Origin of the sequence: Mycobacterium colombiense (genome assembly GCF_001672755.1) — a bacterium.
GTDB lineage: Bacteria > Actinomycetota > Actinomycetes > Mycobacteriales > Mycobacteriaceae > Mycobacterium > Mycobacterium colombiense_C.
Map to the genome: position 1 here is coordinate 1 of NZ_LZKI01000183.1, position 56,158 is coordinate 56,158.

General features: G+C 69.1%; 57 protein-coding genes (1 of these 57 cut by a window edge). 20 read left to right on the forward strand and 37 right to left on the reverse strand.

Annotated elements, in window-relative coordinates:
- Positions 1-153: 153 nt before the first annotated feature.
- Both A5708_RS23045 and A5708_RS23050 read left to right on the forward strand, forming a co-directional pair.
- Positions 154-522 carry a hypothetical protein gene (locus A5708_RS23045; protein WP_196772725.1) on the forward strand — a complete coding sequence of 123 codons (369 nt, stop codon included), beginning with the start codon at positions 154-156 and terminating at the stop codon, positions 520-522.
- Between the two features lie 104 nt (positions 523-626).
- Positions 627-965, forward strand: a complete 339-nt coding sequence (locus tag A5708_RS23050) for a hemophore-related protein (protein WP_065030830.1) — start codon at positions 627-629, stop codon at positions 963-965.
- A gap of 121 nt (positions 966-1,086) precedes the next feature.
- Here A5708_RS23050 and A5708_RS23055 read toward each other — a convergent pair whose 3' ends face one another.
- The 3 genes from A5708_RS23055 to A5708_RS23065 are packed head-to-tail and all read right to left on the reverse strand — an operon-like array spanning position 1,087 to position 3,363.
- Complete coding sequence (locus A5708_RS23055; RefSeq protein ID WP_065030831.1) at positions 1,087-1,557, reverse strand: PH domain-containing protein; 471 nt, start codon at positions 1,555-1,557, stop codon at positions 1,087-1,089.
- Positions 1,554-2,036, reverse strand: a complete 483-nt coding sequence (gene ribH, locus A5708_RS23060; RefSeq protein ID WP_065030832.1) for a 6,7-dimethyl-8-ribityllumazine synthase — start codon at positions 2,034-2,036, stop codon at positions 1,554-1,556. The genes A5708_RS23055 and ribH overlap by 4 nt, the downstream gene beginning before the upstream one ends.
- 49 nt (positions 2,037-2,085) lie before the next feature.
- On the reverse strand, positions 2,086-3,363 hold the full coding sequence (locus A5708_RS23065) for a bifunctional 3,4-dihydroxy-2-butanone-4-phosphate synthase/GTP cyclohydrolase II (RefSeq protein ID WP_065030833.1): 1,278 nt from the start codon (positions 3,361-3,363) through the stop codon (positions 2,086-2,088).
- 576 nt (positions 3,364-3,939) lie between these two features.
- On the opposite strand from A5708_RS23065, the gene A5708_RS23070 reads away from it, so the two are divergent.
- Positions 3,940-4,308: a hypothetical protein gene (locus A5708_RS23070; RefSeq protein WP_065030834.1), complete on the forward strand. Its 369-nt coding sequence runs from the start codon at positions 3,940-3,942 to the stop codon at positions 4,306-4,308.
- A gap of 64 nt (positions 4,309-4,372) precedes the next feature.
- Here the strand turns inward: A5708_RS23070 and A5708_RS23075 are convergent, their stop codons facing one another.
- Entirely contained in the window at positions 4,373-4,849 is a 477-nt protein-coding gene (locus A5708_RS23075) for a MarR family winged helix-turn-helix transcriptional regulator (RefSeq protein WP_065030835.1), read from the reverse strand.
- Positions 4,850-4,948: 99 nt separating this feature from the next.
- Here A5708_RS23075 and A5708_RS23080 point away from each other — a divergent pair, with 99 nt between their 5' ends.
- Positions 4,949-5,572: an NADPH-dependent F420 reductase gene (locus A5708_RS23080; protein ID WP_065030836.1), complete on the forward strand. Its 624-nt coding sequence runs from the start codon at positions 4,949-4,951 to the stop codon at positions 5,570-5,572.
- 51 nt (positions 5,573-5,623) lie between these two features.
- Positions 5,624-6,541 carry a TIGR03619 family F420-dependent LLM class oxidoreductase gene (locus A5708_RS23085; protein WP_065030837.1) on the forward strand — a complete coding sequence of 306 codons (918 nt, stop codon included), beginning with the start codon at positions 5,624-5,626 and terminating at the stop codon, positions 6,539-6,541.
- Between the two features lie 12 nt (positions 6,542-6,553).
- On the opposite strand, the gene A5708_RS23090 is transcribed toward A5708_RS23085, so the two are convergent.
- A complete protein-coding gene (locus A5708_RS23090) occupies positions 6,554-7,153 on the reverse strand; it encodes a riboflavin synthase (protein ID WP_065030875.1) in 600 nt (199 codons plus the stop codon).
- A 118-nt stretch (positions 7,154-7,271) separates the two neighbouring features.
- Here A5708_RS23090 and A5708_RS23095 point away from each other — a divergent pair, with 118 nt between their 5' ends.
- Positions 7,272-7,979, forward strand: coding sequence for an LppX_LprAFG lipoprotein (locus A5708_RS23095; RefSeq protein WP_065030838.1), 708 nt, complete (start codon positions 7,272-7,274; stop codon positions 7,977-7,979).
- 8 nt (positions 7,980-7,987) lie between these two features.
- Entirely contained in the window at positions 7,988-9,556 is a 1,569-nt protein-coding gene (locus tag A5708_RS23100) for an MFS transporter (protein WP_065030876.1), read from the forward strand.
- On the opposite strand, the gene ribD is transcribed toward A5708_RS23100, so the two are convergent.
- From ribD to fmt, 4 genes are read right to left on the reverse strand one after another with little or no spacing between them, the layout of a single operon-like run.
- Positions 9,553-10,578, reverse strand: coding sequence for a bifunctional diaminohydroxyphosphoribosylaminopyrimidine deaminase/5-amino-6-(5-phosphoribosylamino)uracil reductase RibD (gene ribD, locus A5708_RS23105; RefSeq protein ID WP_065030839.1), 1,026 nt, complete (start codon positions 10,576-10,578; stop codon positions 9,553-9,555). The genes A5708_RS23100 and ribD overlap by 4 nt on opposite strands.
- Positions 10,575-11,273: a ribulose-phosphate 3-epimerase gene (rpe, locus tag A5708_RS23110; RefSeq protein ID WP_065030840.1), complete on the reverse strand. Its 699-nt coding sequence runs from the start codon at positions 11,271-11,273 to the stop codon at positions 10,575-10,577. The genes ribD and rpe overlap by 4 nt, the downstream gene beginning before the upstream one ends.
- 52 nt (positions 11,274-11,325) lie before the next feature.
- Positions 11,326-12,789 carry an RsmB/NOP family class I SAM-dependent RNA methyltransferase gene (locus A5708_RS23115; RefSeq protein WP_065030841.1) on the reverse strand — a complete coding sequence of 488 codons (1,464 nt, stop codon included), beginning with the start codon at positions 12,787-12,789 and terminating at the stop codon, positions 11,326-11,328.
- Positions 12,786-13,733 carry a methionyl-tRNA formyltransferase gene (gene fmt / locus A5708_RS23120; protein WP_065030842.1) on the reverse strand — a complete coding sequence of 316 codons (948 nt, stop codon included), beginning with the start codon at positions 13,731-13,733 and terminating at the stop codon, positions 12,786-12,788. Before fmt ends, A5708_RS23115 begins: the two co-directional genes overlap by 4 nt.
- 185 nt (positions 13,734-13,918) lie before the next feature.
- On the opposite strand from fmt, the gene A5708_RS23125 reads away from it, so the two are divergent.
- A complete protein-coding gene (locus tag A5708_RS23125; protein WP_065030843.1) occupies positions 13,919-14,746 on the forward strand; it encodes a class I SAM-dependent methyltransferase in 828 nt (275 codons plus the stop codon).
- 2 nt (positions 14,747-14,748) lie between these two features.
- Here the strand turns inward: A5708_RS23125 and A5708_RS23130 are convergent, their stop codons facing one another.
- The 3 genes from A5708_RS23130 to A5708_RS23140 form a co-directional block, all read right to left on the reverse strand.
- Positions 14,749-15,234, reverse strand: coding sequence for a MarR family winged helix-turn-helix transcriptional regulator (locus tag A5708_RS23130; RefSeq protein ID WP_065030844.1), 486 nt, complete (start codon positions 15,232-15,234; stop codon positions 14,749-14,751).
- 129 nt (positions 15,235-15,363) lie between these two features.
- Complete coding sequence (locus tag A5708_RS23135) at positions 15,364-17,376, reverse strand: primosomal protein N' (protein WP_196772726.1); 2,013 nt, start codon at positions 17,374-17,376, stop codon at positions 15,364-15,366.
- A gap of 79 nt (positions 17,377-17,455) precedes the next feature.
- Positions 17,456-18,217, reverse strand: coding sequence for a lysoplasmalogenase (locus A5708_RS23140; protein ID WP_065030845.1), 762 nt, complete (start codon positions 18,215-18,217; stop codon positions 17,456-17,458).
- Between A5708_RS23140 and A5708_RS23145 the strand changes: the two genes are divergently transcribed.
- The 4 genes from A5708_RS23145 to A5708_RS23160 are packed head-to-tail and all read left to right on the forward strand — an operon-like array spanning position 18,216 to position 22,255.
- Positions 18,216-19,190, forward strand: coding sequence for an alpha/beta hydrolase (locus tag A5708_RS23145; RefSeq protein ID WP_065030846.1), 975 nt, complete (start codon positions 18,216-18,218; stop codon positions 19,188-19,190). The genes A5708_RS23140 and A5708_RS23145 overlap by 2 nt on opposite strands.
- Before the next feature lie 22 nt (positions 19,191-19,212).
- Entirely contained in the window at positions 19,213-20,175 is a 963-nt protein-coding gene (locus tag A5708_RS23150; RefSeq protein ID WP_065030847.1) for an alpha/beta hydrolase, read from the forward strand.
- A gap of 10 nt (positions 20,176-20,185) precedes the next feature.
- Positions 20,186-21,682 carry a flavin-containing monooxygenase gene (locus A5708_RS23155; protein WP_065030848.1) on the forward strand — a complete coding sequence of 499 codons (1,497 nt, stop codon included), beginning with the start codon at positions 20,186-20,188 and terminating at the stop codon, positions 21,680-21,682.
- Between the two features lie 9 nt (positions 21,683-21,691).
- The gene (locus A5708_RS23160) at positions 21,692-22,255 is read left to right on the forward strand and encodes a pyridoxamine 5'-phosphate oxidase family protein (RefSeq protein WP_065030849.1); all 564 of its coding nucleotides are present in this window, start codon (positions 21,692-21,694) and stop codon (positions 22,253-22,255) included.
- Here A5708_RS23160 and metK read toward each other — a convergent pair.
- The 5 genes from metK to mihF all read right to left on the reverse strand — a co-directional run bounded on the left by metK (position 22,252) and on the right by mihF (position 26,259).
- The gene (gene metK / locus A5708_RS23165; protein ID WP_065030850.1) at positions 22,252-23,463 is read right to left on the reverse strand and encodes a methionine adenosyltransferase; all 1,212 of its coding nucleotides are present in this window, start codon (positions 23,461-23,463) and stop codon (positions 22,252-22,254) included. The genes A5708_RS23160 and metK overlap by 4 nt on opposite strands.
- 96 nt (positions 23,464-23,559) lie before the next feature.
- Positions 23,560-24,825, reverse strand: a complete 1,266-nt coding sequence (gene coaBC, locus A5708_RS23170; RefSeq protein ID WP_065030851.1) for a bifunctional phosphopantothenoylcysteine decarboxylase/phosphopantothenate--cysteine ligase CoaBC — start codon at positions 24,823-24,825, stop codon at positions 23,560-23,562.
- 21 nt (positions 24,826-24,846) lie between these two features.
- Positions 24,847-25,173 (reverse strand): DNA-directed RNA polymerase subunit omega, encoded by a 327-nt coding sequence (rpoZ, locus tag A5708_RS23175; RefSeq protein WP_007774376.1) that lies wholly within the window; start codon positions 25,171-25,173, stop codon positions 24,847-24,849.
- A gap of 65 nt (positions 25,174-25,238) precedes the next feature.
- Positions 25,239-25,910 (reverse strand): guanylate kinase, encoded by a 672-nt coding sequence (gene gmk, locus A5708_RS23180; RefSeq protein ID WP_155766159.1) that lies wholly within the window; start codon positions 25,908-25,910, stop codon positions 25,239-25,241.
- A gap of 34 nt (positions 25,911-25,944) precedes the next feature.
- The gene (gene mihF, locus A5708_RS23185) at positions 25,945-26,259 is read right to left on the reverse strand and encodes an integration host factor, actinobacterial type (RefSeq protein ID WP_007171927.1); all 315 of its coding nucleotides are present in this window, start codon (positions 26,257-26,259) and stop codon (positions 25,945-25,947) included.
- 964 nt (positions 26,260-27,223) lie between these two features.
- Between mihF and A5708_RS23190 the strand changes: the two genes are divergently transcribed.
- Complete coding sequence (locus tag A5708_RS23190) at positions 27,224-27,646, forward strand: TOBE domain-containing protein (protein ID WP_007774380.1); 423 nt, start codon at positions 27,224-27,226, stop codon at positions 27,644-27,646.
- Positions 27,647-27,654: 8 nt separating this feature from the next.
- Here the strand turns inward: A5708_RS23190 and pyrF are convergent, their stop codons facing one another.
- From pyrF to pyrR, 7 genes are read right to left on the reverse strand one after another with little or no spacing between them, the layout of a single operon-like run.
- A complete protein-coding gene (gene pyrF / locus A5708_RS23195; RefSeq protein ID WP_065030853.1) occupies positions 27,655-28,479 on the reverse strand; it encodes an orotidine-5'-phosphate decarboxylase in 825 nt (274 codons plus the stop codon).
- A complete protein-coding gene (gene carB / locus A5708_RS23200; protein ID WP_065030854.1) occupies positions 28,476-31,853 on the reverse strand; it encodes a carbamoyl-phosphate synthase large subunit in 3,378 nt (1,125 codons plus the stop codon). The genes pyrF and carB overlap by 4 nt, the downstream gene beginning before the upstream one ends.
- On the reverse strand, positions 31,853-32,974 hold the full coding sequence (gene carA / locus A5708_RS23205) for a glutamine-hydrolyzing carbamoyl-phosphate synthase small subunit (RefSeq protein WP_065030855.1): 1,122 nt from the start codon (positions 32,972-32,974) through the stop codon (positions 31,853-31,855). The genes carB and carA overlap by 1 nt, the downstream gene beginning before the upstream one ends.
- On the reverse strand, positions 32,971-33,474 hold the full coding sequence (locus A5708_RS23210) for a transporter (RefSeq protein ID WP_065030878.1): 504 nt from the start codon (positions 33,472-33,474) through the stop codon (positions 32,971-32,973). Before A5708_RS23210 ends, carA begins: the two co-directional genes overlap by 4 nt.
- Complete coding sequence (locus A5708_RS23215; RefSeq protein ID WP_065030856.1) at positions 33,471-34,775, reverse strand: dihydroorotase; 1,305 nt, start codon at positions 34,773-34,775, stop codon at positions 33,471-33,473. Before A5708_RS23215 ends, A5708_RS23210 begins: the two co-directional genes overlap by 4 nt.
- Positions 34,772-35,743 (reverse strand): aspartate carbamoyltransferase catalytic subunit, encoded by a 972-nt coding sequence (locus A5708_RS23220; protein WP_065030857.1) that lies wholly within the window; start codon positions 35,741-35,743, stop codon positions 34,772-34,774. The genes A5708_RS23215 and A5708_RS23220 overlap by 4 nt, the downstream gene beginning before the upstream one ends.
- Positions 35,740-36,324 carry a bifunctional pyr operon transcriptional regulator/uracil phosphoribosyltransferase PyrR gene (gene pyrR, locus A5708_RS23225; protein ID WP_065030858.1) on the reverse strand — a complete coding sequence of 195 codons (585 nt, stop codon included), beginning with the start codon at positions 36,322-36,324 and terminating at the stop codon, positions 35,740-35,742. The genes A5708_RS23220 and pyrR overlap by 4 nt, the downstream gene beginning before the upstream one ends.
- A gap of 716 nt (positions 36,325-37,040) precedes the next feature.
- On the opposite strand from pyrR, the gene A5708_RS23230 reads away from it, so the two are divergent.
- Both A5708_RS23230 and A5708_RS23235 read left to right on the forward strand, forming a co-directional pair.
- The gene (locus A5708_RS23230) at positions 37,041-38,264 is read left to right on the forward strand and encodes a serine hydrolase domain-containing protein (protein ID WP_065030859.1); all 1,224 of its coding nucleotides are present in this window, start codon (positions 37,041-37,043) and stop codon (positions 38,262-38,264) included.
- A 12-nt stretch (positions 38,265-38,276) separates the two neighbouring features.
- Positions 38,277-38,816, forward strand: a complete 540-nt coding sequence (locus A5708_RS23235) for a GNAT family N-acetyltransferase (RefSeq protein ID WP_064885680.1) — start codon at positions 38,277-38,279, stop codon at positions 38,814-38,816.
- Here A5708_RS23235 and A5708_RS23240 read toward each other — a convergent pair whose 3' ends face one another.
- From A5708_RS23240 to A5708_RS23265, 6 genes are read right to left on the reverse strand one after another with little or no spacing between them, the layout of a single operon-like run.
- Complete coding sequence (locus tag A5708_RS23240) at positions 38,817-41,531, reverse strand: fumarate reductase/succinate dehydrogenase flavoprotein subunit (RefSeq protein ID WP_081293060.1); 2,715 nt, start codon at positions 41,529-41,531, stop codon at positions 38,817-38,819.
- Positions 41,528-42,271: an ABC transporter ATP-binding protein gene (locus tag A5708_RS23245; RefSeq protein ID WP_065030861.1), complete on the reverse strand. Its 744-nt coding sequence runs from the start codon at positions 42,269-42,271 to the stop codon at positions 41,528-41,530. Before A5708_RS23245 ends, A5708_RS23240 begins: the two co-directional genes overlap by 4 nt.
- Entirely contained in the window at positions 42,268-43,137 is an 870-nt protein-coding gene (locus tag A5708_RS23250; RefSeq protein ID WP_065030862.1) for an ABC transporter permease, read from the reverse strand. Before A5708_RS23250 ends, A5708_RS23245 begins: the two co-directional genes overlap by 4 nt.
- On the reverse strand, positions 43,134-44,522 hold the full coding sequence (locus tag A5708_RS23255) for an ABC transporter substrate-binding protein (protein ID WP_065030863.1): 1,389 nt from the start codon (positions 44,520-44,522) through the stop codon (positions 43,134-43,136). The genes A5708_RS23250 and A5708_RS23255 overlap by 4 nt, the downstream gene beginning before the upstream one ends.
- Before the next feature lie 25 nt (positions 44,523-44,547).
- Positions 44,548-44,778: a 4Fe-4S dicluster domain-containing protein gene (locus A5708_RS23260; RefSeq protein WP_064885673.1), complete on the reverse strand. Its 231-nt coding sequence runs from the start codon at positions 44,776-44,778 to the stop codon at positions 44,548-44,550.
- Positions 44,775-45,536: a GntR family transcriptional regulator gene (locus A5708_RS23265; RefSeq protein ID WP_065030864.1), complete on the reverse strand. Its 762-nt coding sequence runs from the start codon at positions 45,534-45,536 to the stop codon at positions 44,775-44,777. The genes A5708_RS23260 and A5708_RS23265 overlap by 4 nt, the downstream gene beginning before the upstream one ends.
- 230 nt (positions 45,537-45,766) lie before the next feature.
- On the opposite strand from A5708_RS23265, the gene A5708_RS23270 reads away from it, so the two are divergent.
- The 3 genes from A5708_RS23270 to A5708_RS23280 all read left to right on the forward strand — a co-directional run bounded on the left by A5708_RS23270 (position 45,767) and on the right by A5708_RS23280 (position 47,781).
- Positions 45,767-46,594: a hypothetical protein gene (locus A5708_RS23270; RefSeq protein ID WP_065030879.1), complete on the forward strand. Its 828-nt coding sequence runs from the start codon at positions 45,767-45,769 to the stop codon at positions 46,592-46,594.
- Positions 46,595-46,752: 158 nt separating this feature from the next.
- Positions 46,753-47,079 carry a hypothetical protein gene (locus A5708_RS23275; RefSeq protein ID WP_065030865.1) on the forward strand — a complete coding sequence of 109 codons (327 nt, stop codon included), beginning with the start codon at positions 46,753-46,755 and terminating at the stop codon, positions 47,077-47,079.
- Positions 47,080-47,112: 33 nt separating this feature from the next.
- Complete coding sequence (locus tag A5708_RS23280; protein ID WP_065030866.1) at positions 47,113-47,781, forward strand: response regulator transcription factor; 669 nt, start codon at positions 47,113-47,115, stop codon at positions 47,779-47,781.
- Here the strand turns inward: A5708_RS23280 and A5708_RS23285 are convergent.
- Positions 47,763-49,220 (reverse strand): sensor histidine kinase, encoded by a 1,458-nt coding sequence (locus A5708_RS23285; protein WP_081293062.1) that lies wholly within the window; start codon positions 49,218-49,220, stop codon positions 47,763-47,765. The two genes, A5708_RS23280 and A5708_RS23285, sit on opposite strands and share 19 nt — an antisense overlap.
- A gap of 78 nt (positions 49,221-49,298) precedes the next feature.
- On the opposite strand from A5708_RS23285, the gene A5708_RS23290 reads away from it, so the two are divergent.
- Positions 49,299-49,559 (forward strand): hypothetical protein, encoded by a 261-nt coding sequence (locus A5708_RS23290; protein ID WP_231117999.1) that lies wholly within the window; start codon positions 49,299-49,301, stop codon positions 49,557-49,559.
- A gap of 4 nt (positions 49,560-49,563) precedes the next feature.
- Here the strand turns inward: A5708_RS23290 and A5708_RS23295 are convergent, their stop codons facing one another.
- The 6 genes from A5708_RS23295 to A5708_RS23315 form a co-directional block, all read right to left on the reverse strand.
- Positions 49,564-52,419 carry an aminotransferase class I/II-fold pyridoxal phosphate-dependent enzyme gene (locus tag A5708_RS23295; RefSeq protein ID WP_065030867.1) on the reverse strand — a complete coding sequence of 952 codons (2,856 nt, stop codon included), beginning with the start codon at positions 52,417-52,419 and terminating at the stop codon, positions 49,564-49,566.
- A gap of 95 nt (positions 52,420-52,514) precedes the next feature.
- Positions 52,515-52,916 (reverse strand): antitermination protein NusB, encoded by a 402-nt coding sequence (locus tag A5708_RS23300; protein ID WP_065030868.1) that lies wholly within the window; start codon positions 52,914-52,916, stop codon positions 52,515-52,517.
- Positions 52,913-53,416: a transcription antitermination factor NusB gene (gene nusB / locus A5708_RS23305; protein WP_065030869.1), complete on the reverse strand. Its 504-nt coding sequence runs from the start codon at positions 53,414-53,416 to the stop codon at positions 52,913-52,915. Before nusB ends, A5708_RS23300 begins: the two co-directional genes overlap by 4 nt.
- Entirely contained in the window at positions 53,413-53,976 is a 564-nt protein-coding gene (gene efp / locus A5708_RS23310) for an elongation factor P (RefSeq protein WP_065030870.1), read from the reverse strand. The genes nusB and efp overlap by 4 nt, the downstream gene beginning before the upstream one ends.
- A gap of 125 nt (positions 53,977-54,101) precedes the next feature.
- Positions 54,102-54,326, reverse strand: a complete 225-nt coding sequence (locus A5708_RS27050; RefSeq protein WP_155766160.1) for a hypothetical protein — start codon at positions 54,324-54,326, stop codon at positions 54,102-54,104.
- Between the two features lie 43 nt (positions 54,327-54,369).
- Positions 54,370-55,479 carry a M24 family metallopeptidase gene (locus tag A5708_RS23315; RefSeq protein WP_065030871.1) on the reverse strand — a complete coding sequence of 370 codons (1,110 nt, stop codon included), beginning with the start codon at positions 55,477-55,479 and terminating at the stop codon, positions 54,370-54,372.
- A 33-nt stretch (positions 55,480-55,512) separates the two neighbouring features.
- Here A5708_RS23315 and A5708_RS23320 point away from each other — a divergent pair, with 33 nt between their 5' ends.
- Positions 55,513-56,158 carry the 5' portion of a B-4DMT family transporter gene (locus A5708_RS23320; RefSeq protein ID WP_196772727.1) on the forward strand. The gene runs 62 nt beyond the window's last position, so the window shows 646 of its 708 coding nt (coding positions 1-646); its start codon is at positions 55,513-55,515; the stop codon falls past the right edge of the window.

Genomic DNA, 56,158 nt, shown 5'->3' on the forward strand with positions numbered 1-56,158 from the left:
ACCGCGCCCGGCATGGTGGGGGCGGGTTGAGCCACGCCGGCCAACCCGGCCAGACCCGCCAGACCCGCCGCACCGGCGCCGCCCGCCCCCGGCATCCCAGCCTTCAGCTACCCCTATGTGGTCGGCCCTCCCGGCCTCGGGGCCGGGGAGAACATGAGCCTCGGCTCGCGCGCCGGCCAGAAGTCGCCCGCGGCCGACACCGCTGCGGCGCCGGCCGCCGCGGCCCGGCGGGAACAGGTCCGCCGCCGCCGGCGTCCCCGGCCGGGTGTGATCGATCCCGGGCGCCGCTACGAATACCTAGACCAGGGTTCGGACGGGGAATCCGCCCACGCGACGGCCTCGGATCGGGGTGCGGGGCAGATGGGGTTCACCGGCACCGCTCCCGAGTCGGGCGCCGCTCCCGTGGGCTTGACCACAGTTGCCGCCGCTTCTCTGGACGACAGCCCGAGCCTGCCGCTGTTGCCGAGCAGTTGGAGCCCCGAAACCGAAGAGGGAACATCCGGGCAGGTAGAAGGCCCGTAACGGGCCACGCGTGCGGTCGCGGCGGTTTGGGCGGCTTCCGATCGGGCTACCAAGCTTCCAGCTCAACGTTAGAGTGGGGGCAGAGCAATGGAGGGAGTCCGTAAATGATGAAGCGTTCGTTGGCCAAACTGGCCGTCACGCTCGGCGGTCTGGCATTGGCGTCGACCGCTGGGGCCGGGGTCGCATCTGCTGATCCCGATTACGGTCCGATGATCCACACCACCTGTAGCTACGACCAGGCGATGCGGGCGGTGCACGCCGAGAACCCGATGGCCGCCCAGTACCTCGACCAATCGCCGCCGAACCAGCAGTTCTTGCAGCAGTACCTGGCGTCGTCGCCCGATCAGCGGGTGAACCTGCTGCACGCGATCGAGCACAATCAGGGGGCCCAGCAGGCCCTGCCGATCTTCCAGCAAATGATGACGGACTGCACTCGGTACTGAGTGCCTCCACCGCTCTAGACCCGGGCCCGGGTGCCCCGAGGCGATACGGCCGCTGAGCTGCGCTACGCGTTTGTGGTCGATTCCGCCCTGGGCAACCCGGGCTGCTGGTGGCGGAGCGCGCTCAGTGCGTCGGCAGGTCCGGCCGATAGCGCGCCAGCAGCGACCGGACCGTGTTCATGGCGTCCACCGCGCGGCCCTTGTCAACGGCCTGGATGGCCATCACCGGTATGTACTCGTCGTCCGGTAGGTCGATGCGCGCCCAGCGGTGACCCACCGGGAAGGACACCCCGGCAACATCCGGCCACTCGATCAGCTTGTCGCCCAACAGATTTCTCACCGAAACACCGACCGGCCCCACTCGCAGCCGCGGCCGCGCGAACAACAGCACGACGCCGGCGATGACCAGACCCAGCACCGCGATCGCCACCTGATCGGAGGTCTGAAAGACCACTCCGGTGGAGCCCACCTTGAGCAGCAGGCCCACCGCGATATGCGCCGCGGCGATGAGAAACGCCGCCCCATAGGCGAATAACGGTGTGCGATGGGGACGCAGCACCGCATCCCAGGACTCGCGGCCCGACGGCGACGTCACGACTGAGCGCGCAACTCACGCAGGGTCAGCGCGGTGGTCAAGGCCGCCAGAGTGGCTTGGGCCCCTTTGTCCTCGGCCGATTCCGGAAGCCCGGCCCGGTCCAACGCCTGCTCCTCGGTGTCGGTGGTCAACACGCCGTTGGCCACCGGTGTGGAAGTGTCCAATGACACCCGGGTCAGGCCCTGCGTCACCGCATCACACACATATTCGAAATGCGGTGTCTGCCCGCGGATCACGACGCCCAGCGCGACGACGGCATCGTGGTTGCGGGTGAGTTCCTGCGCCACCACCGGAATTTCGATCGCGCCGATCACCCGGATCACCGTCGGGTCGTCGATACCCGATTCCGAGGCCACCTTGCGGGCACCGGCCAACAGTGCGTCGCAGATTTCGCTGTGCCAGGTGCTCGCAACCAGGGCCAGTCGCAGGCCGGATGCATCGAGCGGCGGAACCTCCGGCACACCGTCGGCGGGGCTCATCGGCGCCACTCCTGCGCATCACTTCGTTCTGCATCGTCGCCGGCGCGGCTCACAAAGCACCGCCGAATTCACCTGGCAGATGGACGGATTCGTGAAAGTCGTCCAGCCCGGCCAGGTCATGGCCCATCTTGTCCCGCTTGGTCATCAGGTAACGGATGTTCTCCGCGTTGGCACGCACCGGCAGCGGCACCCGCTCGATGATGTGCAGGCCGTACCCGTCCAGCCCGACCCGCTTGGCGGGGTTGTTGGTCAGCAGCCGCATCGAACGCACCCCGAGGTCCACCAGGATCTGTGCGCCGATACCGTAATCCCTTGCATCCGCTGGCAATCCGAGCTTGAGATTGGCATCGACGGTGTCCTCACCGGCGTCCTGCAGCTGGTAGGCCTGCAGCTTGTGCATCAGCCCGATGCCGCGGCCCTCGTGGCCACGCATGTACAACACTATGCCGCGTCCCTCGCGGGCGACCATGGCCATGGCCGCGTCCAGTTGCGGCCCGCAATCGCAACGGCGCGAACCGAATACGTCACCGGTCAGGCACTCGGAGTGGACGCGCACCAGCACGTCGTCACCGTCGGAGTTCGGCCCGGAGATGTCTCCGCGCACCAGTGCAACGTGTTCGACCTCTTCGTAGATGCTGGCGTAGCCGATGGCGCGAAACTCGCCGTGCCGCGTCGGTATCCGGGCCTCAGCGATCCGGGCGATGTGCTTCTCGTGCTTGCGGCGCCACTCGATCAGGTCGGCGATGGTGATCATCGCGAGGTCGTGTTCGTCGGCGAACACCCGCAGTTCGTCGGTCTGCGCCATCGAACCCTCGTCTTTTTGGCTGACGATCTCGCAGATGGCGCCCGCGGGCTGCAGCCCGGCCAGCCGGGCCAGGTCCACGGCGGCCTCGGTGTGACCGGGACGGCGCAACACGCCACCGTCCTTGGCGCGCAACGGAACCACGTGACCCGGCCGGGTGAAGTCGTCGGCGACGCTGGTGGGATCGGCCAGCAGCCGCATCGTGGTGGCCCGGTCCGAGGCCGAAATCCCGGTGCCCACACCCCGTCTTGCGTCGACGGTGACCGTGTAAGCGGTGCCGTGCTTGTCCTGGTTCACCGCGTACATCGGCAGCAGGCCCAGCCGGTCGCAGACCTCGCCGTCCAGCGGCACGCACAGGTATCCCGAGGTATAGCGCACCATGAACGCCACCATCTCCGGCGTCGCCTTCTCGGCGGCGAAGATCAGATCACCCTCGTTCTCGCGGTCCTCATCGTCGATGACGATGACGGCCTTGCCGGCCGCAATGTCGGCAACCGCCCTCTCGACGGAGTCCAACCTCGTCATTCTTGCTACCTCGCCGTTCCCGCTGTCCGGCGGGAACACTGTCGAAACGGCTCACACGAGAAGCCCACGTGTTGCATTCAGTATGAACCACGGCGACGCCGCCGTTATTGCCACGGCTTGATCAGTGGGACGGTCCCGAATCGCGTTGCGCCGCCGAGGGGGCTGGCGACGCCGGCGGCGTGACCACGTCCGATGAGCGCGCACATATCTCGTCGCCGCGGATCCCCGCGGCATCCCGGTGTCGGATCGGGCCTCGCGACCCGCCGTAATCGTTGCCGGGATCACAATTTTGGCCGCCCCGGCCGCCGACACCAGGCACGACACCAGGAGCCCTTTTCGCGACGGGAAAGGCATCGGGCGATTTCCGGCTCGGGGTAACCCGCAAACAGGATGCCGCCGTCAATAATGGTTTCCCCAACACGCAATATCGTCACCTAGTGCCAAAAATAACCCCATGAAAGGCCCGTATACACCGAAACCCTTTGCAGCAGATATGTGTTGGCTGTGCCCAATATTTGACACGAGCAAACGGCAAAAGTGGGTTTCACGGACATATCGGGGGGAAATCCAAACCGCATGAATACCAACACACAAACACGACCGTGGGTCCGCCTGTGCACCGGCGCGCTCGCGGCCGGCGGCCTGGCCATGTCCGCCCTCGGACTGTCCACCGGCACCGCCTCGGCGGCGCCTCCTCCTCCGCCCATGTACCACCACCACTGGTGTCCGGGCGAGCAGTGGGACCCGGGCTGGGGCCCCAACCAGAACTGGAACAACTGCCGTGACTGGGACGACAATTACGGCGGCCCGGCCGGCTACGGGGCGCCGCCGTGGGCGGGGCCGCCGCCACCCCCGCCGCCGTGGGCACCGTGGGCCCAGATCGTCTGGGATCCCGGCATGAACCATTGGGGTTACTGGGAAGGCCCCAACTGGCGCCCGGTGTAATCAGCCGAGTAACCAGCTGATCCCGAAACAGGCCGCTGCCGCGGCGCGAGACGCCGGCCTGTTGTCATGACGGCTTGTCCTCGGCGGAAGAGTCTTTGGCCAGGTGGCGCAGGACCCGTTCGTTGAGGGCGGCGAGCATGTCGAGCTCAGCCGGCGTGAGCAGGTCGATGAAGTTCCGGCGGACGTCCTCCACGTGTCCGGGCGCCGCCTTCTCGATGGCAGCCCGGCCGGCCGGCAGCAGGCAGACCATGGTGCTGCGGGCGTCGTCGGGATTGGGCTCGCGACCGATCAGCCCGTCCTTCTGCATGCGTCGAACCTGGTGGGAGACACGGCTCTTCTCCCAGCCCAGCATGTTGCACAGGTCGCGGGCGGCCATGCGGTCTCCGTCGTGACCCGAGAGCACCGCCAGGATCTCGTAGTCAGCCCCCGACAGGCCCGATTCCTGCAGACCCCGGTTCAGGTGCACGTCGAGCTGGTGATGCGCGTGCTGAAAGGCCCGCCAGGCGCGGTCTTCACGAGGGTTGAGCCACTTCGGTTCCATCAGCCCCCATGCTACCTCCAATTGGTTGACGCGTCATCAAAATCGACTTAAGGTGGACTGATCAACCTTTTCGATCATCGATTCAAGACGGGACACCTCATGAGCAGCATCAGCATCATCGGCACCGGGAACATGGCCCGCGCCATCGGCGCGCTGGCGGTAGCGGGCGGCAACACCGTCGAGGTCATCGGCCGCGACCAGACCAAGGCGACTGACCTGGCCAAAGCTCTCGGCGGGGGCGCCACGACGGGAGAGTTCGGCGCCGTCCCGGCCGGCGAAATCGTCATCGTGGCCCTGTTGTACGCCAATGTCGTTCCGGTCGTCACCCAGTACGGAGACGCCCTCGCGGGCAAGGTCATCGTCGACATCAGCAACCCATTCAATGCCGCGGCCGACGGGCTGGCCATCCCCGATGACACCTCGGTCGCGCAGGAAGTTGCCAAGGCGGCCCCGGCCAGCGCCAGCGTGGTAAAGGCCTTCAACACGATCTTCGGCGTTGTCCTGGCCCAGGGCCGGCCCCTCGACGTCTTCATCGCCGGCGACGACGCGCGCGCCAAGGCGGGCGTGGCGGAGTTCGTCGAGAGCCTCGGGCTGCGCCCGCTGGACGTCGGCGGCTTGAACATGGCGCACTGGCTGGAGGGAACGGGCCTGGTCATGATGGGTCTCGCCCGCCACGGGGTGGGCAACTTCGACTTCGCCCTCGGCGCCGCCGTTCCCGGCTGAGCCGTGCCGTGCGCTCTGGCAATGGTTGATCAATCATCTAAAGGATTCGCGATGAAGCTTGGTTTCGCGCTGCCCATCGTCGGGCCCGCCATCAGCAGCGCCGCTGGTCTGAGCGCGTTCTGCCGCGGACTCGAGGACCTCGGCTACGACACGCTGTGGGTAGGCGATCGTCTGGTCACGCCGGTAGACATGCACAGCACCTATCCGGGCAAAGAGCAGCCGTACCCGCCGCAGATGACCCGTTACCTCGATCCGGTGCTGCTGTGGACCGTCGCCGCGACAGCGACCAGCCGGATGCGGCTCAACGCCAGCACGCTCAGCACCTTCTACTACGAGCCGGTGCACCTGGCCCGGCTGCTGACCACGCTCGACGTGCTCAGCGACGGCCGCCTCGACGTTGGTGTGGGAATCGGGTGGATGAAGGACGAACACGACATCGCCCGCAGCGCGGACTGGCACCGGCGCGGGAAGATGCTCGATGACCTGCTGGCCTTCCTGCACGAGTGGTGGACGACCACCCCGGTGTCCTGGGAGAGCGAGTTCTTCTCGCTGCCACCGGTCCACGCCGACCTGCGTCCGGTCCAGGCCGGCGGTCCGCCCATCTGGATCGGCGGTGCCAGCGAGGCCGCGATGCGCCGGGTAGGCCGCAGCGGCACCGGCTGGCTCGGGGTCGAGGGGCTGCAGGACGAGGTCACCGATCACCTGTGGTCGATTGCGCGCCGCGCGGCGCAGGACGCCGGCCGCGATCCGGACGCGCTGAAGACGGCCATGCGGGTCAACCTCGAACCGGGCACGTCCGTCGACTCCGTTGCCGACAAGCTCGAGCGCCTCGCCGGGTCGGGTGCTGATGAGGCGATCGTGGATGCCTTCGCGATGTTCTCCACCCTTGGCCAGTTGCTCGACTTCGCCGGCCGGGTAATTGCCCGATGGCGCGAGCACGGGAACACTCGGCAACCCGGCATGCTCTGAGCGCCCTCCTGTTCAGCGGGCCATCAACCGCTCGACGTACTTGGCAATCACGTCGACCTCGAGGTTCACCTGGGTGCCGACCGGAGCGCGGCCCAGCGTGGTCAATTCGCGGGTGGTGGGGATCAGCGAGACTTCGAACCAGTCCCCCGGCTCGCCGCCCAGCGCGGACACCGTCAACGAGATCCCGTCTACGGTGATCGATCCCTTTTCCACGACGTAGCGGGCCACCTCGGCCGGCATCTCGATGCGCACCACTTCCCAGTGCTCCGACGGCGTCCGGCCCACGATGCGCCCGGTCCCGTCGACATGCCCCTGCACGATGTGCCCGCCCAGCCGGCTGTTGACGGCCGCGGCGCGCTCCAGGTTGACCCGGCTGCCGACCTGCAATTCGCCCAAGTTGGACCGGTTGAGCGATTCGGCCATCACGTCGGCGGTGAACTGGCCGCCGGGCAGCAGCTCGGCGACGGTCAGGCACACGCCGTTGACGGCGATCGAATCGCCATGGCCCGCGTCGGCGGTCACGACGGCACCGCGGATGGTCAGCCGTGCGGCGTCCGAAAGGACGTCGCGAGCTGTCACCTCGCCGAGTTCCTCGACAATTCCGGTAAACATCCTCATAGGCTAATTGCCCCCCACTCACGCTGATGAGCAGGGCAAACACCGGCGCCCAGACGACACTGGCACCCCGCGTTCACCAGGGCAGTCACCCGCACCCTCTACGATGCAGAGTATGCAGACCCGCCGCCGTATATCGGCCGTCATCGCATCCCTGACCCTCGCCACCGCCTTGATCGCCGGTTGTTCGTCGGGCTCGAAGCAGAGCAGCGCGCCGCTCCCCGACGGCACCACCTTGGTCAAGCAGTCGGCCGACGCCACCAAGAAGGTCCAGAGCGCGCACATCGCGCTGAGCATCCAGGGCAAGATCCCCGGGCTACCCATCAAGACGCTGACCGGTGACCTCACCACGGCACCGGCCACCGCCGCGTCGGGCAACGCCACGATCACCCTGGGCGGCTCGGACATCGACGCCAACTTCGTGGTGCTCGACGGAACCCTGTACGCCACCCTCACCCCGAACAAGTGGAGTGACTTCGGCAAGGCCTCCGACGTCTACGACGTCTCGGTGCTGCTGAACCCCGACAACGGGCTGGGCAACGCGCTGGCCAACTTCAGCAACGCCAAGGCCGAGGGCCGGGACAACATCAACGGGCAGAACACCATCCGCATCACCGGCAACGTCTCGGCCGACGCGGTGAACAAGATCGTGCCGCAGTTCAACGCGACGCAGCCGGTGCCGAGCACAGTGTGGGTCCAGGAGACCGGTGACCACCAGCTGGTCCAGGCCAATCTGCAGAAGAGCTCCGGCAACTCCGCCCAGATCACCCTGTCCAACTGGGGCGAGCAGGTTCAGGTCACCAAGCCCCCGGTGAGCTCGTGACCGCGGAGATCGCCGCCCCGACCGGGCACCAAACCGGGCGCCGCGTCGCGATCAGCGCGGGCAGCCTGGCGGTCCTGCTGGGCGCCCTGGACGCCTACGTCGTCGTGACGATCATGCGCGACATCATGACCGACGTTCACATCCCGATCAACCAGCTGCAGCGCATCACCTGGATCATCACGATGTACCTGCTGGGCTACATCGCCGCCATGCCGCTGCTGGGCCGCGCCTCCGACCGGTTCGGCCGCAAGCTGGTGCTGCAGGTCAGCCTGGCGCTGTTCATCGTCGGCTCGGTGGTCACCGCGCTGGCGGGCCACTGGGGCGATTTCCACCTGCTGGTCGGCGGCCGCACCATCCAGGGTGTGGCCAGCGGCGCGCTGTTGCCGGTCACCCTCGCCCTGGGCGCCGATTTGTGGGCGCAGCGCAACCGCGCCGGCGTGCTGGGCGGCATCGGCGCCGCGCAGGAACTCGGCAGCGTGCTGGGCCCGCTGTACGGGATCTTCATCGTCTTCCTGTTCCACGACTGGCGCTACGTGTTCTGGATCAACGTGCCGCTGACCCTCATCGCGATGGTGATGATCCAGTTCAGCCTGCCGTCGCACGAACGGGTGGAGGAGCCGGAGAAGGTCGACCTGGTCGGTGGCGTGCTGCTGGCGGTCGCCCTGGGCCTCGCCGTGATCGGTCTGTACAACCCCCAACCCGACGGCAAGCAGATCCTGCCGAGCTACGGGCTGCCGCTGGTCATCGGCGCGGTCGTGGTCGCCGCGCTGTTCCTGATCTGGGAGCGCTTCGCGCGCACCCGACTGATCGAACCGGCGGGCGTACACTTCCGCCCGTTCCTGGCCGCGTTGGGCGCCTCGCTGTTCGCCGGTGCCGCGCTGATGGTGACGCTGGTCGACGTCGAGCTGTTCGGGCAGGGCGTGCTGGGACAGTCCCAGACCCAGGCCGCGGGGCTGCTGTTGTGGTTCCTGATCGCGCTGCCGATCGGGGCGGTGCTGGGCGGGTGGATCGCCACCCGGGTCGGTGACCGGATCATGACCTTCGTCGGGCTGATGATCGCGGCCTACGGCTACTGGCTGATCCACTTCTGGCGCCAAGACGTGATGAGCCAGAAGCACAACGTTTTCGGGGTGTTCAGCGTGCCGGTGCTGCACGCCGACCTGCTCGTGGCCGGCGTGGGCCTGGGGCTGGTGATCGGGCCGCTGACCTCCGCCGCGCTGCGTGTGGTGCCGTCCGCCCAGCACGGCATCGCCTCGGCGGCGGTGGTGGTGGCCCGGATGACGGGCATGCTGATCGGTGTCGCCGCGCTCAGCGCGTGGGGCCTGTACCGGTTCAACCAGATCGTGGCGGGTCTGACGGCCGCGATCCCGGCCAACGCCACCCTGCTGGAGCGCATCGCCGCCCAGGGCACCATGTACCTCAAGGCCTTCGCCCAAATGTACGGCGACATATTCTCGGCCACCGTGGTGATCTGTATCGCCGGTGCGCTGCTGGGCCTGTTGATCGGCGGCCGCAAAGAGCACGCCGAAGAGCCGGAAGTCCCCGAGCCGCAAGCGGTCTCGTTGGGCGAGCGCTAGCCGCTACGCGGCACCAGGCTGAGCAACAGGTCGGGCCCGACCCGGTCGACGCCGTCGAACTGCCAGCGGAGCGCCCGCGCGATCGTGGACACGCCGACGTCGTCGACCGCGGTGACGGGGCCGCCCAGCAGCGTCGGCGCGACGTAGGCCAGGATCCGGTTGACCACCCCGGCGCGCAGGAAGGCACCCGCGAGCGTCGGGCCGCCCTCCAGCAGCACGTCGGTGCGGTCGGACACGGCCTTGAGCACCTCCATCGGGTCGTGCGTGCGGATCAGCATGGTTCGCGAATCGTCGTTGAGAACCTTTGCCTCCGAAGGTATTTCACGCATCCCGACCACCACTCGCAGCGGTTGCCGGTCGGCCAGCGAGCCGTCGGGCAGCCGCGCCGTCAGCGCCGGGTCGTCGGCCAGCACGGTGCCGGTGCCCACCACGATCGCGCCGGCGGCCGCACGCCGACGATGCAGATCGAGCCGCGAGGCCTCGCTGGAAATCCACTGACTGGAGCCGTCCGCGGCCGCGCTGCGTCCATCGACGCTGCTGGCGTATTTCCAGGTCAGATGCGGCAGCCCGGTCCGTTGCTTGTGCAGCCACTCCCGCAGCGGGCCACCGGTCACCTCGTCGGCCAGCACCCCGGACTGCACCGCGACGCCGGCCTCCTCGAGCCGGGCCGCCCCACCGGCCGCCTCCGGGTTCGGGTCGGCGACGGCGTACACCACGGTGCCCACCTTCGCGTCGAGCAGGGCGTTCACACACGGCGGGGTTCTGCCGTAGTGGTTGCACGGCTCGAGGGTGACCACCACGGTGCCCCCGACCGCCAGATCGCCGGCCCGCCGCAGCGCCAGGATCTCGGCGTGATCGCCACCGGCCGGTTCGGTGGCCCCGACGCCGACCACCTCGCCACCGGCATCCAGGATGACCGCCCCCACCGGTGGGTTCGGATACGTGGTCCCCTTGACGTGGTTGGACTGGTCGATCGCCAAGCGCATCGCGGCGTCAAGGCTGCCGCCCGGCGGAAGCGTCATCGACGCAGATGCGGAGATGCGCCGGCGGCCTGGCGACGCAACGCGTCGATCGCGGCCTCCGGGTCGTCGGCGCCGTACACGGCCGACCCGGCGACGAAGCAATCGACGCCGGCCTCGGCGGCCTGCTCGATGGTGTCGGCGTTGATGCCGCCGTCGATCTCGACGAGGATCGTCAACTCCCCCGCCTCGATGAGCTTGCGCGCGGTGCGCACCTTGCTCAGCACCTCGGGGATGAAACTCTGGCCGCCGAAGCCGGGCTCCACCGACATGATGAGCAGGGTGTCGAACTGCGGCAGGATTTCCAGGTAGGGCTCCAGCGGGGTCCCCGGCTTGACACTGATCCCCGCTTTGGCGCCTGCGGCCCGGATATCGCGGGCCACGCCGACCGGATTCTGGGTGGCCTCGGCGTGGAAGGTGACGTTGTACGCCCCCGCCTCCGCATAGGGAGGCGCCCAGCGGTCGGGATCCTCGATCATCAGGTGGCAGTCCATCGGGATGGTGGTGGCGGCCAGCAGGCTCTCCACCACCGGCAGCCCGAAAGTCAGATTCGGCACGAAGTGGTTGTCCATCACGTCGACGTGCAGCCAGTCGGCCCCGGTCACGGCGGCGGCTTCGTCGGCGAGCCGGGAGAAGTCAGCGGCAAGGATCGACGGCGCGATCAGCGGCCCCTTTGGCGGTTCGGGGTTGCGAGGCATGAGCGCCAGACTACTGAGCCGCGCGGCCCGCTTCACATCCGGCGCGGCTCCGCTAACCCGCCTCGCGGCGCAGCGCGGCCGCGAACATCGCGTCGGTGCCGTGCCGGTGCGGCCACAGCTGGACGTGCGGCCCGTCCCCCAGGTCGGCGACGGGCTCGAACAACGGCCGGGTGTCCAGCGCGCTCACCGGGTGGCGGCGCAGCGCGTCGGCGACCACACCGACGGTCTCGGCCAGGTGCGGCGAGCAGGTGGCGTAGAGCACCACGCCGCCGGGGCGGGTCAGCGCGATCGCGGCCCCCAGCAACTCGCGCTGCAGCTTGGTCAGCGTCGGCACGTCGGCGGGTTGCCGCCGCCACCGGGCCTCCGGCCGGCGGCGCAGCGCCCCCAGCCCGGTGCAGGGCGCGTCGACGAGCACCCGGTCGAACGTCGGCTCCAGTTCCGTCTGCCGCCCGTCGACCCGCAGCACGTCGACCGGTAGGCCACGGGTGTTCTCTTCGACCAGGTCGGCGCGGCGCGGCGCCGGCTCCACCGCGGTGAGCCGGAATCCGGGCTCCGGGTGCTGCTGCACGCCGAGGGACGCCAGCAGCGCCGTCTTCCCGCCCGGCCCGGCGCACAGGTCCAGCCACCGGCCGCTGTCGCCGTCGACCGGCGCCAGGGTCAGCGCCCACGCCACCAGCTGGCTGCCCTCGTCCTGGACCAGCGCGACACCGTCGCGCACCGGCGCCAGCCTCCCGGGATCACCGCCCGCGAGGTACACCGCATACGGCGAATAGCGGCCGACGGTCCCATCCACCGCGTCGGCCAACTCGGCGGCGGTCAGCGCCCCGGCGCGGGCGGCCAGGTGCACCTGGGGCCGCTCGTCGTCGCTGGCCAGCACCGCGTCGAGTTCGGTCGCGGCGGCACCCAACGCATCGGCGAACGCCTGGGCGATCCAGCGGGGGTGGGCATGCACGAACGCGGCGTGCCCGATCGGATCCTGCGCCGGGTCGGGGGCCAGGTCGGCGACCCAGGACTGCTCGTCGCGCCCGGAGATGGTGCGCAGCACCCCGTTGACGAAACTCGCTCGCGCCGAGTCGAATTCGATTCCGGCCTGCTCGACGGTGGTGGACACCGCGGCGTGCGCGTCGACCCGGGTGCGCAGCAGCTGATACGCGCCGAGCCGCAGCAGGTCGAGCAACACCGGATCGATGGCCTGGGGCGAGCGCCCCGCGGCCGCGCCGATGACGGCGTCGAGCAGGCCCCGGGTGCGGCAGGTGCCGTAGGTGAGCTCGGTGGCGAACGCCGCGTCGCGGCCGGTGATTCCGCGTTCGCGCAGCAACGCCGGCAGCGCCAGGTTCGCGTAGGCATCGCGTTCGCTCACCGCCCGAAGCACGTCGAACGCGGCAGCGCGGGCCGGATCCAGGGGCCGGCGCGGCGGCCGGCGGTCGCGCTGCTGGGGCCGGCGGTCGCGCTGCTGCGGTCGCGGCGGCTTGCGTTCCGGGCGGCCGCGCTGCGGTCTGTCGCGCCCGGTGCTCATGTCGCCCGCACCCCGGGGTCGAGCCGGGCCCCGCGGGCCCAGTCCACCGCGTTCATGAATTTCTTTCCGGGCGGCTGGATCTGGTCCAGCCGCACCGGCTCGGATCCCGTGCCGACCCAGACGCTCTTGCGGTCGACGTGAATAGCGCCGGGCGGCAACGGTTCTGACGGCCCCGGCAGCGCGGAGGCCTCGGCGACCTGTATCGGCCCCAGTTTGATGCGCAGGTCGCCGATCAGCGTCCACGCGCCGGGGCTGGGGGTGACGGCGCGAATGCGACGATCCACGACCAGCGCCGGCAGGTCCCAGCGCACCCGGGCCTGCTCGACGGTGATCTTGGGTGCGATGCTGACCCCGTCGGCGGGCTGCGGCACCGGCGTCAGCGTCGCGTCGGCGACGCCGTCCAGCGTGGTCGACAGCAGTGCCGCGCCCGAAACAGCCAGTCGCTCAAGCAGTTCCCCGGCGGTATCGGTCGGCCGGATGGTCTCGGTCACGACTCCGAAGATCGGGCCGGAGTCCAGGCTCGGCTCGATCTGGAACGTCGACGCGCCGGTGATGCTGTCGCCCGCGGCGATGGCCGCCTGCACCGGCGCGGCGCCGCGCCAGGCGGGCAGCAGCGAGAAGTGCAGGTTGATCCACCCCCGCGGCGGGACGGCCAGCAGGCCGTCGCGCAGCAGCGCGCCGTAGGCCACCACCGCGCAGCAGTCCGGTGCCAACTCCGACAGCTCCGCGACGAACTCGTCCGCGTTCGGCCGCGATGGCCGCAGCACGGGGATTCCACGATCGAGCGCCTCGCGGGCCACCGGCGACGGCTCCGGCTTGCCGCGCCGTCCGACCGCGGCGTCGGGCCGGGTCAGCACCGCGATCACCTCGTGCCGCGGTGAGTCGATGAGGCGGCGCAGTGCGGGTAGCGCGGGTTCGGGGGTTCCTGCGAAGACAAGGCGCACCGGCCCAGTCTAGGAAGCGGCGCGCCCGGGCCCGACCCGACCGAGGCGGCCGGAAGTGCGTGCGTACACTGTTGCCTATGGCTATTATTTCTGACAGCCATTGATTACCGGTGTGAGCCGCACTGGCGATTCACGTCGACAACGAGGTCGAAAGACAACCCTTCCCCTTTTCAAAGGAGGTCTAGATGGCCCTCGACACCCCGATCAGTGACGCCTCGGTGGCCGCCACCCATCGCACGGTATGGGCGCTGGGCGACTACGCCCTGATGGCCGAGGAGGTGATGGCTCCCCTCGGCCCCGCCCTGGTCAAAGCCACCGGCATCGGGCCCGGCGTCCGGGTCCTCGACGTCGCCGCCGGCTCGGGCAACATCTCGCTGCCGGCCGCCGCCACGGGCGCCACCGTCGTGTCCACCGACCTCACCCCGGAGCTGTTGCAACGGTCGCAGGCCCGGGCGGCGGCCCGAGGCCTGACGATCGACTACCGGGAAGCCAACGCGCAGGCGCTGCCGTTCGGCAACGGCGAGTTCGACGTGGTCATGTCCGCGATCGGCGTGCAGTTCGCCCCCGACCAGCAGCGCGCCGCCGCCGAACTGGTCCGGGTCTGCCGGCCGGGCGGCACGATCGGCGTGATCAGCTGGACCCCCGAGGGGTTCTTCGGCCGCATGCTTGCCACCATCCGGCCGTACCGCCCGAGCCTGTCGCACCCCGTGCCGCCGGCCGCGCTCTGGGGTCGCCCGCGTTACGTCGCAGCGCTGCTCGGCGACCAGATCGGTGACCTCACCGCGACGCGAGGCATGTTGGCGGTCAACCGGTTCGACAGCGCCGAGGCCGTGCATGCCTACTTCAAGCAGCACTACGGCCCGACCATCGAGGCGTACGCGAACATCGGCCACAACCGGGTGCTGGCCGCCGAACTCGACGCCCAACTCGTCGAACTCGCGCAGCAGCACCTGGCCAACGGCACGATGGGCTGGGAGTACCTGCTGGTGACCGCCGAAAAGCGGGCCGACTAGCCCTACAGGTCGATCTCGGCGTCCAGGTGGACGTCGGGCTCGCCGCCCGCGGCGGTGAAGGCCGTCAGGGCCCGCACCAGCCCGTGCCGCTCCGGCGGCGGCATCTTCGCCACAATCGCCGCGATCTCGGCGCGCCGGTGCGCGGTCACCTGGTGGACGACGTCGCGGCCGCGCGTGGTGAGCGCGGCGAGCAGCTCGCGCCGCGAAGTCGGGTGCGGCAGGCGGTCGATCAGCCCGGCGGCGACCAACCGGTCCACCATCCGGCCGGTGGCCGACGGCTGCACGCCCAGCAGACCGGCCAGCGTGGCCAGGTTGACGGGGCCGCGATTGGACAGGATCACCAGCGTCCGGAACTGTGCGATGGTGATGGTCTCGTCGACCTGCCCGACGGAGCGAGCCGAAATGGCCATCAGCAAACGGGAGGCCGTCAGCAGGGCATCGGTGATGACGTCCAATGACTCGTCAACTGTGGCGTTGTCGGTTGCCATATCGCCCCTTCCCGGATGGTTTCCGGACCTCTCGGCGGCTAAGGATTAGAAAGTGTAGCAACACTCTAATGTCGTAAAACGAGATTATTGCATGCACATATTGTCGCCTAGGGTAACAGTCTGTGACGGTTAACCGATGTGCAACGGGTCGATCTGCACCCGGGCCGGCTCATGGGTCTGCCGGGCGCTGAGCACACCGACGCCGCGCCGCAGCGCCGCCGCCAGCGCCAGGCCCTGCTGACGGGGCACGCGCACCAGCATCCGCGTCACCGGGGCACCGGCCGGCGTTCCGGCCGGCCGGCGTACGCCGGCCGGAAGGTCAACCGGCCCAAGCAAATCCGCGCGCAAAGACTCGTGCTCGGACAGCCGGGCCTCCTCGAGCAGCGCGGTCACGGCGGCGGCCGTCCCGTCGACGGCCGCCATGTGCACGCTGGGCGGCAGGCCGACCTCGGCCCGCGCGGTCACTTCGGCCTCCGCATGACCCACCGGATCCCAGCGGATCAGCGATTGCACTGTGGGAAGCGATGATTCGGCGACCACCATCACCACACCGCCGTCGCCGCGGGCGCGCACCAGCGCGGCGGCCGTCATCCAGCGCCACAGCGCGTCCTCGGCCGCGCGCAGGTCTTGGCGCCCCAGCAGCGCCCAGGTGTCCAGCAGCAGCGCCGCGCCATAACCGCCGGACGCCTGCGGCTCGGCACCCGGGGTGGCCACCACCAGCGCCGGGCCGGCCGCGACCTCGGGCACCACGCCGTCACCCGACGACGTGATCACCGCCGTGCCGGGGAACGCGCGGCCGAGTTCTTCTGCGGTGCGGCGCGCTCCGACGACGACGGCGCGCACCGCGTCCGACCCGCAGCGCGCGCAACGGCGCGTCGGGTCGACGCGCCCGCACCAGCGGCACAGCAGCGCCGCGCCGCCCTCCTGTAACGACAGCGGACCGGTGCAGTGCCGGCACCGGGCGATGGTCCGGCACCGCGCGCAGGCCAGCGACGGGAGGTACCCCCGCCGCGGCACCTGCACCAGCACCGGCGACCCGGCCTGCAGCGCCGAGCGGGCGGCGCGCAGCGCGATGGACGGCATGCGCGCCGTGCGCGCCGCCGGATCGCGCTCGTCGGCGTAGCCGGTGTCATCCAGCGCGATCACCCGCGGTGTGCGGGCCCGCACCGCCGGCCGCGCCGCGACGATGTCGTGGGCCCAGCCGCTGCGCACCAGCGCGTGCGCTTCGGCGGTGCGCGCATAGCCGCCGATCAGGGCCGCGCACCGGGCTTGATGCGCGCGCAGCATCGCCACCTCACGGGCGTGCGGGTACGGCGCCCGCGGTTCGGCCAGGCTGTCATCGGCGTCGGCCCACACCATGACCAGCCCGAGATCGCTCAGCGGCGCGAACACCGCACTGCGTGTGCCGATCACCAACCGCGCGGAGCCGCGCAGCGCCGCCAGCCAGCGCCGGTATCGGGCCGCCGGTCCCAGGCCGGCCGACAGGGCCACCACGCTGCCCTCGTCGATCCGCGCAGTCGCGGCCTGCCACAGGGCGTCCAGGTCGCGCTGGTCGGGAACGATCGCCAGCACCGATCGGCCGGCCCGCACGGTTTGCGCGGCGGCCTCGGTGAAGCGGTCCGTCCACGACTCGCCCGGCAGCGCCTGCCAGACGGCCCGGGCGGCCCGCGATTCGGCCAGCGCGGCCAGGAACTGAGCGCCCCGGCCGTAACCGTCCCAGCCCGACGGGTCGACGGGCGCCGGGACCGTCACATCGCTTCTGACCAGGGCTTCCCGCTCCACCCGGGCGTGCCGGGCCGGCACGGCCAGGCGCAGCACGTCGGGGCGGGTGCCGGCGTAGTGCGCTGCCACCGCGTCGACCAGCCGGCGGATTTCCGGCGTGAGCACCGGCTCGGCCGACACGACGCGATCCAGCCAGCCCAGCTTGCCGGGGTGATCGGTGTCGTTGCGGCGCTCCAGCACGAAGCCGTCGACCAGCCGGCCGTGGAAGCGCACCCGCACCCGCACCCCCGGCTGGGCGTCATCGGACTGTTCGGCGGACACCAGGTAGTCGAACTCCCGGTCCAGGTGCGGCACCGACAGCATCGGCAGCACGCGGGCGATGGGCTCCACCTCGACGGGCGTGCGCGCGCTGGGACTCACCGCGTCCCCGGGCCGCGAATCATGTTGTCATCCAATGTGTTTACCGTCCGGTGCGCAGCGTACCGGGCACGGGCGACAATCAGCCCTCGGCGGCCGCCGGGGCGTCCCCGGCGGTGTCGGCGGGAAGCTCGCGGCCGAAGAAGAACCCGGCCGTGATCAGGATCTGGGCCGCCGCATACGCCCACCAGATCGGGACCGCCAGCGCCTCATTGCCCAGGATGAAGCGGGCGATGGCGATCATCGAGTCCGAGGCCGCGAAACACACCGCCCCCACCGCTGTCCAGATCGTCGGCAGTTTCGCCAGCAGGGCCGTGCACACCATCGCGGTCAGCATCACGATGTAGACCGTCACCGGAAGCGTCAGCTTCTCCGCGCCCAGGTGGGGCCAGAACCAGGCCAGCAGCGCGATCGACGCCGCACACATCAGGACCACCGCAACGGTACGCACCGTCGACGGCGGCGCATCCTTGTTGAACGCCGGCACCAGCGGCAGCAGCGCGCCCACAAAACACATGTGCGCCAACAGGAATGCCGCCAGACCCGCCACGAACGACAGCGTCCACCATGGGATCGCCAGCACCCAGTCGCCGACCGCCGAGAGCAACAGCGCCAGCATCAGCCACCGCCGCTCGCGAACGTAGGCGTGCCCCGCCGCGGCCAGCGTCAGCAGCAATGCCATCGAGGCCTTGAACGCCGGTTGCAGCACCCAGTGCCCGGTCAACTCGATTCCCGGCGGCGAGCGCAGCGCCAGCACGGTCAGGTAAATGCCGTAGGCCAGGGCCACCCAGCCGGCCACCACCCAGGCGCCGGCCACCAGACGAGGTGCGTACGGTACGTCCATGCCCAGCTTGGATAACACAGCCGACGAGAAACCCGCTATCGACCCCATCCTGCAGAAGGTACTGGATGCGGTTCCCTTCCGGCTATCCACTGAGGACGGAATCGACGCGGCGCGGCAGCGGTTCCGCGACCTGCCGCGCCGGCCACTGCACCCCGAGCTGCGGGTCGAGGACCGCACGATTCCCGGGCCCGACGGCGCCATCGCGGTCCGGATCTATTGGCCGCCAAGCCATTCCGAAGACACCTCGGCCGGCGCCGAGGTGCCCGTCGTGCTGTATTTCCACGGCGGAGGGTTCGTCATCGGCGACCTCGACACCCACGACGGCACGGCCCGTCAGCACGCGGTCGGCGCCGACGCGATCGTGGTGTCAGTCGACTACCGGCTGGCCCCCGAGCACCCCTACCCCGCCGCAGTCGAAGACGCTTGGGCCGCAACGCTTTGGGTCGCCGAGAACGCCGGTGAACTGCACGGCGACCCGAACCGGATCGCCGTCGCCGGGGACTCGGCCGGCGGCACCATCTCCGCGGCGGTGGCGCAGCGGGCGCGGGACAACGCAGCCCCGCCGATCGTGTTCCAGCTGCTGTGGTATCCGTCGACCATGTGGGACGCGTCGCTGCCGTCGTTCGCCGAGAACGCCACCGCACCGATCCTGGACGTGAAGGCCGTCGCGGAGTTCTCCCGTTGGTACGCGGGCGAAGTCGACATGTCCGATCCGCCGTCGGACATGGCGCCGGGGCGCGCGAAGGACCTGCGCAACCTTGCGCCTGCCTACATCGCGGTCGCCGGATACGACCCGCTGCGCGATGACGGCATCCGCTACGGCGAATTGCTGACCGCCGCCGGCGTCGACGCCCGGGTGCACAACGCCGAGACGCTGGTGCACGGCTACCTGGGCTATGCCGGCGTGGTGCCCGCCGCCACCGCGGCGCTAGAGGGCGGCCTGGCCGCGCTGCGAACCGCCCTGCACCGGTGACCCCGCAGCGTACGGTGAACGCATGAGCGAGCCGACCACCGCCCGGCCCGGGATCGATCCGACATTCAAGGCGTTGCTCGACGCCTTTCCGATGACCTTCCGCGAGGCCGACGGTGTCGAGGTCGCCCGCTCGCGGCTCCGGCTGCTCAAGGTGCCGCCGAAGATGCTGCCCGACCTGCGGATCGAGAACCGCACGATCGCCCACGGCGAGCGCACCGACATCCCGGTGCGCATCTACTGGCCCGACAGCGACGTCAGCCCGCTGCCCGTGGTCGTCTTCTACCACGGCGGCGGCTTCTGCCTGGGCGACCTGGACACCCACGACCCGGTCGCACGCGCGCACGCCGTCGGCGCCGAGGCCATCGTGGTGTCCGTCGGCTACCGGCTGGCCCCCGAGCATCCGTTCCCGGCCGGCGTGGACGACTGCTGGGCCGCCCTGCAATGGGCCGCCGAGAACGCGGCCGAGCTCGGCGGCGACCCGAACAACATCGCCGTCGCCGGCGACTCGGCCGGCGGCAACCTCGCCGCGGTGACGGCGCTGCTGGCCCGCGACAACGGCGGCCCGGCACTGCGCTTCCAGTTGCTGTGGTACCCGACGGTCACCGCGGACCTGTCGCTGCCGTCGTTCACCGCCAATGCCGAGGCGCCGATCCTGAACCGTGAGGTCATCGACGCGTTCCTGTCCTGGTACGTGCCCGACCTCGATCTCACCGACCCGAAGACGCTGCCCACCACCATGGCCCCCGCGAACGCCGCGGATTTGTCCGGGCTGGCGCCCGCCTACATCGGCACCGCCGAACACGATCCGCTGCGCGACGACGGGGCCCGTTACGCCGAGCTGCTGCACGCCGCCGGCGTGCCGGTGGAGCTGAGCAACGAACCCACCCTGGTGCACGGGTTCGTCAGTTTCGCCCTGGCGATATCCGCCGCCGCGGCGGCCACCGAGCGCGGCCTCACGGCTCTCCACAAAGCGCTGCACCCCTAGGCAGGCAACGATGGTCCCGCACGAAGACGAAACCCCCGACTATCACACGCTGATCATCGGCGCCGGGTTCTCCGGCATCGGTGCGGCGATCAAGCTGGACAGGGCCGGGCTGCCCGATTACCTGGTGATCGAGGCCGGCGACGGGGTCGGCGGTACCTGGCACTGGAACACGTATCCCGGTATCGCCGTGGACATTCCGTCGTTCTCCTACCAGTTCTCCTTCGAGCAGAGCCGGCACTGGTCGCGCACCTATGCGCCGGGTCGAGAGCTCAAGGCCTACGCCGAACACTGCGCCGACAAGTACGGCATCCGCTCGCGGATCCGGTTCAACACCAAGGTGCAAACCGCCGAGTATGACGACGAGCGCGGCCTGTGGCGGCTGCAGACCGACCCGGCGGGAGAGATCACGGCGCGATTTCTGATCAGCGCCAGCGGCGTGCTGACGGTGCCGAACCTGCCCGACATCGACGGCGTCGATTCGTTCGGCGGCATCACCATGCACACGGCGCGGTGGGATCACGGCCAGGATCTGCGCGGCAAGCGCGTCGCGGTGATCGGCACCGGCGCCTCGGCCGTCCAGGTGATTCCCGAGATCGCGCCAATCGTGTCGTCGCTCACGGTGTTTCAGCGCACCCCGATCTGGTGCTTCCCCAAGTTCGACGTCCCGCTGCCGGCGCCGGCGCGCTGGGCGATGCGAATTCCCGGCGGCAAGTTCCTGCAGCGCCTGCTCAGCCAGGCCTACGTGGAGCTCACCTTCCCCATCTCGGCGCACTACTTCACGGTCCTCCCGCTGGCCAAGCGAATGGCCTCGTTCGGTAAATCCTATCTGCGGCAACAGGTTCGGAATCCGGCCGTGCGCGAGCAGCTCACCCCGCAGTACGCGGTGGGCTGCAAACGCCCCGGCTTCCACAACGGCTACCTCGCCACGTTCAACCGCGACAACGTGCGGCTGGTCACCGAACCGATCGACAAGATCACGCCCGACGCGGTAATTACCACCGACGGCGAGAACCACGAGATCGACGTGCTGATCCTGGCGACCGGTTTCAAGGTGATGGACCCCGACAACGTGCCGACCTTCGCCGTGACCGGGAGCGGCGGAAAGTCGTTGAGCCGCTTCTGGGACGAGCACCGGCTGCAGGCCTACGAGGGCGTCACCGTGCCGGGATTTCCCAACCTGTTCACCGTGTTCGGCCCGTACGGTTACGTCGGCTCTTCGTATTTCGCGTTGATCGAGGCGCAGACTCATCACATCGTGCGCTGCCTCAAGCGGGCCAAGCGCGTCGGCGCGACCCGCGTCGAGGTGAGCCAGGAGGCCAACGACCGCTACTTCGCCGAGATGATGCGCCGGCGACCCAAGCAGATCTTCTGGCAGGACAGCTGCCGGCTGGCCAACAGCTACTACTTCGACAAGAACGGTGACGTGCCGCTGCGGCCGGGCACCACCCCGGAGGTGTACTGGCGCAGCCGGCGATTCGACCTGGACGACTACCGCTTCACCCGCTAGCGTTCTCCCGTGGCGAAGGAATTCTCGAGCATCGACGGGTCGCTTCGCGACTTCATCCGGGAACAGGCCGTATTCTTCGTCGCCACCGCCCCGTCCGAAGGTGGACGAATCAACCTGTCCCCCAAGGGATATCGCGACACATTCGCAGTGCTGGACGAGCACACGGTCGCCTACCTGGATCTGTTCGGCAGCGGCGTGGAAACCATCGCCCATCTGCGCGACAACGGCCGGATCACCGTCATGTTCTGCTCGTTCACCCGCAACTCGCGGATCCTGCGGCTGTTCGGCACCGGGCGGGTGATTCGCCCGGACGACACCGAATTCGCCGCTCTGATGCGACATTTTGGCGACCAGCACGCGGGGGTCCGCGCCATCATCGTGGTCGATGTGCAGCGGATCGCCGACGCCTGCGGATTCGCGGTGCCCTATTACGATCTCGTCGACGAACGCCCGGTGCTCGACGCCGCGCATCGCAACGCCACCGACCACCAGTACGGCCGGCTGGTCGATCGCAACCGGCGCAGCATCGACGGGCTACCCGCACTGGACGCGGACCACCCCCTGCCGCGTTAGATCGCGCGCTTGAGCTCGTCGACCTTGTTCAACTGCTCCCAGGGCAGCTCGATGTCGGTGCGGCCGAAGTGCCCGTACGCGGCGGTCTGCGCGTAGATCGGGCGCAGCAGGTCCAGGTCGCGGATGATCGCGCCGGGCCGCAGGTCGAAGACCTCGGGGACGATCTTTTCGATCTTGACCGGGTCGACCGTCGCGGTGCCGAAGGTCTCGATGAACAACCCGACCGGGGCCGCCTTGCCGATGGCGTAGGCCACCTGCACCTCGACCCGCTCCGCCAACCCGGCCGCGACGATGTTCTTGGCCACCCACCGCATCGCGTAGGCCGCCGACCGGTCCACCTTGGACGGATCCTTGCCGGAGAAGGCACCACCACCGTGGCGGGCCCAGCCACCGTAGGTGTCGACGATGATCTTGCGGCCGGTCAGCCCGGCATCGCCCATCGGGCCGCCCAGGACGAACTTGCCCGTCGGGTTCACCAGCACCCGCGTCGCCGACGAGTCCAGGGTGTCGTGGGCCAACTCCTCGAGCACGGTCTTGAGCACGTGCCGCCGGATGTCGGGATCCAGCGTCTTGTCCAAGTCGATGCCATCGGCGTGTTGCGTGGAGACCACCACGGTGTCCAGCCGGACCGGAACGTCATCCTCGTACTCGATGGTGACCTGCGTCTTGCCGTCCGGGCGCAGGTAGGGCAGCGTGCCGTTCTTACGCACCTCGGTCAGCTTGCGCGACAGCCGATGCGCCAGCGCGATCGGCAGGGGCATCCGCTCGGGGGTGTCGTTGATCGCATAACCGAACATCAGCCCCTGATCGCCGGCGCCCTGCAGATCCAGCGGGTCGGCGGTACCCTCCACGCGGTGCTCGTGGGCGGTGTCCACACCCTGGGCGATATCGGGTGACTGCGCCCCGATCCCGATGTTGACCCCACACGTGTTCCCGTCGAAGCCCTTGTCCGAAGAGTCATAGCCGATGTCGAGGATGCGCTCGCGCACCGTGTTGGTGATGTCGGCAAACGCCTCCTTGGCCGTCGTGGTCACCTCACCCACCACATGCACCTGCCCGGTGGTGACCAGCGTCTCGACGGCCACACGTGAACGGGGATCCTGCGCCAGCAGCGCATCGAGCACCGAGTCGCTGATCGCGTCACAGATCTTGTCGGGATGCCCCTCAGTCACCGACTCACTGGTAAACAGGCGACCCTTTTCGCTCACAATGACAATCCTTCCAATTAGTTAGTTAGCCGAATTATATCGGCTGGCGTCGGCCCGGCCAGCACCTGCCCCGGTGCCGAGAAGAACTCGACCGTTCTATCCGCCGTCCCCGTGCAGGAACGCGGCGATCGCATCCACGATACGACTGGCCATCAATGTCTTGGAGCCGTGCTGCAGCGCCGACTCGGTACCGTCGGCCGCCAGCAGCCAGCCGTCGTTGCTGTCCACCTCGAAGGCCCGGCCGTCGCCCACCGCGTTGACGACCAACAGGTCGCAGCCCTTGTTACGCAGCTTCGCCCGGGCGTGAAACAGCACGTCCCCGTTGGCGTCGCCGGTCTCGGCGGCGAACCCCACGATGGCACGCATGTTGGGCAGCTCGCCGTTGGCCCGCGCCCGCACCGCACCCGCCAGCACGTCGCTGTTGCGGACCAACTCGATCGTGGGCGGCTGGTCTTGCTCCTTCGGGCCCTTTTTGATCTTGGCGGCCGCAACCCGGGCCGGCCGGAAGTCGGCGACGGCGGCGGCCATCACCAGCACGTCCGCCTCGGCCGCGTGCTTGGCGACGGCGTCGCCCAGCTGCTCGGCCGAGCTGACATGAACCACGTCGACGCCGGCGGGGTCGATCAGCCCGGCGGTGTGCCCGGCGATCAGCGTCACCTCGGCACCGCGCTGGGCGGCCACCCGCGCCACCGCATAGCCCTGCTTGCCGGAGCTGCGGTTGCCGATGAAACGCACCGGGTCGACCGGTTCACGCGTGCCCCCGGCCGTCACCAGCACCTTGCAGCCGGCGAGGTCGTAGGGCAGCGCGTCGTTGCGTTCCAGGAGCAGATGAGCCAGCGTGGTGATCTCTTCGGCCTCCGGTAGCCGGCCCGAGCCGCTGTCCGTCCCGGTGAGCCGCCCGGCGGCGGGTTCGAGCACCACCGCTCCCCGGCGGCGCAGCGTGGCCACGTTGTCGACGGTGGCCGGGTGCAACCACATCTCGGTGTGCATCGCCGGCGCGAACAGCACCGGACATCGCGCGGTGAGCAGGGTGGCCGTCAGCAGATCGTCGGCCCGGCCGTGTACCGCCCGGGCCAGCAGGTCCGCGGTGGCCGGTGCGACCACGACCAGGTCGGCCTGCTTGCCGAGCTGGACGTGCGGAACCTCCGGCACGTCGTTGAAGACGCCGGTGTGCACCGGCTGGCCGGAGAGTGCCTCGAATGTGGCGGCGCCGACGAAACGCAGCGCGGACTCGGTCGGGATGACGCGGACCGAGTGACCGGCCTCGGCGAGCTGGCGAACGACGGTGCACGCCTTATAGGCGGCGATACCGCCGGAGACGCCGACGATTACTCTTTTCGCGACCCGATCGCGGTTGTCCACGGCGCGCCCGGCCCGGCCCTGTTACTCGCCCTCGGTGTGCTCGAGCAGGTCGCCGTGGATCTCGCGCATCGCGATCGAAAGCGGCTTTTCCTGCAGCCCCGGCTCGACCAGCGGACCGACGTATTCGAGGATGCCCTCACCGAGCTGGTTGTAGTAGTCGTTGATCTGACGAGCCCGCTTGGCGGCGTAGATCACCAGGGCGTACTTGCTCGAGACGCGGTCCAGCAGCTCGTCGATGGGCGGGTTGGTGATGCCCAGCGGGGTGTCGTAGGCGCCCGGTCCCCCGGCGGACGGATCGAACCGGTCGGGGACGGCGGCCAATGCCGCGTCGGACTGCGGAATACTCACTTAGGTCAATCTCCTGGCGGATTGTCAGCGGTTCGTCGCCGCTGAAAGAACTGAAAATTCGGTGGTCAATCTTGCTGGGAAGTGGTCCGGCTTCTGGACTGGCCAGACGGGTCATGCCGGCCCGGCGCAGTTCCCACCAGCAAGGATACCAATTCGGAGCACGCTGACTCCAATTCACTGTTCACGACCACCCGGTCGAAGTCGTTTTGGGCGGCCATTTCGGTGCGGGCGGTCTCCAGACGCCGCTGCATGACCTCCGGCGTCTCGGTGCCCCGGCCGACGAGCCTGGCCCTGAGGTCCTCCCAGCTGGGCGGGGCCAGGAAGACCGCGAGAGCCTCGGGCATCGCCTTCTTGACGGCCCGGGCACCGGCCAGATCGACCTCGATCAGCACCGGGAATCCGCGGGCCGTGGCGGCGCGCACCGGCTCGGCCAGGGTGCCGGATCGGTGCAGCCCCGAGTGGATTTCGGCCCACTCCAGCAGCGCACCCTCGTCGATGAGCTGCTGGAAGCGGGCCGGGGTGACGAAGTGGTAGTCGACGCCGTCGACCTCGCCGGGCCGCGCCGCCCGGGTCGTGGCGGAGACGCTGAAATGCAGGTCCGGGACCCGCTCACGCAGGCATCGGACCACAGTCGACTTACCGACCGCGGAGGGACCGGACAGCACGACCACACGTCCGTTACCTGATGGTTCAGGACGTGTGCCGTGCTGGACGTCCGGTCCCCCGCCGGCGCTCACAGGCGCTCCTTGGGCCGGTGCGCCCACAGCTCGGTTAGGAGCCGAACTTTTCCAGCAGGGCCTTGCGCTGACGATCGCCGAGGCCGCGCAGACGGCGGGTCGGGGCGATCTCCAGCTCAGTCATGATCTCCTGCGCCTTGACCTTGCCCACCTTGGGCAACGCCTCGAGAAGCGCGGAAACCTTCATCTTGCCCAGGACTTCGTCGGTCTCGGCGTCCTTGAGGACCTGGGTCAGGTTGGTGCCGCCACGCTTCAGACGGTCCTTGAGCTCTGCTCGCGCTCGACGTGCGGCAGCCGCCTTCTCCAACGCGGCCGCGCGCTGCTCGTCGGTCAACTGGGGAAGGGCCACGATTCCTCCGTATCTGATCAATCAATTTCAATCGATCTCATTTTGTCTCGCCGGTACTTCTGCCAGCGCAGACGACCGTACTCAGGCCTTCTGACGAAATCTAACCCGACCCCCTGCTAAAGGGGGCAAAGTCCCAGCATGCACCGGCGTGTGACCGGCCGAAGCGGTACTTCCGGCGGGGTTCGCGACGCCCACGACGGGCACCCTCCGGGTATCGGCACCGGCGCCGTCTCGACTCGTCAATAAGCTCTCTAGCTGCGGTTTTATCCGCCGACGTCGGCGGCGGCCGTGGCGGCCGGACCGCCGGGAACGCCGCCGGTGGGCCGCCGTCACGCCTGGTGCGAGGGATCACGGATTTGTTGCGGCGTGTCGCGCGTGTCGCGTCGCCGGTCAAACGCCAGGCCAACACCGGCGTTCGGCCCGCGCACCCGGTCCTGACGTCCCCCGCGGGGCCCGGGGTGGCCGTGTGGCCCGAATCCGGGCGTCCGGGCAGCCTGGACGGTCCGCCGAGCTCCCGGGCCCGGGGAGGGCCACCCTGGGTGGCCTCCCGCAGGTCAGCGTGGAACCCACCAGCAACCAACGACACCACCGCCGGGATTCGCCGTCGAAGCCGCCGGCCCCGGCCGGCCTTCGCGTCGCGACGACCCCGGGTTCGGCGGTGGGCGTCCGAGCGTGCGCCGCGGACGCAGCGCAGGGGACGCGATCAAGATCCACTCGCCTGAACAGATGGTGAACTTTGGCCAACGACCAAGGGCTGCAGCGTCGTTCGGCGCGCGGGATTGGCCGTCGCGCCGGGCGCGCGTGGGCGACGACCAGTGTCCGTTTCCGTGATATCCGGGCGAGATCCCGCACTAACTCCGCACACGCGTACTCAAGCCCATGTTGATTCCGTAATTGCGGGACCGTGGTGCCGTGGGGCCCCATTTCAGCTAATCGGGGACACGGAATCCGATACGATCGGGAGGTGTCCAACCTGCGAATTCGCCAGGCAGCCGAGCTGCTTGGCGTCAGCGACGACACCGTGCGGCGCTGGATCAACCAGGGCACCCTTGCGGTCAGTCACGACGCCGCCGGCCGCAAGGTGATCGCGAGCGAGGACCTCGCCCACTTCTCCCGCACCAATGCGCCCGCGCCCCCGGCAGACCCCCTCAGCATCGGCAGCTCGGCCCGCAACCGGTTTGTCGGGCTGGTGACCTCGGTGGTCAGCGACAAGGTGATGACCCAGGTGGAGATGCAGTGCGGCCCGTTCACCGTGGTGTCGCTGATGAGCACCGAGGCCGCCGAAGAACTGCAGCTGCGTCCCGGCAGCGTCGCGGTGGCCGTCGTCAAGGCCACCACCGTCATCGTCGAAACCGCGCGGCCCAGCACCGCGGTGGCGTCGGACTAGGCGCCTACTCACACCGCCAGATAGGCGACCGCGTCCAGCATGCGATCGGCCGCCGCACGCAGCTCCGGCACGCCCGGCCCCGCTCGCAGCACCTCGCGGGCCACCGCGGGCAGCAGCTGCCCGGGTTCCGCGCCACCCAGCCCGGCGAGCGCCTCCGGCCGCCCGCCCTGGACGCCGAGCCCGGGCACCAGGACCGGACCGCCCAGCGCGCTGAGGTCGGGCGCCTGCAACACCGTCGCGCCGACGACCACGCCGACGTATCCCGGCCCGGACGGGGTCGCGGAACGGTTCACCACCGCCGCCTGGTCGACGACCAGTTGGGCCACCGTGCGGCCGTCGAAGGCGGCACGCTGCACGGTGGCGCCCTCGGGGTTGGACGTGGCCGCCAGCACGAAGACCCCGCGGTCGTGCGCAGCGGCGGTCTCCAGCAGTGGCCGCAACGAGCCGAACCCCAGGTAAGGGGTGGCCGTCACGGCGTCGGCCGCCAGCGGTGAATCACCCGCCCAGGCGGCGGCATACGCCGCCATCGTCGTGCCGATGTCGCCGCGTTTGGCGTCGGCCAGCACCAGCACCCCGACCGATCGCAGGGCCGCGATGGTGCGTTCCAGCACCGCGAATCCCGCGGTGCCGTAGGCCTCGAAGAACGCGACTTGCGGTTTGACGACCGCGAATCCGGAAAACGCCTCGATGCAGATGTCGCAGAACGCCGCCAGGCCGTCGGCGGTCGTGGGCAGGCCCCAGGCCCGCAGCAGCTCGGGATGCGGGTCGATGCCCACGCACAACGGCCCGCGTTCCGCCTTCGCGTCCGCCAGCCGGACGCCGAACCCCGTCACCGGTCCCCGTCACTACCGGGCGAACCGCCCTGACCGATCTGGCTGTGCAGTTCTTGCAGGCTGCGCACGCCGATGTCGCCGCGGATGCCCGCTTCGATGCCCTGGACGGCGGCCGAGGCGCCCTGCACCGTGGTGACGCAGGGAATGTTGACCGACACTGCGGCCGAACGGATTTCGTAGCCGTCGATGCGCGGGCCGGAGTTGCCGTAGGGCGTGTTGATCACCATGTCGACCTCACCGGCCTTGATGGCGTCGACGGCCGACGTCTCGGGACGACCGGGCTGCGGGTCCTCGAAGTGCTTGCGCACCTCGTCGCACGGAATCCCGTTGCGGCGCAACATCTCCGCGGTGCCCTCGGTGGCGAGCACGCGGAATCCCAGGTCGGCCAGCCGCTTCACGGGGAACACCAGCGAACGCTTGTCCCGGTTGGCCACCGACACGAAGATGGTGCCCTGCGCGGGCAGCGACCCGTAGGCGGCGGTCTGGCTCTTGGCGAAGGCGCTGCCGAAGTCGCGGTCGATGCCCATCACCTCGCCGGTGGATTTCATCTCCGGGCCCAGCAGCGAGTCGATGGCGGCCCCGTCGGCGCGGCGGAAGCGGTGGAAGGGCAGCACGGCCTCCTTGACCGCGATCGGGGCGTTCTGCGCGGCGTGGGCGCCGTCGCCGGACGCCGCCAGCATGCCCTCCTCGCGAAGCTGGGAGATGCTGGCGCCCAACATGACCCGGGCGCACGCCTTGGCGAGCGGGATCGCGGTGGCCTTCGACACGAACGGCACCGTGCGGCTGGCGCGCGGGTTGGCCTCCAGGACGTAGAGCACGTCGTCCTTGAGCGCGTACTGCACGTTGAGCAGTCCGATGACACCGATGCCGTGGGCGATGGCCTCGGTCGCTTTGCGCACCTTCTCGATGTCGCTGCGGCCCAGCGTCACCGGCGGCAGCGCGCACGCCGAGTCGCCGGAGTGGATGCCGGCCTCCTCGATGTGCTCCATGATGCCGCCGATGTAGACCTCGGTGCCGTCGCACAGCGCGTCCACGTCGATCTCCACCGCGTCCTCGAGGAAGCGGTCGACGAGCACCGGGTGCTCGGGTGAGAGCTCGGTGGCGCGGGTGATGTAGCCCCGCAGCGTCTCCTCGTCGTAGACGATCTCCATGCCCCGGCCGCCCAGCACGTAGGACGGCCGCACCAGCACCGGGTAGCCGATGTCCTCGGCGATCCGCTGGGCCTGGGCGAAAGTGGTTGCGGTGCCGTACTTCGGCGCCGGCAACCCGGCCGAGGTGAGCACGTCGCCGAAGGCGCCGCGGTCCTCGGCCAGGTCGATGGCCTCCGGCGGAGTGCCGACGATCGGCACCCCCGCGTCGGCCAGGCGCTGCGCCAGCCCGAGCGGCGTCTGGCCGCCCAGTTGCACGATCACCCCGGCCACGCCCGGCCCGTCGCCCGCGGACTGTTGCTCGGCGCGGAACACCTCGAGGACGTCCTCGAAGGTCAGCGGCTCGAAGTACAGCCGGTCGGCGGTGTCGTAGTCGGTGGACACCGTCTCCGGGTTGCAGTTGACCATCACGGTCTCAAAACCGGCCTGTGACAACGTCGTCGCCGCGTGCACGCAGCTGTAGTCGAATTCGATGCCCTGGCCGATGCGGTTGGGCCCCGATCCCAGGATCAGCACCTTGGGCCGCTGCGTCTGCGGCACCACCTCGGTCTCGGCGGCGGGGTCCAGCTCGTAGCTGCTGTAGTGATACGGCGTCTTGGCCTCGAACTCGGCCGCGCAGGTGTCGACGGTCTTGTACACCGGGTGCACACCCAGCCGCTCGCGTAGCGACCGCACGCCGTTCTCGCCGGCCAATTCGGGTCGCAGCGCGGCGATCTGGCGGTCCGACAGCCCGCTGTGCTTGCCGCGACGCAACAGGTCGGCATCGAGCACCGGGGCGGCGATCAGCTCCGCGCGCAGCTCGATCAGCTCGCCGATCTGCGCGACGAACCACGGGTCCACGCCGCTGGCCTCGGCCACCTGCTCCACCGACGCGCCCAGCCGCAGCGCCAGTTCGATGTCGTAGAGCCGGCCCTCGGTCGGCGTCCGCAGCCGGGCCAGCACCTCGCCGACTTCTCCTTCCGGACCCGATGGGTCCGGGGTGGTCCAGAATCCGGCGCGGGTGGTCTCCAGCGATCGCATCACCTTGCCGAGCGCCTCAACGAAGTTGCGGCCCAACGACATCGCCTCGCCGACGGATTTCATGGTGGTGGTCAGCGTGGGATCGGCGCCCGGGAACTTCTCGAACGCGAAGCGCGGCGCCTTGACCACCACGTAGTCCAGGGTGGGCTCGAAGCAGGCCGGCGTTTCCTTGGTGATGTCGTTGACGATCTCGTCGAGCGTGTACCCGATGGCCAGCTTGGCGGCGATCTTGGCGATGGGGAAACCGGTCGCTTTGGACGCCAGCGCGCTGGACCGCGAGACCCGGGGATTCATCTCGATGACGATCAGCCGGCCGTCGACCGGGTTGATCGCGAACTGGATGTTGCAGCCGCCGGTGTCCACCCCGACCTCGCGCAGGATCGCGATGCCCAGGTCCCGCATCCGCTGGTATTCGCGGTCGGTCAGCGTCATCGCCGGCGCGACGGTGACCGAGTCGCCGGTGTGCACGCCCATCGGGTCGAAGTTCTCGATCGAGCAGACCACGACCACGTTGTCGTTGCCGTCGCGCATCAGCTCGAGCTCGAATTCCTTCCAGCCGTAGATCGATTCCTCGATCAGCACGTTGGCGCTGGGGCTTTCGGCCAGCCCGGCCCCGGCCATCCGGTCGACCTCCTCGACGGACCGCGCCATCCCCGAACCCAGGCCGCCCATGGTGAAGCTGGGCCGCACCACGACCGGCAGGCCGAGCTCGTCGACCGTCTCACGGACCTCGTCCATGGTGAAACACACTCGGCTGCGGGCGGATTCACCGCCGACCTTGGCGACGATGTCCTTGAACATCTGCCGGTCCTCGCCGCGCTGGATGGCGTCGAAGTCGGCGCCGATCAGCTCGACGCCGTGCCGCTCCAGCGCCCCGTTCTCGTACAGCGCGACGGCGGTGTTCAGCGCGGTCTGCCCGCCCAGGGTGGCCAGCAGCGCGTCGATCTTGTTGCCGCGCTCGGCCTGCTGGGCGATCACCTTCTCCACGAAGGCGGCGGTGATCGGCTCGACGTAGGTGTGGTCGGCGTACTCCGGGTCGGTCATGATGGTGGCCGGATTGGAGTTGACCAGACTGACCTGCAGCCCCTCCGCGCGCAGTACCCGGCAGGCCTGGGTCCCCGAGTAGTCGAACTCGCAGGCCTGACCGATGACGATCGGCCCCGAGCCGATCACCAGCACGTGGTTGAGGTCGGTGCGACGTGGCACTAGTGGCCCTCCCCTGCCATCAGCTCGATGAATTGGTCGAACAGGTACTCCGCATCGTGCGGCCCGGCCGCGGCCTCCGGGTGGTACTGCACCGAGAAGGCTTGCCCGTCTGCGAGTTTGACGCCCTCGACCACTCCGTCGTTGGCGCAGGTGTGGCTCACGATCGCTTGCCCGAACGGCGTGTCGAAACTCTGACCGGCCTCGCCCTCGAGCGCGAAGCCGTGGTTCTGGGCGGTGACGGCCACGCGCCCGGTGGCGTGGTCGATCACCGGGATGTTGATGCCGCGGTGGCCGAACACCATCTTGTAGGTCGACAATCCCAGCGCCCGGCCCAGGATCTGGTTGCCGAAGCAGATGCCGAACAACGGGATTCCGGCGCCCAGCACCTCGCGGGTGACCGCGACGATGTGGTCGGCGGTGGCGGGGTCGCCGGGGCCGTTGGACAGGAAGACGCCGTCGGGCTTGAGGTCGGCGATCTGCTCGTAGGTCGCCGACGAGGCCAGCACGTGGGTGCGGACGCCGCGCCGGGCGAAGTTGCGCGGCGTGTTGGTTTTGATCCCCAGGTCCAGCGCGGCCACCGTAAACCGCGGTGAGCCTTCGGGTTCCACGATGTAGGTGTCCGGCGTGCTGACCTCGCCGGCCAGGTCGGCCCCCAGCATCGAGCGCTGCCCGCGCACCCGCGCCAGCAGTTCGTCCGCATCGGCGAGCGCGTCACCGGAGAACACGCCCGCCTTCATCGAGCCGCGGGTGCGCAGATGCCGGACCACCGCGCGGGTGTCGATGCCGGCGATGCCCACGATGTGCTGGCGGACCAGTTCGTCCTCCAGGGTGCCGGTGGACCGCCAGTTGGACGGGCGCGGCGACGGATCGCGCACCGCGTAGCCGGCCACCCAGATCTTGTCGCCGCGGCTCTCGGCGTCCTCGCCGTTCCAGCCGGTGTTGCCGATCTGCGGCGCGGTGGCCACCACGATCTGCCGGTGGTAACTCGGATCGGTCAGCGTCTCCTGATAGCCGGACATGCCGGTGGAAAAGACGGCCTCGCCCAATGTTTGGCCGACCTTGCCGAACGGCGTGCCGGTGAAGACGCGCCCGTCCTCGAGTATCAACTGCGCCTTGGTCACGAGCGCCGCTCCTCCTCATGCTGCGATTTGAGCCAGCCGTCGTATTCGTTGCGGTGGTCCGCCCGGAAGCCGGTGTCGATCTCGACGCCCGACGGCAGCCGCCACCGGATCGCCAAGATGCCGACCCGGCCGGTCATTCTGCGCTCCATGCGGACGTGGGTGATCGAGCCCTGGGGAATCCAAATAGGTTGGGCCCGTACGCGTTCCACCATGATGCCCCCGGCATATCGGGTCAGCACCGCTTTGCTGCGGAAACCCAGATCACCGGCCGCGATCCGTTCACTCCAGCCCGGCGCCATCATGGAGCCGCAATAGTGTCCGCGGGTGGTGATGGTCGCCGCCCCCACCTGGTCCGGGATTTCGGGCAACGCCCCGATCAGCTCCGCCTGCTGCTGCGAACGACGGTGCCAGGTCCGCATCATCAGCTGGATCACCACCGTGAGCACGACGACCACCACGGCCGCGAAGATCAGCGATCCCACCAGCGTGCCCGAGTTCATGCCGGGCACTTCCCGTCTCGGGCGGTAACCGTGCCGCGCAGCAGCGTGGCGGTCACGGTGGCGGGCAGGGTCATCGCCTCGTACGGCGTGTTGGCCGACCGGCTGGCCAGGTCGGAGCCGGCGACGGTCCACGAGGTGGTGGGGTCCACCACCGTGAGGTTGGCCGGCTCCCCCACCTCCAGCGGCCGGCCGTGATCGGGCAGGCCCACGATGCGGGCGGGGTTCTCGCTCATCACCCGGGCGACGTCCCGCCAGCTCAACAACCCGGGGGTGACCATCGTCTGCACCACGATGGACAGCGCCGTCTGCAACCCCAGCATGCCCGGGCGCGCCGCGGAGAACTCCACGCACTTCTCGTGCTCGGCGTGCGGGGCGTGATCGGTGGCCACACAGTCGATGACGCCGTCGGCCAGCGCCTGGCGCAGCGCCACCGCATCGGCCGCTTCGCGCAGCGGCGGGTTCACCCGGTTTTGCCCGTCGTAACTGGCCAGCCTGCTGTCGTCGAGCATCAGGTGGTGCGGGGTGACCTCGGCGGTGATCGAGATCCCTTGCTCCTTGGCCCATTTCACGATCTCTACGGTGCCCGCGGTGGAGGCGTGGCAGATGTGCACCCGGGCGCCGGCGTCGCGGGCCAGCAGCGCGTCGCGGGCGACGATCGACTCCTCGGCGGCCCTGGGCCAGCCCGCCAGGCCCAGCCGGGCGGCGGTGGGACCCTCGTGGGCGACGGCGCCGACGGTCAGCCGGGGCTCCTCGGCGTGTTGGGCGATGAGAACGCCCAGACCGGTCGCGTATTCCAGGGCGCGGCGCATCACCAGCGGGTCGTGCACGCAGATGCCGTCGTCGGAGAACATCCGCACCTGCGCGGCCCCGGCCGCCATCATGCCCATCTCGGTGAGCTCTTTGCCGGCGAGCCCGACGGTGACGGCGCCCACCGGGTGCACGTCGACCAGGCCGACCTGCTGGCCTCGATGCCACACGTGGTCGGTGACCACCGGGCTGTCGGCGACCGGGTTCGTGTTGGCCATCGCGAACACCGCGGTGTAGCCACCCAGAGCCGCTGCGGCCGAGCCGGTTTCGATGTCCTCGGCGTATTCGCGCCCCGGTTCGCGCAGATGGGTGTGCAGGTCGACGAGGCCGGGCAGCAGCACCTGGTCAGTGGCGTCGATGACGTCCAGGTCCTTGTCGACGCCTCCGGCCTCGGCCAACCGGGGGCCGATGTCGGCGATCTGACCGTCGTCGACCAGCACGTCGACGCGATCGCCCTCGCCATACAACCGAACCCCGCGCAGCAGCACGCTCACGCCGCACCCTCTTCTCCGGCTAATTCGGTGCCGACCAGCACGTGGAACAGCACCGCCATCCGCACGTGGACACCGTTGGAAACCTGTTGCAGCACGGCCGATTGCGATGAGTCGGCCACCGACGAGGCGATCTCCATGCCGCGCAGCATCGGCCCCGGGTGCAGCACCACGGCGTGGCCGGGCAGCATCGCCTGACGGCGATCGGAAAGCCCGTACAGCGAGGAGTATTCGCGCACCGAGGGGAAGAACCCGCCGTTCATCCGCTCGGCCTGCACCCGCAGCATCAGCACCGCGTCGGCGGCGGGCAGCTCGGCGTCGAAGTCGTTGGACACGGTGACCGGCCAGCCCTCGACGCCGACCGGCAGCAGCGTCGGCGGCGCGACCAGGATCACCTCGGCGCCCAGTGTGTGCAGCAGCATCACGTTGGAGCGCGCCACCCGGCTGTGCAGGATGTCGCCGACGATCACGATGCGACGGCCCTCGATGCCGCCGAGCCGCTGGCGAATGGTGAGCGCGTCCAGCAGCGCCTGGGTCGGGTGCTCGTGGGTGCCGTCGCCGGCGTTGATCACCGACGGCCCCCCATCGTCTCGGGCGGCGTTCGCGCCCGAAGTCCACTCGGCGAGCAGGTGCGCGGCGCCGGAGGCCGGGTGCCGGATGATCAGCGCGTCGGCGCCGGCGGCGCGCAGCGTGAACGCGGTGTCGCGCAGCGACTCACCCTTGCCCACCGACGATCCGGACGCGCTGACGTTGATCACGTCGGCGCTCATCCACTTGCCGGCCACCTCGAAGGACACCCGGGTGCGCGTCGAGTTCTCGTAGAACATCGTGACGATGGTGCGGCCGCGCAGCGTCGGCAGCTTCTTGATCTCCCGACCCACCAGCGCCTGGGCGAACCGGTCGGCGTCGTCGAGGATGGCGGTGGCGTCATCGCGGCTCAGGTCGCCGGCCGCCAGCAGGTGGCGCGTCATCGTGAGATCACCACCCCGTCGTCACCGTCGTTCTCGCTCAGCAGCACGTGCACGCTCTCGCCGCGTGAGGTGGGGACGTTCTTGCCCACATAGTCGGCGCGCAGCGGCAGTTCGCGGTGGCCGCGGTCGACCAGCACCGCCAGCTGTACCACCCGCGGCCGGCCCACGTCGCGCAGCGCGTCCAGCGCGGAACGCACCGAGCGGCCGGAGTACAAGACGTCGTCGACCAGGATCACCAACGCGTCGTCGATGCCGCCGGCCGGAATCGAGGTGGCTTCCAGCGGCCGCGGCGGCTTCTGCATCAGATCGTCGCGGTAGAGCGTGATGTCCAGGGCGCCGTGGCCGACCTCGACGCCGCTGTATTCGCCGATGTTGATCGCGAGCCGATTGGCGAGGATGACACCGCGGGTCGGGATGCCCAGCAGCACCACCCGTGGCGCGTCGGGACCGTCCAGCGCGGTCTTTTCGATGATCTGATGCGCAATGCGGGAAATGGTGCGGCCCACATCGGCCGCCGACATCAACTCCCGGGAATCGCTGCCTTTACCAGCGTCACAGCCGGTGTCGCCCGCAGCACCCATAACGAAACTTGACCTCCTTCTCCGCCTCGCCGGACGGATCGTTAAAGGATGTCGACTGCGAGGCAGCGTAGCACTTATTTCGAGTGCAACGCCGCCAGGCACGTGTGGCGCCCGTCGCCCCCACCTGCGCCAGTCACACCCGCCCCATGGGTCTCGGGAATGGGGCGCATGGTGTGTGCCCGCCGCACGGCGACACGCCGCGGCCGGCGCTGCCGCGCGTCGCGATTAAGCGCAATTTGTCGCCGATTGGCGGGGACGAATTATGCCGGCCGCGAGCGCCGGATTCGACGGAGGTGAAACGCTGAATTTCGAGGTCTACTGCGGAGGCGGAGGAGGGGGCGGAGGCCAGGTGCGGCGCGGGTTGATCGGCCCACAGTTCAGGCCGATTTTGCAGTGCCAGACGCTTGACTGGGGTTGGGACGTATCGCAGCAGGCATCGTCCGGCGCGGTGGGCGTCGGTTCCACGGTCGTCACGGGGTCCGCAATGTTGGTTGGCGGCGCTTGGACACCGCCGATTCCACTGAGCGCCAGGGTAAATACGGCAACACCACCGCACGCTGCGATAATCGTCCTGGCCATTTGATTGGCCATGACGGTCAATTCTAATTTCTCCGCGCTGAATGTACAGGGGCGCAATTCCGCGCCGAAATGGCGCGCTGTTTCGTCCGCGCGGTGGGGCTAATCCGGCGCCGTCACCGGCCCGCTAACCTGACCAGGTGAATCGCTCGAGCCGCTCGACCCTCAGTGGCAACGCCGCCTCCATTCGTGAGGTGTGCGACGCCGGCCTGCTCGCCGGTGCGGTGACGATGGTCTGGCAGCGCGGAGAACTGCTGCAGGTCAACGAGATCGGCCACCGGGATGTGGACGCGGGTCTGCCCATGCAGCGCGACACGCTGTTTCGCATCGCGTCGATGACCAAGCCGGTGACGGTCGCGACGGTGATGAGCCTGGTCGACGACGGCAAGCTGACGCTCAAGGATCCGGTCACCCGCTGGGCGCCGGAGTTGGCCGACGTGCGGGTGCTCGACGATCCGCACGGCCCGCTCGACCGGACGCACCCGGTGAACCGCACCATCCTGATCGAGGATCTGCTCACCCACACCAGCGGGCTGGCCTACGGCTTCTCGGTGTCCGGGCCGATCTCCAAGGCCTACATGCGGCTGCCCTTCAATCAGGGCCCGGATGCCTGGCTGGCCGAGCTGGCCAAGCTGCCGCTGGTGCATCAGCCCGGTGACCGGGTCACCTACAGCCACTCCATCGATCTGCTGGGCGTCATCGCCTCCCGCATCGACGACAGGCCGTTCCACGAGGTGCTCGACGAACGGATCCTGTGCCCGGCGGGCATGACCGACACGGGGTTTTTCGTCTCACCCGAGGCGCGGCGCCGCGCGGCGACCATGTACTCACTCGACGAACAGAGCCGGCTGCATCACGGCGTGATGGGCCCACCGCACATCACGCCGCCCTCGTTCTGCAACGCCGGCGGCGGATTGTGGTCGAGCGCCGACGATTACCTGCGGTTCGTGCGGATGCTGCTCGGCGGCGGAACGGTCGACGGCGTGCGGGTCCTCTCGGAAGAGTCCGTCCGGTCGATGCGGACCGACCGGCTCACCGAGGAGCAGAAGCGGCACAACTTCCTGGGCGCGCCGTACTGGGTCGGCCGCGGCTTCGGGCTGAACCTGTCGCTGGTGACCGATCCGGCCAAGAGCACACCGCTTTTCGGGCCCGGCGGCGTCGGCACGTTCAGCTGGCCCGGCGCCTACGGGACCTGGTGGCAGGCCGACCCCAGCGCGGATCTGATCCTGCTCTACCTGATTCAGAACCTGCCGGACCTGACCGTCGACGCCGCCACCGCCGTCGCCGGAAACACGTCGCTGGCCAAACTCCGCACGGCGCAACCGCGATTCGTCCGCAACACCTATCGCGCCCTCGACCTTTAAAGTCACATCCCGATGCCCGAATATCCACCCGACCGCATCAGCGGTCCGCGGCTGCTGCTGCGCCTGCCCACGCTCGACGACGCCGGGGCGCTGTTCCAGCGGGTCGCCCGCGACCCGCAGGTCACCAAGTATCTGTTGTGGGCGCCGCACCCCGACGTGGCCGCGACGCGGCGCGTGATCACCGAAAAACTCAACGCCAGCGCGGACGAGAAGACCTGGGTCATCGAGTCGCGGCACCGCGGCGAGGTGATCGGGCTGGCCAGCTGCCGGCGCACCGCGCCGCACTCGGTCGAGGTCGGCTACTGCCTGGGCCGGCGCTGGTGGGGCAAGGGGCTGATGTCCGAGGTGCTCGGCATGCTGCTCACCGCGCTCGACGCCGACCGCGAGGTATACCGCGTCTGGGCCACCTGCAGTGTGGACAACGAGCGCTCGGCCCGGCTGCTCGAGCACGCCGGCTTTTTCCTGGAGGGGCGGCTGGCCCGGCACGCCGTCTACCCCACGATGGGACCCGAACCGCAGGACAGCCTGCTGTATGCCAAGATCCTGCGCTGACTAACCCTTTCGCGCCAAGCTGTCCTGCTCGAGCGCCCGGCGCGCGTAGGCCCGCACGTCGGCGTCGCCGTCCTTGAGCGCGAGTCCCAGCGCGTCCCGGGCGGCGGGCTCCGCGGCCCATCGGGTCAGGCTCAGCACGGCAGCCTTGCGCACGTCCAGATGGGCGTCGCCCAGCGCCTCGGCCAGGTGCGGAACCCCGAAGTCGACCGGCGCGCCGGCCAGCGCGCGGGCCGCGCCTTCCCGCACCTGCCAGGCCGGCGCCCGCAACGCCTGCTGGATGGCGGCGTAATCATCTTGGCCGCAACCCAATTGGCCCAGAGCTGCCAGTGCGGCGGCGCGAACCAGCGGGTCGGAGTCGGCGACCAGCCGGCGCACGGCCGAGCTTGCTGGTGCTGGCTTCGCTCCCAGCGTCGCCAGCCCGGCGGCCGCCGCGATGCGCACCTCGCGGTTCTCGTCGCCGGCGGCGGTGACGACACCTTCCACGTCGTCGACGGACACCAGCGCGCGCACTGCCTCGATGCGCACCCGATGGTCGGCGTCGTCGAGCGCGCGACGGTATTGCGCGGCGTCACCGGCCCGGCGCGCGGCCAGCACGTACAACGAGGCCGCGCGCACCACCCGATCGGCCGAATCCAGATGCTCGCGCACGCTTTCCGGCTGCGGCAACACCTCGACCAGCTCGCGGATGCCGTCGGCGCTGGTGAGGCGGACCGAGGCGTCGCCGTCCTGCAGCGCGGCGACCAGGGCCGGCGCATACCCGTCGGGGATGTGCTCGGTCAGCGTCGACACCGCGGTGCGACGCACACCGGGATCGGCGTCGGCGAGGTAGGGATCCAGGTCGGCCATCGTGGGCTCCTCGAGCGCCAGGACCTCGGCGATGCGCGGTGACGGCGGCTCGAACGCGGTTGTCGCCGAACCGATTCGGGACACCGCGGTGGCCGGAGCCTGGCCGCCGACCAGCGGCGGCTGCTCCACCGCGTAAACAGTCCGGTCGGTGGGCGGCAGGCCGTCGAGCTCCGGGACCGGCACGAAATACGGTGCCACCGGCCGCTTGAGGAACACCATTCCTTTTTCGGCGTCCTTGCGCAGGTTGAGGTGATAGCCCCATTGGTTGTCGTCGCGGCCGGGCAGGTCGGCGCGATCGTGATACAGGCCCCAACGGGATTCGGTGCGGGTGTGCGACGAGCGGGCCGCCATCTCGGCGCAGTCGCGGATGAACGACACCTCCACCGCGCGCATCAGCTCGTGCGGATTGCGGGCGCCCATCTCGGCGATCTCGGCGCTCATCCGCTCGAAGGTGCGGATGGCCAGCGACAGCTTGGCCCCGGTCTTGGGCGGTGCGACGTAGTCGTTGACGAACCGGCGCAGCTTGTATTCGACCTGCGGTTGCGGGGGGCCGTCCGGATGCCGCAGCGGCCGGTAGATCAGCTCGTGCGCCTCGCGTACCTGATCCTCCGGGAGGTGTTGCGGCGCAGCGACTTCGGTCAGCGTCGAGGCGGCGTGCGTGCCCGCCAGGTCGCCGAACACGAATGCCCCGATCATGTAGTTGTGCGGCACGCAGGCCATGTCACCGGCGGCGTACAGCCCGGGCACCGTGGTCCGGGCGTGCTCGTCGACCCACACACCCGACGCGGAATGCCCGCTACACAACCCGATTTCGGAGATGTGCATCTCGATGTCGTGCGTCCGGTAGTCGTGGCCGCGGTTGGCGTGGAAGGTGCCCCGGGTGGGCCGCTCGGTGGTGTGCAGGATGTTTTCCAGCGCGGTCAGCGTCTCGTCGGGCAGGTGCGACACCTTGAGGTAGATGGGTCCGCGCGCGGAGTCGATCTCGGTCTTGACCTCGGCCATCATCTGCCCCGACCAGTAGTCGGAGTCGACGAAGCGCTCGCCGTGCGCGTTGACCTGATAGCCGCCAAAGGGATTGGCGACGTACGCACAGGCCGGGCCGTTGTAGTCCTTGATCAGCGGGTTGACCTGGAAGCACTCGATGCCGGACAGCTCCGCGCCCGCGTGGTAGGCCATAGAGTAGCCGTCGCCGGCGTTGGTGGGGTTCTCGTAGGTGCCGTACAGGTAGCCCGACGCGGGCAGGCCGAGCCGGCCGCATGCCCCGGTGGCCAGGATGACCGCCTTGGCGCCGACGGTGACGAATTCACCGGTGCGGGTGTTCAGCGCCGCGGCCCCCACGGCCCGGCCCTCGTGGGTCAGCACCCGGACCGGCATCAGCCGGTTCTCGATCTGGATCTTCTCGCGCATCGACCGTTGCCGCAGCACGCGATACAGCGCCTTCTTGACGTCCTTGCCCTCGGGCATCGGCAGCACGTAGGAGCCGGAGCGGTGCACCCGGCGCACGGCGTACTCGCCGTGTTCGTTCTTCTCGAACTTCACGCCGTAGCGCTCTAGCCGCTGCACCATCGCGAAGCCGCGGGTGGCGGTCTGATACACGGTGCGCTGGTTGACGATTCCGTCGTTGGCGCGGGTGATCTCGGCGACGTAGTCCTCGGGTTCGGCCTTGCCCGGGATCACCGCGTTGTTGACGCCGTCCATGCCCATCGCCAGCGCACCGGAGTGGCGCACGTGGGCCTTCTCCAGCAGCAGCACCTGCGCGCCGCTTTCGGCGGCCGACAGCGCCGCCATGGTGCCCGCGGTGCCGCCGCCGATGACCAGGACGTCACAGTCGAGCCGGACCGGGGTCGCCGGGTCGGGGATCTGCATCATGCCGCCACCGCCGAGTGATTCAGTGCCGCAATGACTTCGGCGCGCAGCGCGGCGCGCTGCCGGTCGAGGCGCGGCTCCGGCACGTCGACCAGGGTGCGCAGTGGCTGACCGGCCTTGCCCAGTACGGCGATGCGATCGCCCAGCAGCAGCGCCTCGTCGACGTCGTGCGTGACGAAGACGATCGTCGTCGGATGGGCACGCCAGGTGTCGATCAGCAGCCGCTGCATGGCGGTACGGGTCTGAGTGTCCAGCGCGCCGAACGGCTCGTCCATCATCACCGCGCGCGGCGCCCCGGCCAGCCCGCGGGCCAGCTGAACGCGCTGCCGCATGCCCCCGGACAGGCTCTTGGGCAGGTAGTCGCCGAAGCCGGTGAGACCGAGCTCGGCGATCCAGCGGTCGGCCTCGGCGCGCCGGCCGGACCGGGCGACGCCGCGCAGCCGCAGGGCCAGCTCGATGTTGGAGCGCACGGTGCGCCAGGGCAGCAACGCGTTGTCCTGGAACACCATGCCCCGATCGCCCGAGGTGGTCGTCACCTCGGCGCCGTCGGCGACGATCCGGCCCTCGTCGGGCCGCAGCAGTCCCGCCAGGGCCCGCAGCACCGTCGACTTGCCGCAGCCCGAGGGGCCGGTGAGCACCAGGATCTCTCCGGGCCGCACCGTCAGGCTCAGCCCGTCGATCACCGGTTCTCCGGTGTAGGACAAGCGAACTCGATCCAGTTCCAGACTCACTCCCACAGTCATCGCTGTTCCTCCTCCGCACGCGGCAGCCAGCCGGTCACCCGACGGCCCACCACCTCGACGGCGGCCGCCGTCGCGAAACCCAGCACGCCGATGGTGATGATGCCGACGAACACCTGGGGGTAGGCCAGCACGGTGTAGTCCTGCCAGGTGCGGTAGCCGATCCCGAGTCGTCCCGAGATCATCTCCGCGGAGATCACGCAGATCCACGCCACGCCCATACCGACCGACAGGCCGCCGAACACCCCCGGCAGGATGCCCGGCAACACCACCTGCTTCAGCACATCCCACCGGCCGCCGCCGAGGGTGCGCACCGAGTCCTCCCACAGCGTGGGCAGCGCCCGCACCGCGTGCCGGGTGCTGACCAGGATCGGGAAGTACGCCGCGAGGAAGGTGATGAACACGATGCCGGCCTCGTCGGTCGGGAACAGCAGGATCGCCACCGGCACCATCGCGATGGCCGGAACGGGTCTGACCAACTCCGTCAGCGGACCGAAGGTGTTGGCGAACAAGCGGGAACGTCCCAGCAGCACGCCCGTCGCGACCCCGACCGCGGCGGCCAATCCGAAGCCGGTGAGGATCCGGATCAGCGACTGCGCCAGGTCAAGCCAGTACTCGGAGGTGCCGAGCCGGCGTCCCAGCGCGTGCACGATCTCGGTGACGGTGGGCAGCGTGTCGAAGCGCAGCAGCAGCCGCACCTTGTCGGCGGTGAGTGCCTGCCACAGACCGATCGCGACGACAACCGAAGCGAGCCGCAGCAGCCGCCACTGCCACGGCGAGCCGGCACGTCGCGGGGTGGGAGTCGCCGCCGTGTCGACGACTTGCGCCGTCACCGGGGCTGCCGGGTCGCCGGTGAGATAAGCGGTCATACCGAACCTCCAAGGGCCTGTTCGTAATTCACGATGGCGCCGCCCGGGTGTGCGGCGAGATAGCGATGCGCGCCGGCCGGCGTGCCGAACGGCAGGTAGCTCTGGCCGTCGTGCACCCAGACCGCCTTGTCGGCGAACCACCGGGTGCCCAGCTCCGCGTCGGGAACATAGGCGGCGCGGACCTTGGCGCCGTGGGCGATCGCCTCGCGCACCGCCCGAAGCAGGGCGGTCGGGTTGGCGACGGTTTGGGTGGAATCCGAACCGTCCAGCCACAGTTCGCTGGCCAGGGCGGGATCCCCGCGCAGCGCGGACGGGTTGGCGGTGGCGGCCCGGGCCGCGTCGTAGTTCAGGCCGCGGGCCCCGAAAACGGTACGCAGTGGCCCGTCCTGGACGAAGCCGGACACGTCGAGGTCGGCGAAGTCGCCGATCGACTTCAGGTACGGCACATCGTTTTTCAACGCCTCGACCAGGGACGGTTTGAGCGTGGTGTCGAACGAGGTTCCCCCGGGGCCGTTGTAGAGGTACACCACTTCCTGCGGCAGGCCGCTCCCCTGGGCGACGATCCGGGCGGCCTCCAGCGGCTTGGAGTTGAGGAAGTCTCCTGCGTCCAGTTGCGCCTGCAGGAACGCGCTCAGCACCTCCGGATGAGACGTCGCATACGAGCGCCGCACCACCACCCCGTGCAGGGTGGGCAGGTTCAGCTCGGCGCCGTCGTACAGCAGTTTGGCCTTGTTCTGGAACACCAGCAGCCCCGGCCAGGCGACGAACTGCGAAAGACCTTGCACTTGACCGGATTCCAGAGCAGAAGCGCCCACCTGCGGCTGCTGGTTGAGCACTTCCACGCCCTTGATTCCGGCCCGGTCCAGCGCCCGCACCAAGGTGCCGTGACCGGCCGACCCCACACTCGCCGAGACCTTGGAGCCGGCCAGGTCGCGCAACGTGGTCGCCGACGAACCGGGCGCCACCACCACCATGTTCAAAGCGCCCTTGGGGTTGTAGCCGGTGATGGAGACGATCTCGGTTTTTGCCAACGGGTTGGCCTGCGTCTTGGAGCCGTTGATCAACATCGGGTAGTCGCCCATCGAGCCGATGTCGATCTTCTCGGCGAGCATCTGCGCGGTGATCGGGGCGCCGGTGTCGTAATCCTGCCACCGCACCGCATATTTGGTGCCGGTGCGGGTGGTGATGTCGGCCAGCCGGTGCTCCAGGTAGCCCTGCGCGCGCAGCAGCGTACCGGCGGTGACGGTGTTGATGGTCTTGGACTGATATCCCACCACGACATTGACCACACCGGAGGACTGCGACAGGGATTCCAGCGAGCAACCGGTGGTGAGCGCGGCGATCGCGATCACCACCGACACCGGCCGGATGGCGCGTCGTTTCATGGAAGATCCTGGGGTCGAATGCTTTTCAGCGAAGGAGATACGGCATGTTGACCGTGACGGCGCCGGTGGGACAGCGGGCCGCGCAGGGGCCGCAGTACCAACACTCGTCGACATGCATGAAGGCCTTGCCGGTGTCGGGGTTGATGGCCAGGGCGTCGAGCGGGCAGACCTCCACGCACAGCGTGCAGCCGTCGATACACAGCGACTCGTCGATCGTGACCGGCACGTCGGCGCGGTTGTTGTTGATCAGCGTCATGGGTTGCTCCTCAACGGCTCGGCTCTGACAAGGTTGCCCCGCATGGTGATTCGATCGCCCCGCATCCGGATGTACTCCAGGTCGACGGGAGTGCCGTCGGCGAGGCTGGTGAGCCGCTCCAGCATCAGCAGCGCCGCACCGTCGGGCACCTGCAGCGTGGCCGCCGAGTGCGCGTCGGCGGGAATGGCCTCCAGCGCCAGCGCGGCCGACCCCAGTCGTTGCCCGCTCACCTGCTCGATGAGCGCGAACAGGTCGTTGGTCTCCAGCGGATGGGTCAGCACCTCGCGGCCGATGTCCGGGGCGAGGTAGGTGAGGTCGAGGCTGAGTGGCAGGTCCCCCAGGTACCGCAGCCGCTCGATGAACACCGCCTGCTCGCCCGGTTGCAACCGCAGCCGGCGGGCCACCGACGGCGGCGCGATGACCGGCATCGCGGCGCGCACCTCGTTGCGGACCTCACCCAGATCCCTGAACGTCTCCTTCAGACCCAGCAGCGCGTCGAGCCCGTGGTCGTACTTGCGCTGCGCGACGTGGGTGCCGACCTTGGGTCCGCGGTCGATCAGCCCCTCGTGCTTGAGGACGGTCAGCGCCTCGCGAATGGTGTTGCGGGAGACCGAGAATTCGGCGGCCAGGTCCAGTTCGGCGGGAAGGCCCTCCGGGTAGGCCTCGGAGTGGATCTGCTGGCGCAGCACGTCGGCGACCCGGCGGGCACGATTGGCCCTGGGTCCTCCGATGGGTACTGGTTGCGCCACGGGAGTCACGCTAACGCAGCTCAAAGCCGTTTTTCGGGTCGGTGATCAGGCCCCGCGAGGGCGGCCGCGGGTATTGCGCCGGGCCGCCTCGAGGCGCGACCAGCTAAAACCGCCGCCCGCCGCGGTATTGCGCCACCTGCGCGAACGCGTCGGCTTTGTGATCCCGGTGAGCAGAAACCCGCCACGCCGCGGAAGCCGACGATTCCCGGATGGACTCGCGACGGCGGAAGATGGCGTGCATGACGAACGTTTCGAAGCACGCGTTGACCAAGGTGCCGGCGGTCACCCTGGGGTTCTGGGTCATCAAGGTCTTGGCGACGACGTTGGGCGAGACGGGCGGCGACACCGTCACGATGACGCTGAATTGGGGCTACGCCGCGGGCGTCGCGATTTTCGGCGTCGCACTGGTGGCGCTGGTGGCGGCGCAGATTCTCGCCAAGCGATTCCATGCGGCCCTGTACTGGGCGACGATCGTGGCCTCGACGACCTTCGGCACCGTGCTGGCCGATTTCGCGGACCGATCGCTGGGCATCGGCTACACGGGCGGATCGCTGCTGCTGCTGGCGTGCCTGCTGGCCACCCTGGGGCTCTGGCGCTGGTCGCAGGGCACCGTATCGGTCAGCACCGTCTCCACGCCCAAGGTGGAGGCCTTTTACTGGGCGACCATCACGTTCTCGCAGACGCTGGGCACCGCGCTCGGCGATTGGCTGGCCGACACACGGGATTTCGGTTACGAACGCGGCGCGCTGGTTTTCGCGGTCGGCCTGGCGGTGGTCGCGGCCCTGTACTTCTGGACGTCCATCTCCCGCGTCACCTTGTTCTGGATCGCGTTCATCCTCACCAGGCCACTGGGGGCGACCGTCGGTGACTTCATCGACAAGCCGGTGGCCGACGGCGGCCTGGCGTGGAGCCGCCCGCTCGCCTCGGCGGTGCTCGCGGCGCTGATCGCGGTGTTGGTCGTCGTCATACCGCAGCGCCCCGGCCACCACCCCGGCCGGCCCAAAGATGATGCGACGGAACGCCATCCGGAAACCGGCGTCGAGCAACCGGACCGGGATCCACGCTGACACGCCGGTCCGGCGGCCACGCTCATCGAGAAGTTAACTCGCAAACCGGGCGCCACTTGCGGTAACGGCGATGGCACGGCGCGATTCTCAACGTTTTCACAGCGATTTGACCGTACGGTTTGTCAGGTCGGTAACGACGGCGGCACAAAGGAGCGGGGATGCCACCCGGCACGCAGCAGCACCAGGCGACGCCGCTCATGATGCTTCCCCCGATGGGCCTGCGAGGGCGTCGCATCGAGGAATGCCCGACGATGTGGTTCAACCGTGACTTCTTCCAACAACCGTGGCCTGACTGGAAAGTCGACGTCGACGCCGACTGCGTGACGACGTTCTTCAGCCACACCAATCCCGGTGAGACCATCGTCGGCCACCCGGTGCGCATCACGCTGGAAGACCCGGGCGTCGTGTGGGTGGCCACCAACCGTTTCTGCCGCATGGGCGGCCCGTTCGGCGAGGTGCTGATCGAGGCCCGCTGGCCCGATTGACGGTGCGCCCGGCGCTCGACGTAGCGTTGAAACATGAGAGTCCTGCTCGTCGAGGATGAACCGCGGCTGTCCGCCACCGTGGCCAGGGGGCTCAAGGCGGAGGGGTTCGTCGTCGTGGCCGTCGGCAACGGTGTCGAGGGCCTGCGGGAGGCCACCGAAAACGCTTTCGACGTAATCATTCTCGACATCATGCTGCCCGGCCTCAGCGGCTATGAGGTGCTGCGCCGGATGCGGTCGCACAACGTGTGGACACCGGTGCTCATGCTGACCGCCAAGGACGGCGAGTACGACGAGACCGACGCCTTCGATCTGGGTGCGGACGACTATCTGACCAAGCCGTTCTCGTTCCGGGTGTTGGTGGCGCGACTGCGGGCGCTGATGCGTCGCGGCGCGCCGGCGCGGCCCGTGGTGCTGAAAGCCGGGACGCTGGCGCTGGATCCCGCCCGGCACACGGTCAAACGTGGCTCGACCCCGATCGCGCTGACTCCCCGCGAGTACGGGGTGCTCGAGTTCCTGATGCGCAACAAGGATGTGGTGGTGACCAAAGCGGAGATACTGCAAAACGTGTGGGATGCACATCATCACGGCCCCGACAACGTGGTCGAGGTCTACGTGGGGTATCTGCGTCGCAAGATCGATGTCCCCTTCGGCACCAACACGATCGAGACGATTCGGGGCGTCGGTTACCGACTGCTCTGCTGAGACACCGGCAACGTCACGATCATCTTGGTTCCGCCGGAGGGCGGGTCGTCGATGGTGACCGTGCCCCCATGTGCCGCAACGATCTCGGCGACGATCGCCAGGCCGAGGCCCGTCCCTCCCCCGCTGCGGGCCCGGTCGGAATCCAGGCGCACGAAACGTTCGAATACCCGGCTGCGGTCGCCGGGGGCGATTCCCGGGCCGTCGTCGCTGACGGTGAGGGTCGCCGACCCGTCCCGGCCGTCGACCTCGATGGCCACGCACGAAACCGCATGGCGGACAGCGTTTTCGACGAGATTGCGGATCATCCGCGACATGGCCACCGGGTCGGCTTCCAGGCGCACCGGACGGAAATCGGTGTGGACCACGCAATGCGTGTCACGCCGCGCGCGGTCGGCTTCGGCCCGCGCGAGATCGTCGAGCGCCACCTGTTCCTTGCGACGGAGCAGCGTCTGCTCGTCGGCGCGGGCCAGCAGCAGCAGATCTTCGATCAAGGTGTGCATGCGCTGCGCCTCGGGCAGCAGGGTGTTCACCGCCAGGTCGGCGTCGAGCAGATCGGGATGGGCCTCGGCCACTTCCAGCCCGGAGATGATCGTGGTGAGCGGGCTCCGCAGTTCGTGCGACGCGTCGCCGACAAAGCGTTGCTGCGCACGGTGACCCGCTTCCAGACGCGACAGCATCTCGTTCATGGTGACGGCCAGGGCCGCGATCTCGTCGTGGCTGTCCGGCACCGGCACCCGCTCGGCCAGGTCGGACGTCGAGATGTCGGCCACCCTGGTCCGGATCGCGTCCACCGACTGCAGCGAGCGGCGCACCAGCCAGTAGGTCGCCCCCGCCACCACCCCGACGATGACCGGCGCGCTGCAGGCCAGCAGGATCGCCAGCGTCCGCGCGGTCGCCTCGACCGCCTCGCTGCCTCCCCCCACCAGCACCGTGTAGACGCCGGATCGCGTCGCGACCTTTTGGCCACTGACCCGCATGTCGTCTCCGGCCACCGCGTCGTCGGGCAGGCCGCGGCGCAGGTCGAAGTCGAACTCGCTCGCGGGGACCAGCGGTGTCTTCGGGGCGGAGCCGGATCGCTTGACCACGTTGCCATCCGGGCCGAGCAGTTGCGTCGCGACCACCCGCTGGTCGGTGGTCAGCAGATGATTGTCGAGGTCCTCGGGCGAATCGGACTGCAGCGCCTTGGTGATGTCGCGGACCCTCTCGGCGGCGGCGTAATCGACGCCCGCCAACAGCTTGCGATACAGGATCGCGTCCAAGCCCGCGCCGGCCACGCCGAGCGCACACAGTACGACGATCGCCGACACGGCCGCCGAGCGAGCCGAAATGCCCAGGTGGGCGAGCCGCCGGGGAGCCGCCCGCCCGCTTCGCCGAGACGGCCCGACACCGGATATTCGCACGTCGTTAATTCTGCAGCCCCGCGCCCCGGCTGAAAACATCGAGCTCAGCGCGTTCTCAGCGGCCTCTCAGCGGCCGCGTCCTAGGCTGGCGCCGTCATGTTCAGTACTGCACGCCCTGTGCGTCGTAACGACCGTGCGATCGCCCGAATACTGGTCAGCGCGGCCGTCGTGTTCGGCTCCGGTGTCCTGGCGGCGCCGGCCGGCGCCGACCCGAGTCCGTTCAACACCCTCAGTTCGAGTTGCAACCAGTCGGCTCCCGCGGGCCGGGACGCCCTCCTGCAGGGGATCCGGCGGGGTATCGCCGACTGGTCGCCCGGTGCACCGCACACCTCGGCCCGCACCACCTGCGGCGCTAATCCGCCTCCGACGACCGGCTGATCGCTCAGCTGCCGTCGGCGACCGACGGCACCGCATCGGCGCCGTTGTTGCGTGCCCCGTTCGTTCCGGAAGCGTCCGCGGGCAGCTCGAAAGCCGCGGTCACCGAACCCACCGCCGCCATCGCGGCATTGCGTTGCGCTTCCATTCGGGCCAGCGCCGTCTCGGTGAAGACCGACAGCCCGAGATCGTGGTTATAACCGTGGATTTCTTTGACGTCGAGCTGGGCCAGGAAGTAGACGATCTCCTTGGAGACCACCTGGCCAGGCACCAGCACCGGGAACCCCGGCGGGTAGGGCACCACGAATGTGGTCGACACCAGCGTCTTGCCCTCGGCCAGCCGCCGTCCCGCGGTGCCGATCAGCACATGCTCTCGATCGGATTCCTCGTATCCCGCGTAGAACGCCGATCGCATGTCGCCGAAGTTGCACTCATCGACCGGCTTGAAGGCGACGTCGAATTCACTGAAGTCGGGCAGATGCGGCAGATCCTCGGTGATCTCCTCTACGTGACGCTTCTGCAACTCCCGGTCGGCGACGCTGGCCGCCTTCGCGATGCGGTCGAAATCAATTGCCACCCTTCGCAACACGTCGAGCAGGTAGTGCACGCTCGACCAGGTGACACCGATCGTGAAGATCAGCAGCACGCTGTTGATCGACGTCTTGTTGATCTGGATGCCGAATCGCTCCATCAGGATCTTTTCGCGGAAGTCGTAGCCGTTCATTCCGGTTTTGCCGACAAACAGCGTGACCCGCGTCGGGTCCAGCACGAACTGGTCGGAACGCCACGCCTCGTTCCATTCGGCCAGGGCGCCCTGCCTGATCGAAGCGGTCGAGCTGACCGCGGACTCCCGGAAGTCCTCAGGCACCAGGTCCGATTCGTCGAGGATCCGGAACCACCTGCTGATCAGCCGGTCTTTACGCACCCGATGCCGGAAGACCAGCGCCATGTCGTAGACCTGGCGGACCAGTTGGAAGCCCTCGATGTCGACCTGACGCCGGGCCAGGTCCAGGGACGCCAGCAGTTGCTGGTTCGGTGACGTCGAGGTGTGGGTCAAAAACGCCTCACCGAAGGAATCCCGGGTGAGCGCGTTGAAATCCTGATCGCGCACGTGGATCATCGACGCCTGCCGCAGCGCCGACAGCGATTTGTGCGTGGAGTGCGTCGCATACACGCGCACCCGAGCGGTGGCCGGGTCGGGCATCAACTCGCGCTCGATCCACTCCGACCGGTCGACCCCGTCCATGGATGCGGCCCATTTCCGATACTCCGCAACGTATTCCGGCGACGCCAGCATCTGCTCCAGGCGCTCGGCGGACACCATGGCGGTCCGCTGCCGGGCCCACGGCACGGCCGTGGCGAACGCGTACCACGCCTCGTCCCACAGGAAGCAGATGTCCGGCTTGATCGCCAGCACCTCCTGCATGACCTGCATGGGGTTGTAGACGACGCCGTCGAAGGTGCAGTTGGTCAGCAGCAGCATGCGCACCCGGTGCAGCTGTCCGGCCGCCTCCAGGTCCAACAGCGTCTGCTTGATGGTGCGCAGCGACACCGCGCCATAGATCGCGAACTGCGGCAGCGGATACGCGTCCAGGTACAGCGGGTAGGCGCCGGCCAGCACCAGCCCGTAGTGATGCGACTTGTGGCAGTTGCGGTCGATCAGCACGATGTCACCCGGCCGGGTCAGCGACTGCACCACGATCTTGTTGGCCGTCGACGTCCCGTTGGTGACGAAGTAGGTGTGGTCGGCGTTCCACGTCGTGGCGGCCTTGTCCATCGCCTTCTTGATGTTGCCGTGCGGGTCCAGCAGCGAGTCGAGGCCGCCGGAGGTGGTGGAGGTTTCGGCCATGAAGATGTTGCGGCCGTAGAACTCTCCCATGTCCTGCAGCGACCTGGAGTTGAAGATGCTGGCGCCGCGCGCGACGGGCAAGGCGTGGAATTGGCCGACCGGTGCGGCGGCATATGCCCGTAGCGCATCGAAAAACGGTGTGGCATAACGGTTTCGCAGTCCGGCGAGTACCGTGCTGTGCAGGTCGGTGACGTCGTTGAGCCGGTAGAACGTGCGGTCGTAGACGTCGGGCTCGGTGTCATCGCCGGCCGCGATCGACTCGTCGGTCAGCAGATACAGGTCGATGTGGGGCCGCAGCTCCCTGATCCACTCGCCGCACTCCACCCAGTCGTTGGCCCGATCGGGGATGACCCCGTCCGCATCCTCGTTGGGCCCCAACAGCGTGTTCATCAGCGGCAGCCGGTCACGGGACCGCAGCGGCAGGTCGTCGCGGATGATCGCGGCCTGAATCTCCCCGTTCAGCGCCACCGCCGTGATGGCGTCTTCGACGCTGGGCACCACCAGGATCTCGAACTGCACATCGTCGGACGCGCAGCGCAGCGCGCGCAGGCACTCGGCCAGGCTGTCCGGCGCCGTGCTCGGGGCGTCGTCGGCGAGCAGCACGGTGTAGAAGTGCTGCTGCTTGGCCTGGGCGACCAGCTCCTGGTCATCCAGCGGCGCGGAGGTGTCGAAAAGCCCTGCGCGGTCGCCGTATTCACTCAGCAGCCGCACGGCCAGGGAGACCTCCTCGGTGAGCCGCACCGTGGACAGGCTCTCCAGATGGGCCCGGAAGATCGCCAGGTTCGCCGCACCGGGGTACAGCCAGTAACGCTCGTAGGCGGCGATGCGATCCATCAGGCGCTTCACCCGCGCCACGTCGTGGGCCTTGTCCAGTCCGGCGAGGTCCACCTCGGCGAGGTGACGGCAGGCGTCGTCGAGCAGGTTCCACGTGTCGACCCTGGCGTAGGACGGGTTGGCCACCGCCGCCAGTGCGGACACTCGTAGTCGCCGCGGCTGGGTGCTGTATCGAATCATGACCTCACCTGTTCTTCTCGGATCGCCGCCGCTGACGTGCCGCTCGTATTGTGAACCCGCTGCGCCACGCCCGTGGTCATTTCACCTCAGCTTGCTCAGTGATCCGCCTCGTCATCGCTGTCCACGACATCGCCTCGAGGGCGTCGATTGCCCCGGGCACCCTCCGCCCACCGCAGCATGGGCAGCTCGAGGCGACGGACCGGCGACTCGGTGACATCGCTGAGCGAGCGCACCACGCCCTGCGTCAGCCCCATGATCGCGGCCATCACCGGCAGCAGCGGCTGCAGCGGCTTGGCCGCCGAACGTACCGTGCTGATGCGGCGGGCGACTATTACCCGTTCGACGCAGTGATACAGCCAGGCGCCCACGCCCAGCGCGTAGATCGACAGCACCGAGGCCACGATCGTCAGGCCGTAGGCGGCGCAGATCACCGCACCCAGCACCACCGTCGCGGCCAGGGTGGCCGCCACGAGCAGGCGCAGCTCCAGCCGGGTCATGGTTGTGGTCCGTGGTCCTCCGGTGTTATGTCGGAAGCCACCGCACCCCGGACCGCCTGGGCGGCGGCCCTGATCTGCGGTGTCACCAGCATGACGTGGCCGAGCACCCCGTTGACGAAGCCTGGCGAGTCGTCGGTGGACAGCTCCTTGGCCAGCTGGACGGCCTCGTCGACGGCGACCGGTTCCGGCACGTCGTCGGCGTAGAGCAGCTCCCAGACCGCGACCCGCAGGATGGCCCGGTCCACAGCGGGCAGCCGGTCCAGCGTCCAGCCCTGCAGATGCGAGCTGATCAGGTCATCGATGTGCGCGGCATGTTCGCCGACGCCCCGGGCCGCCGCGGCCGTATACGGTTGCAGGGGCGCGACTTCGGGGTTCGTTTCGGCGAGCCCGGTGCGGACGTCGACGACCTCCGCCGGGCTCAGCCCACGGGCCTCGGCTTCGAACAACAAGTCGACGGCACGCTTGCGGGCCTGATGGCGTCCCCGCACGGGTCTGCTCACGCGTTGACGCGCCCCAGGTAGCTGCCGTCGCGCGTGTCGACCTTCAGCTTGTCTCCGGTGTTGATGAACAGCGGCACCTGGATCTCGGCGCCGGTCTCCACGGTGGCGGGCTTGGTGCCGGCGCTGGACCGGTCGCCCTGCAGGCCCGGCTCCGTGTGGGTGACCTCCATCTCGACCGAGACGGGCAGCTCGAGGTACAGCGGGGCCCCGTTGTGGAACGCCACCTGCACCGGCAGGCCCTCCAGCAGGAACCGGGCTAAATCTCCGACCAGCGTCTCGGGCAGCGGGTGCTGCTCGTAGTCCTCGCTGTCCATGAACACGAAATCCGAACCGTCGCGGTACAGGTACGTGGCGTCGCGCCGGTCGACGGTGGCGGTCTCCACCTTCACGCCGGCGTTGTACGTCTTGTCGACGACCTTGCCGGAGAGCACGTTCTTGAGCTTGGTCCGCACGAAGGCCGGGCCCTTGCCCGGTTTGACATGCTGGAACTCGACGATCTGCCACAGCTGGCCGTCGATCACCAGCACCAGTCCGTTCTTGAAATCGGCAGTGCTTGCCACGGTTCGGTATATCTCCTCGAGGATGGACAGTCGCTACGGAACTGTCTGTAACTTGTCGGCCAGTTTAGAGCGCTCCGCGACCGTGCCCCGCGGGCCGGGGTCGAGCCGTGACGCGCGAAACGCCGTTAGTGGTGGACGCGTTCCGAGCCGACCGCGGCGTGCTCGTCCGGCGACGGCAGCGGCTTGATCATCGTCAGCAGCGGGACATGCAGCGTGACCCCGCTGGCGAACGGCATGTGGATCGCGAAGTAGACGATCTGCATCTCCAGCCGCATCTCCCGAAGGGGCTGGGCGTACATGTCCCACCGGAAATCCCGGAGGCGCGCCAAACCCCGTGCCACCCCGTTCACGCACCCGACTGTACTCGGCGGCGCAACCCACAGGCACCATCAGCTACGCCAAAACGGCGAGCTCCTTGGGGAACTTGGTCAGCAATTCCGGTGGCTTGCCGAGGGTTTCGTCCGGCACCACCAGCGTGTCCTCGATGCGCACCCCGCCGCGGCCGGGCAGGTAGACGCCGGGTTCCACGGTCACCACGGATTCGGCCAGCAACGTGCCGGTGGAGGTGGCGCCGATGCCCGGCGCCTCGTGGATCTCCAGACCTACGCCGTGGCCCAGGCTGTGGCTGAACTGCTCGCCGTAACCGGCGTCGGCGATCACCCGGCGGGCCGCGGCGTCCACCTCGCGCAGATCGGCGCCCGCGTGCAGCGCCTCGCGGCCGGCCCGCTGCGAGTCGGCGACCAACTGGTAGATCTCCAGCTGCCAGTCGGCCGCCTTGCCGAGCACGAAGGTGCGGGTCATGTCGGAGTGGTAGCCACCAACGAGCGCACCGAAATCGATCTTGACGAAATCGCCGCTGGCCAACACCGCGTCGGTGGGGCGGTGATGCGGGATCGCCGAATTCGGGCCCGCGGCCACGATGGTGTCGAACGAAATCGCGTCGGCCCCGTGGTCGAGCATCAGGGCCTCCAGCTCGCGGCTGACCTCGCGTTCGGTCCGGCCGGGCCGCAGGCCGCCGCGGGCCACCAGATCGGTCAGCGCCGCGTCGGCCGCCTCGCACGCCAGCCGCAGCAGTGCGACCTCGCCGGCGTCCTTCACCTCACGCAACGCCTCGACGGTTCCGGCGGCCTTGACCAGCTCGGTGGCCGCCTTGCGCTCGTCCAGCTCGCGGGTCAGCGCGTCGAATCCGTCGACGGTCACCACGTTGCTTTCGAAGCCCAGCTTCAGCGCGCCGGCCTCGGCCGCGTGCGCGGCCAGGTGCCGTCCCAGCACCCGCTCGATGGCGACGTCGAGGTCCGGTGCCTGCTCGGCGGCCTGGGTCCGGTACCGCCCATCGGTGGCCAAGACGGGGCCGCGATCGTCGGCGAACACCAGCAACGCGCCGTTGGATCCGGTAAAACCGGAGAGGTAACGGACGTTCACCAAGTCCGTGACCAGCAGCGCATCCAATCCGCTGGCCTCAAGTCGCGCTCTGAGCCTGTCTCGACGCTGTGAATGTGTCACAGGTCTTGACGGTACTCGCTACGCTTTTGGGCCATGAGTAACTGGATGCTGCGCGGATTGGTCTACGCCGCGGCGATGGTCGTCGTCCGATTGTTCCAAGGTGCACTGATCAACGCGTGGCAGACACAGGCCGGGCTGTTCAGCGTCTGCCTGCTGATTCTGTTCATCATCGGGGTGATGATCTGGGGAATTCGTGACGGCCGCGCCGACGCCATCGCCAACCCGGATCCGGATCGCCGCGGCGACCTGGCGATGACCTGGCTGCTGGCCGGCCTGGTGGCCGGTGTGCTCAGCGGCGCGGTCTCCTGGCTGATCGCGCTTGTGTACAAGGGCCTGTACACCGGCGGACTGCTCAACGAGGTGACGACGTTTGCGGCCTTCACCGCGCTGTGCGTCTTTTTGCCCGGAATCATCGGCGTGACCATCGGACGCTGGCGGGTGGACCGCAATCCGCCGGCACGCCGGCCGGGCGCCGACGACGAGCGGGCCGACACCGACGTGTTCTCCGCGGTGCGGGGCGACGACGCGCCCACCGGCGAGATCCCCACGCAGACGGCCGGCGCCCACGCCGAGCCGCGGACGTCGGCGGTCGCCACGGCCGAGCGCGAGGCGCACACCGACTCGGCCAGCACCGAATCACCGACCGAGACGATCGCCAAGCCCGAGGACGACCCGAAGA

Coding starts and splice junctions, on each gene's coding strand:
- A5708_RS23045 (WP_196772725.1), top strand. CDS start 154: ATGAGCCTCGGCTCGCGCGCCGGCCAGAAGTCGCCCGCGGCCGACACC.
- A5708_RS23050 (WP_065030830.1), top strand. CDS start 627: ATGATGAAGCGTTCGTTGGCCAAACTGGCCGTCACGCTCGGCGGTCTG.
- ribH (WP_065030832.1), bottom strand. CDS start 2,036: ATGAGCCCCGCCGACGGTGTGCCGGAGGTTCCGCCGCTCGATGCATCC.
- A5708_RS23065 (WP_065030833.1), bottom strand. CDS start 3,363: ATGACGAGGTTGGACTCCGTCGAGAGGGCGGTTGCCGACATTGCGGCC.
- A5708_RS23070 (WP_065030834.1), top strand. CDS start 3,940: ATGAATACCAACACACAAACACGACCGTGGGTCCGCCTGTGCACCGGC.
- A5708_RS23075 (WP_065030835.1), bottom strand. CDS start 4,849: ATGGAACCGAAGTGGCTCAACCCTCGTGAAGACCGCGCCTGGCGGGCC.
- A5708_RS23080 (WP_065030836.1), top strand. CDS start 4,949: ATGAGCAGCATCAGCATCATCGGCACCGGGAACATGGCCCGCGCCATC.
- A5708_RS23085 (WP_065030837.1), top strand. CDS start 5,624: ATGAAGCTTGGTTTCGCGCTGCCCATCGTCGGGCCCGCCATCAGCAGC.
- A5708_RS23090 (WP_065030875.1), bottom strand. CDS start 7,153: ATGTTTACCGGAATTGTCGAGGAACTCGGCGAGGTGACAGCTCGCGAC.
- A5708_RS23095 (WP_065030838.1), top strand. CDS start 7,272: ATGCAGACCCGCCGCCGTATATCGGCCGTCATCGCATCCCTGACCCTC.
- ribD (WP_065030839.1), bottom strand. CDS start 10,578: ATGACGCTTCCGCCGGGCGGCAGCCTTGACGCCGCGATGCGCTTGGCG.
- rpe (WP_065030840.1), bottom strand. CDS start 11,273: ATGCCTCGCAACCCCGAACCGCCAAAGGGGCCGCTGATCGCGCCGTCG.
- A5708_RS23115 (WP_065030841.1), bottom strand. CDS start 12,789: ATGAGCACCGGGCGCGACAGACCGCAGCGCGGCCGCCCGGAACGCAAG.
- A5708_RS23125 (WP_065030843.1), top strand. CDS start 13,919: ATGGCCCTCGACACCCCGATCAGTGACGCCTCGGTGGCCGCCACCCAT.
- A5708_RS23130 (WP_065030844.1), bottom strand. CDS start 15,234: ATGGCAACCGACAACGCCACAGTTGACGAGTCATTGGACGTCATCACC.
- A5708_RS23145 (WP_065030846.1), top strand. CDS start 18,216: ATGCCCAGCTTGGATAACACAGCCGACGAGAAACCCGCTATCGACCCC.
- A5708_RS23140 (WP_065030845.1), bottom strand. CDS start 18,217: ATGGACGTACCGTACGCACCTCGTCTGGTGGCCGGCGCCTGGGTGGTG.
- A5708_RS23150 (WP_065030847.1), top strand. CDS start 19,213: ATGAGCGAGCCGACCACCGCCCGGCCCGGGATCGATCCGACATTCAAG.
- A5708_RS23155 (WP_065030848.1), top strand. CDS start 20,186: ATGGTCCCGCACGAAGACGAAACCCCCGACTATCACACGCTGATCATC.
- A5708_RS23210 (WP_065030878.1), bottom strand. CDS start 33,474: ATGAACTCGGGCACGCTGGTGGGATCGCTGATCTTCGCGGCCGTGGTG.
- A5708_RS23220 (WP_065030857.1), bottom strand. CDS start 35,743: ATGACGCGCCACCTGCTGGCGGCCGGCGACCTGAGCCGCGATGACGCC.
- pyrR (WP_065030858.1), bottom strand. CDS start 36,324: ATGGGTGCTGCGGGCGACACCGGCTGTGACGCTGGTAAAGGCAGCGAT.
- A5708_RS23235 (WP_064885680.1), top strand. CDS start 38,277: ATGCCCGAATATCCACCCGACCGCATCAGCGGTCCGCGGCTGCTGCTG.
- A5708_RS23240 (WP_081293060.1), bottom strand. CDS start 41,531: ATGATGCAGATCCCCGACCCGGCGACCCCGGTCCGGCTCGACTGTGAC.
- A5708_RS23245 (WP_065030861.1), bottom strand. CDS start 42,271: ATGACTGTGGGAGTGAGTCTGGAACTGGATCGAGTTCGCTTGTCCTAC.
- A5708_RS23250 (WP_065030862.1), bottom strand. CDS start 43,137: ATGACCGCTTATCTCACCGGCGACCCGGCAGCCCCGGTGACGGCGCAA.
- A5708_RS23255 (WP_065030863.1), bottom strand. CDS start 44,522: ATGAAACGACGCGCCATCCGGCCGGTGTCGGTGGTGATCGCGATCGCC.
- A5708_RS23260 (WP_064885673.1), bottom strand. CDS start 44,778: ATGACGCTGATCAACAACAACCGCGCCGACGTGCCGGTCACGATCGAC.
- A5708_RS23270 (WP_065030879.1), top strand. CDS start 45,767: ATGACGAACGTTTCGAAGCACGCGTTGACCAAGGTGCCGGCGGTCACC.
- A5708_RS23275 (WP_065030865.1), top strand. CDS start 46,753: ATGCCACCCGGCACGCAGCAGCACCAGGCGACGCCGCTCATGATGCTT.
- A5708_RS23280 (WP_065030866.1), top strand. CDS start 47,113: ATGAGAGTCCTGCTCGTCGAGGATGAACCGCGGCTGTCCGCCACCGTG.
- A5708_RS23285 (WP_081293062.1), bottom strand. CDS start 49,220: ATGTTTTCAGCCGGGGCGCGGGGCTGCAGAATTAACGACGTGCGAATA.
- A5708_RS23295 (WP_065030867.1), bottom strand. CDS start 52,419: ATGATTCGATACAGCACCCAGCCGCGGCGACTACGAGTGTCCGCACTG.
- A5708_RS23300 (WP_065030868.1), bottom strand. CDS start 52,916: ATGACCCGGCTGGAGCTGCGCCTGCTCGTGGCGGCCACCCTGGCCGCG.